General features: G+C 60.1%; 49 protein-coding genes and 2 pseudogenes (1 of these 51 cut by a window edge). 19 read left to right on the top strand and 32 right to left on the bottom strand.

Annotated elements, in window-relative coordinates:
* Positions 1-490, bottom strand: the 5' portion of a protein-coding gene (ribBA, locus tag AEQ63_RS11235) for a bifunctional 3,4-dihydroxy-2-butanone-4-phosphate synthase/GTP cyclohydrolase II (protein ID WP_016775017.1). The gene continues 620 nt to the left of window position 1, outside the view; only the first 490 of its 1,110 coding nucleotides appear in the window; the start codon lies at positions 488-490; its stop codon lies beyond the left edge, outside the window.
* Positions 491-558: 68 nt separating this feature from the next.
* Between ribBA and AEQ63_RS11230 the strand changes: the two genes are divergently transcribed.
* The gene (locus tag AEQ63_RS11230; protein WP_064363444.1) at positions 559-855 is read left to right on the top strand and encodes a DUF1330 domain-containing protein; all 297 of its coding nucleotides are present in this window, start codon (positions 559-561) and stop codon (positions 853-855) included.
* A gap of 122 nt (positions 856-977) precedes the next feature.
* Here the strand turns inward: AEQ63_RS11230 and AEQ63_RS11225 are convergent, their stop codons facing one another.
* The 7 genes from AEQ63_RS11225 to AEQ63_RS11195 form a co-directional block, all read right to left on the bottom strand.
* On the bottom strand, positions 978-1,541 hold the full coding sequence (locus AEQ63_RS11225; protein WP_064363443.1) for an NUDIX hydrolase: 564 nt from the start codon (positions 1,539-1,541) through the stop codon (positions 978-980).
* 1 nt (position 1,542) lies between these two features.
* Positions 1,543-2,307, bottom strand: coding sequence for a GntR family transcriptional regulator (locus tag AEQ63_RS11220; RefSeq protein WP_042606770.1), 765 nt, complete (start codon positions 2,305-2,307; stop codon positions 1,543-1,545).
* 57 nt (positions 2,308-2,364) lie between these two features.
* Positions 2,365-2,754, bottom strand: a complete 390-nt coding sequence (locus AEQ63_RS11215) for a carboxymuconolactone decarboxylase family protein (RefSeq protein WP_024013190.1) — start codon at positions 2,752-2,754, stop codon at positions 2,365-2,367.
* 134 nt (positions 2,755-2,888) lie between these two features.
* Positions 2,889-3,374: a flavin reductase family protein gene (locus tag AEQ63_RS11210; protein WP_016775013.1), complete on the bottom strand. Its 486-nt coding sequence runs from the start codon at positions 3,372-3,374 to the stop codon at positions 2,889-2,891.
* 12 nt (positions 3,375-3,386) lie between these two features.
* Positions 3,387-4,868 (bottom strand): aldehyde dehydrogenase, encoded by a 1,482-nt coding sequence (locus AEQ63_RS11205; RefSeq protein ID WP_064363442.1) that lies wholly within the window; start codon positions 4,866-4,868, stop codon positions 3,387-3,389.
* Positions 4,865-5,698 (bottom strand): alpha/beta fold hydrolase, encoded by an 834-nt coding sequence (locus AEQ63_RS11200; protein WP_064363441.1) that lies wholly within the window; start codon positions 5,696-5,698, stop codon positions 4,865-4,867. Before AEQ63_RS11200 ends, AEQ63_RS11205 begins: the two co-directional genes overlap by 4 nt.
* A gap of 32 nt (positions 5,699-5,730) precedes the next feature.
* On the bottom strand, positions 5,731-6,321 hold the full coding sequence (locus AEQ63_RS11195; RefSeq protein ID WP_007968626.1) for an amino acid synthesis family protein: 591 nt from the start codon (positions 6,319-6,321) through the stop codon (positions 5,731-5,733).
* 436 nt (positions 6,322-6,757) lie between these two features.
* On the opposite strand from AEQ63_RS11195, the gene AEQ63_RS11190 reads away from it, so the two are divergent.
* Together AEQ63_RS11190 and AEQ63_RS11185 are read left to right on the top strand one after the other, a co-directional pair.
* Complete coding sequence (locus AEQ63_RS11190; protein WP_064363440.1) at positions 6,758-7,801, top strand: WD40/YVTN/BNR-like repeat-containing protein; 1,044 nt, start codon at positions 6,758-6,760, stop codon at positions 7,799-7,801.
* Positions 7,798-10,182 carry an efflux RND transporter permease subunit gene (locus tag AEQ63_RS11185; protein WP_042606775.1) on the top strand — a complete coding sequence of 795 codons (2,385 nt, stop codon included), beginning with the start codon at positions 7,798-7,800 and terminating at the stop codon, positions 10,180-10,182. The genes AEQ63_RS11190 and AEQ63_RS11185 overlap by 4 nt, the downstream gene beginning before the upstream one ends.
* Before the next feature lie 281 nt (positions 10,183-10,463).
* Here AEQ63_RS11185 and AEQ63_RS11180 read toward each other — a convergent pair whose 3' ends face one another.
* Together AEQ63_RS11180 and AEQ63_RS11175 are read right to left on the bottom strand one after the other, a co-directional pair.
* The gene (locus AEQ63_RS11180) at positions 10,464-11,183 is read right to left on the bottom strand and encodes a FadR/GntR family transcriptional regulator (RefSeq protein ID WP_042606776.1); all 720 of its coding nucleotides are present in this window, start codon (positions 11,181-11,183) and stop codon (positions 10,464-10,466) included.
* 185 nt (positions 11,184-11,368) lie between these two features.
* The gene (locus AEQ63_RS11175; protein WP_042606777.1) at positions 11,369-13,105 is read right to left on the bottom strand and encodes an IlvD/Edd family dehydratase; all 1,737 of its coding nucleotides are present in this window, start codon (positions 13,103-13,105) and stop codon (positions 11,369-11,371) included.
* Between the two features lie 192 nt (positions 13,106-13,297).
* Between AEQ63_RS11175 and AEQ63_RS11170 the strand changes: the two genes are divergently transcribed.
* The 8 genes from AEQ63_RS11170 to AEQ63_RS11135 all read left to right on the top strand — a co-directional run bounded on the left by AEQ63_RS11170 (position 13,298) and on the right by AEQ63_RS11135 (position 20,049).
* Positions 13,298-14,620 carry an MFS transporter gene (locus AEQ63_RS11170; RefSeq protein ID WP_042606778.1) on the top strand — a complete coding sequence of 441 codons (1,323 nt, stop codon included), beginning with the start codon at positions 13,298-13,300 and terminating at the stop codon, positions 14,618-14,620.
* 145 nt (positions 14,621-14,765) lie between these two features.
* Entirely contained in the window at positions 14,766-15,758 is a 993-nt protein-coding gene (araD1, locus tag AEQ63_RS11165; RefSeq protein WP_064363439.1) for an AraD1 family protein, read from the top strand.
* 9 nt (positions 15,759-15,767) lie between these two features.
* Positions 15,768-17,348: an aldehyde dehydrogenase (NADP(+)) gene (locus tag AEQ63_RS11160; RefSeq protein ID WP_064363438.1), complete on the top strand. Its 1,581-nt coding sequence runs from the start codon at positions 15,768-15,770 to the stop codon at positions 17,346-17,348.
* A gap of 122 nt (positions 17,349-17,470) precedes the next feature.
* Complete coding sequence (locus AEQ63_RS11155; protein WP_177330595.1) at positions 17,471-17,827, top strand: DUF5629 family protein; 357 nt, start codon at positions 17,471-17,473, stop codon at positions 17,825-17,827.
* Positions 17,814-18,989 (top strand): lactonase family protein, encoded by a 1,176-nt coding sequence (locus tag AEQ63_RS11150; RefSeq protein WP_064363436.1) that lies wholly within the window; start codon positions 17,814-17,816, stop codon positions 18,987-18,989. The genes AEQ63_RS11155 and AEQ63_RS11150 overlap by 14 nt, the downstream gene beginning before the upstream one ends.
* 156 nt (positions 18,990-19,145) lie before the next feature.
* On the top strand, positions 19,146-19,325 hold the full coding sequence (locus AEQ63_RS11145; protein ID WP_016775003.1) for a hypothetical protein: 180 nt from the start codon (positions 19,146-19,148) through the stop codon (positions 19,323-19,325).
* Between the two features lie 257 nt (positions 19,326-19,582).
* Entirely contained in the window at positions 19,583-19,795 is a 213-nt protein-coding gene (locus tag AEQ63_RS11140; RefSeq protein WP_042606783.1) for a hypothetical protein, read from the top strand.
* Positions 19,792-20,049 carry a hypothetical protein gene (locus AEQ63_RS11135; protein WP_064363435.1) on the top strand — a complete coding sequence of 86 codons (258 nt, stop codon included), beginning with the start codon at positions 19,792-19,794 and terminating at the stop codon, positions 20,047-20,049. The genes AEQ63_RS11140 and AEQ63_RS11135 overlap by 4 nt, the downstream gene beginning before the upstream one ends.
* 64 nt (positions 20,050-20,113) lie before the next feature.
* Here AEQ63_RS11135 and AEQ63_RS11130 read toward each other — a convergent pair whose 3' ends face one another.
* The 12 genes from AEQ63_RS11130 to AEQ63_RS11075 form a co-directional block, all read right to left on the bottom strand.
* On the bottom strand, positions 20,114-20,716 hold the full coding sequence (locus AEQ63_RS11130) for a glutathione S-transferase (RefSeq protein WP_064363434.1): 603 nt from the start codon (positions 20,714-20,716) through the stop codon (positions 20,114-20,116).
* Positions 20,713-24,354, bottom strand: coding sequence for an AAA family ATPase (locus tag AEQ63_RS11125; RefSeq protein WP_064363433.1), 3,642 nt, complete (start codon positions 24,352-24,354; stop codon positions 20,713-20,715). Before AEQ63_RS11125 ends, AEQ63_RS11130 begins: the two co-directional genes overlap by 4 nt.
* Positions 24,351-25,595, bottom strand: a complete 1,245-nt coding sequence (locus AEQ63_RS11120) for an exonuclease SbcCD subunit D C-terminal domain-containing protein (protein ID WP_064363432.1) — start codon at positions 25,593-25,595, stop codon at positions 24,351-24,353. Before AEQ63_RS11120 ends, AEQ63_RS11125 begins: the two co-directional genes overlap by 4 nt.
* 153 nt (positions 25,596-25,748) lie before the next feature.
* Positions 25,749-27,380 (bottom strand): BatD family protein, encoded by a 1,632-nt coding sequence (locus tag AEQ63_RS11115; protein WP_064363431.1) that lies wholly within the window; start codon positions 27,378-27,380, stop codon positions 25,749-25,751.
* Positions 27,377-29,113 (bottom strand): vWA domain-containing protein, encoded by a 1,737-nt coding sequence (locus tag AEQ63_RS11110; RefSeq protein ID WP_064363430.1) that lies wholly within the window; start codon positions 29,111-29,113, stop codon positions 27,377-27,379. The genes AEQ63_RS11115 and AEQ63_RS11110 overlap by 4 nt, the downstream gene beginning before the upstream one ends.
* On the bottom strand, positions 29,110-30,189 hold the full coding sequence (locus AEQ63_RS11105; RefSeq protein WP_064363429.1) for a vWA domain-containing protein: 1,080 nt from the start codon (positions 30,187-30,189) through the stop codon (positions 29,110-29,112). The genes AEQ63_RS11110 and AEQ63_RS11105 overlap by 4 nt, the downstream gene beginning before the upstream one ends.
* The gene (locus AEQ63_RS11100) at positions 30,182-30,679 is read right to left on the bottom strand and encodes a DUF4381 domain-containing protein (protein ID WP_042606790.1); all 498 of its coding nucleotides are present in this window, start codon (positions 30,677-30,679) and stop codon (positions 30,182-30,184) included. The genes AEQ63_RS11105 and AEQ63_RS11100 overlap by 8 nt, the downstream gene beginning before the upstream one ends.
* Positions 30,676-31,620 (bottom strand): DUF58 domain-containing protein, encoded by a 945-nt coding sequence (locus tag AEQ63_RS11095; protein WP_016774988.1) that lies wholly within the window; start codon positions 31,618-31,620, stop codon positions 30,676-30,678. The genes AEQ63_RS11100 and AEQ63_RS11095 overlap by 4 nt, the downstream gene beginning before the upstream one ends.
* A 5-nt stretch (positions 31,621-31,625) precedes the next feature.
* Positions 31,626-32,585 (bottom strand): AAA family ATPase, encoded by a 960-nt coding sequence (locus AEQ63_RS11090; protein ID WP_007913915.1) that lies wholly within the window; start codon positions 32,583-32,585, stop codon positions 31,626-31,628.
* A 167-nt stretch (positions 32,586-32,752) separates the two neighbouring features.
* Positions 32,753-34,459, bottom strand: coding sequence for an ATP-binding cassette domain-containing protein (locus AEQ63_RS11085; protein WP_064363428.1), 1,707 nt, complete (start codon positions 34,457-34,459; stop codon positions 32,753-32,755).
* Positions 34,460-34,483: 24 nt separating this feature from the next.
* The gene (locus tag AEQ63_RS27180; protein WP_082367793.1) at positions 34,484-35,671 is read right to left on the bottom strand and encodes a YcaO-like family protein; all 1,188 of its coding nucleotides are present in this window, start codon (positions 35,669-35,671) and stop codon (positions 34,484-34,486) included.
* Between the two features lie 519 nt (positions 35,672-36,190).
* Positions 36,191-36,547, bottom strand: a complete 357-nt coding sequence (locus tag AEQ63_RS11075) for a hypothetical protein (protein ID WP_064363427.1) — start codon at positions 36,545-36,547, stop codon at positions 36,191-36,193.
* A 292-nt stretch (positions 36,548-36,839) separates the two neighbouring features.
* On the opposite strand from AEQ63_RS11075, the gene AEQ63_RS11070 reads away from it, so the two are divergent.
* Positions 36,840-38,234: a hypothetical protein gene (locus tag AEQ63_RS11070; protein ID WP_064363426.1), complete on the top strand. Its 1,395-nt coding sequence runs from the start codon at positions 36,840-36,842 to the stop codon at positions 38,232-38,234.
* 479 nt (positions 38,235-38,713) lie between these two features.
* A complete protein-coding gene (locus AEQ63_RS11065; RefSeq protein WP_064363425.1) occupies positions 38,714-43,609 on the top strand; it encodes an NAD-glutamate dehydrogenase in 4,896 nt (1,631 codons plus the stop codon).
* A 160-nt stretch (positions 43,610-43,769) separates the two neighbouring features.
* On the opposite strand, the gene AEQ63_RS11060 is transcribed toward AEQ63_RS11065, so the two are convergent.
* The 3 genes from AEQ63_RS11060 to pdxR all read right to left on the bottom strand — a co-directional run bounded on the left by AEQ63_RS11060 (position 43,770) and on the right by pdxR (position 46,669).
* Positions 43,770-44,171 carry a cupin domain-containing protein gene (locus tag AEQ63_RS11060; RefSeq protein WP_064363424.1) on the bottom strand — a complete coding sequence of 134 codons (402 nt, stop codon included), beginning with the start codon at positions 44,169-44,171 and terminating at the stop codon, positions 43,770-43,772.
* 647 nt (positions 44,172-44,818) lie between these two features.
* A complete protein-coding gene (locus AEQ63_RS11055; RefSeq protein ID WP_064363423.1) occupies positions 44,819-45,112 on the bottom strand; it encodes an antibiotic biosynthesis monooxygenase family protein in 294 nt (97 codons plus the stop codon).
* 123 nt (positions 45,113-45,235) lie between these two features.
* Complete coding sequence (pdxR, locus tag AEQ63_RS11050; RefSeq protein WP_064363422.1) at positions 45,236-46,669, bottom strand: MocR-like pyridoxine biosynthesis transcription factor PdxR; 1,434 nt, start codon at positions 46,667-46,669, stop codon at positions 45,236-45,238.
* A gap of 313 nt (positions 46,670-46,982) precedes the next feature.
* Between pdxR and AEQ63_RS11045 the strand changes: the two genes are divergently transcribed.
* Positions 46,983-47,423 carry a carboxymuconolactone decarboxylase family protein gene (locus tag AEQ63_RS11045; protein WP_064363689.1) on the top strand — a complete coding sequence of 147 codons (441 nt, stop codon included), beginning with the start codon at positions 46,983-46,985 and terminating at the stop codon, positions 47,421-47,423.
* A gap of 236 nt (positions 47,424-47,659) precedes the next feature.
* On the opposite strand, the gene AEQ63_RS11040 is transcribed toward AEQ63_RS11045, so the two are convergent.
* The gene (locus AEQ63_RS11040) at positions 47,660-47,947 is read right to left on the bottom strand and encodes a hypothetical protein (protein WP_442965707.1); all 288 of its coding nucleotides are present in this window, start codon (positions 47,945-47,947) and stop codon (positions 47,660-47,662) included.
* A 165-nt stretch (positions 47,948-48,112) separates the two neighbouring features.
* On the opposite strand from AEQ63_RS11040, the gene AEQ63_RS11035 reads away from it, so the two are divergent.
* Genes AEQ63_RS11035 through AEQ63_RS11025 form a run of 3 tightly spaced genes read left to right on the top strand, consistent with a single transcriptional unit; the run spans position 48,113 to position 50,354 of the window.
* The gene (locus tag AEQ63_RS11035; protein WP_064363420.1) at positions 48,113-48,835 is read left to right on the top strand and encodes a secretin and TonB N-terminal domain-containing protein; all 723 of its coding nucleotides are present in this window, start codon (positions 48,113-48,115) and stop codon (positions 48,833-48,835) included.
* On the top strand, positions 48,832-49,383 hold the full coding sequence (locus tag AEQ63_RS11030; protein ID WP_042606800.1) for an RNA polymerase sigma factor: 552 nt from the start codon (positions 48,832-48,834) through the stop codon (positions 49,381-49,383). The genes AEQ63_RS11035 and AEQ63_RS11030 overlap by 4 nt, the downstream gene beginning before the upstream one ends.
* A gap of 32 nt (positions 49,384-49,415) precedes the next feature.
* On the top strand, positions 49,416-50,354 hold the full coding sequence (locus tag AEQ63_RS11025; protein ID WP_064363419.1) for a FecR family protein: 939 nt from the start codon (positions 49,416-49,418) through the stop codon (positions 50,352-50,354).
* Positions 50,355-50,726: 372 nt separating this feature from the next.
* Here the strand turns inward: AEQ63_RS11025 and AEQ63_RS11020 are convergent, their stop codons facing one another.
* The 3 genes from AEQ63_RS11020 to AEQ63_RS11010 all read right to left on the bottom strand — a co-directional run bounded on the left by AEQ63_RS11020 (position 50,727) and on the right by AEQ63_RS11010 (position 52,992).
* Positions 50,727-51,335 carry a prepilin-type N-terminal cleavage/methylation domain-containing protein gene (locus AEQ63_RS11020; RefSeq protein WP_064363418.1) on the bottom strand — a complete coding sequence of 203 codons (609 nt, stop codon included), beginning with the start codon at positions 51,333-51,335 and terminating at the stop codon, positions 50,727-50,729.
* Positions 51,332-51,778: a type II secretion system minor pseudopilin GspH gene (gene gspH, locus AEQ63_RS11015; RefSeq protein ID WP_064363417.1), complete on the bottom strand. Its 447-nt coding sequence runs from the start codon at positions 51,776-51,778 to the stop codon at positions 51,332-51,334. Before gspH ends, AEQ63_RS11020 begins: the two co-directional genes overlap by 4 nt.
* 161 nt (positions 51,779-51,939) lie before the next feature.
* On the bottom strand, positions 51,940-52,992 hold the full coding sequence (locus tag AEQ63_RS11010) for a hypothetical protein (protein WP_152972348.1): 1,053 nt from the start codon (positions 52,990-52,992) through the stop codon (positions 51,940-51,942).
* 194 nt (positions 52,993-53,186) lie between these two features.
* On the opposite strand from AEQ63_RS11010, the gene AEQ63_RS11005 reads away from it, so the two are divergent.
* A complete protein-coding gene (locus AEQ63_RS11005) occupies positions 53,187-54,434 on the top strand; it encodes a hypothetical protein (RefSeq protein ID WP_064363415.1) in 1,248 nt (415 codons plus the stop codon).
* Positions 54,435-54,501: 67 nt separating this feature from the next.
* Here AEQ63_RS11005 and AEQ63_RS11000 read toward each other — a convergent pair.
* From AEQ63_RS11000 to AEQ63_RS28940, 3 genes and pseudogenes are all read right to left on the bottom strand, one after another.
* Positions 54,502-54,746 (bottom strand): annotated as a pseudogene (locus AEQ63_RS11000) (prepilin-type N-terminal cleavage/methylation domain-containing protein); the annotation flags it as partial.
* Positions 54,747-55,187: 441 nt separating this feature from the next.
* Positions 55,188-56,366, bottom strand: a complete 1,179-nt coding sequence (locus tag AEQ63_RS10995) for a hypothetical protein (RefSeq protein WP_064363414.1) — start codon at positions 56,364-56,366, stop codon at positions 55,188-55,190.
* A gap of 235 nt (positions 56,367-56,601) precedes the next feature.
* A pseudogene (locus AEQ63_RS28940) lies at positions 56,602-56,871 on the bottom strand (type II secretion system protein); the annotation flags it as partial.
* Positions 56,872-56,874: 3 nt separating this feature from the next.
* Between AEQ63_RS28940 and AEQ63_RS10990 the strand changes: the two are divergent.
* Positions 56,875-57,187 (top strand): hypothetical protein (locus tag AEQ63_RS10990; protein ID WP_064363413.1); only part of this gene is annotated, 313 nt, incomplete at its 3' end.

Here is a 57,187-nt window from a genome sequence, read left to right as displayed (position 1 = left end):
CGACGATCACCGAGGCCGGGGTGAAACCGGCGAGGCGCGCCAGATCGCAGCCGGCCTCGGTATGCCCGGCACGGGTCAGCACGCCACCTTCCTTGGCGCGCAACGGGAAGATGTGACCGGGCTGCACCAGGTCTTCGGCGCGGGCATTCGGCGCGACGGCGGCGGCAACGGTGCAGGCACGATCCGCCGCGGAGATGCCGGTGGTCACGCCAACCGCCGCTTCGATCGACACGGTAAACGCCGTGCTGAACACGCTGCCGTTGGCGGGTACCATTTGCTCCAGGCCCAGACGCTGGCAATGTTCGTCGGTGAGGGTCAGGCAGATCAGCCCGCGCGCTTCGCGAGCCATGAAACTGATTGCCTCCGGCGTGCAGCGATCGGCGGCCAGCAGCAGGTCGCCCTCGTTCTCGCGGTCTTCGTCATCGACCAGCAGGACCATTTTGCCGAGGCGATAATCTTCAATGATTTCTTCGATGCTGTTGAAGGCCATGCTGGACTCTCAGGGTTCGTTGGAAATATATTGGTATACCATAATACAAAATCAACAAAGAGGTCACTATGAAGGCGTACTGGATTGCCCACGTGGATATAGCCGATGCCGAGCACTACAGCCAATACACCCAGCGTACCCCGCATGCGATTGCTGCATTCGGCGGGAAGTTTGTCGCCAGAGGCGGGCGCAGCGAAGCGCTGGAAGGCCGGCAGACGCCGCAGCGCACGGTGATCATCGAGTTCGAGAGCTACGAGCAGGCCGTGGCGTGCTACCGCTCGGCGGCGTATCAGGAAGCGAAAAGTTACCGCGAGGGATGGGCGAGGGCGGAGATCATCATCGTCGAAGGCGTCGCCCCAGTTTAGGCAACACCACCAAACCCGTGTAGGAGTGAGCCTGCTCGCGATAGCGGTGTGTCAGTCAGCAATTCTCTAGCTGATACACCGCTATCGCGAGCAGGCTCACTCCTACAGAAAGCGAAGCGTTGTCAGCGCATGAAGTGAATCTTGCCGCTGTCATCATTGCCCATGTAAATCCCGTACACCCCGGCCTGGCGCTCTTCGATATAGCGCTCGAGAATCTGCCGGATTGCGGGGTAGTAGATCTGCTCCCACGGAATGTCTTCAGGGGCGAAGAACTTGTAATCCATGGTCTCCGGCCCGTACTGCCCGGTGATCTCCAGGGCAATGGCGCGGAAGATGATGTACACCTCGCTGATCTTCGGCACGCTGAAGATCGAGTACGGCGAGACGATTTCCGCGCGCACGCCGCTTTCTTCCCAGACTTCACGCAGCGCCGCCTGCTCGGTGGTCTCAAAGCTTTCCATGAAACCGGCGGGCAGGGTCCAGGTGCCCGGGCGCGGCGGGATCGCCCGTTGGCACAAGAGGTATTTGCCGTCCTGCTCGATGATGCAGCCGGCAATGATCTTCGGATTGACGTAGTGGATATAGCCGCAGCCGCGGCACATCAGGCGCTCGTGCGTATCGCCCGGCGGCATCTGCTGACCAAGGTCAGGGCCACCGCATTTCGGGCAAAAGCTCGGGCTGAACATGTCATTGACCTATGCGCGGTTCTTTCAGCGCGATCGGCAGGGTTATCGCCGGGGTGCCCTTGACGGCGACGCCGGTTTCTTCCTGCTTGCGCTTGAGGTAATCGAGGGCCACGGCAGCGGCCGCGCGGACGTGATCGACACAGGCCTGATGCGCCGCCAGCGGATCACCGCTCTTGATCGCCTCGACCATTTTTTCCATCTCGTGATTACTCGCGCCGCGGCGGTTTTCCTGGGACACCGAGGTCGCGCGCAGGTAGCTGATGCGCGCCTGCAACTGGCGCAACTGGGTGGCAGCGACATGGTTGCCCGAGCCTTCCAGCAGCACGTCGTAGAAGCCCTGCACCGAGTCGATCACCTGTTGCAACTCGCCGTCCTTCAACGCCTTGCGGTTGTCATCGAGGGCCTTTTCCAGGGCCTTGATGTCCTTGGCTTTGGCGCGCAGGGTGAACAACTGCACGATCAGACCTTCGAGCACGCAACGCAATTCGTAGATGTCGACGGCATCGGCGAGGGTGATGATCGCCACACGCGGGCCTTTGGCGTCGGCGAATTCCACCAGGCCTTCGGATTCAAGGTGACGCAGGGCTTCGCGCACCGAAGTGCGGCTGACACCGAGGCGATCGCACAGGTCGCGTTCGACCAGGCGATCACCTGGCATGAGCTGGAAATTCATGATCGCGCTCCGCAGTTTGTCCAGCACGATTTCGCGCAGGGTAACGGGATTGCGATTGACCTTGAAGCTGTCGTCAAGTGGCTGGCGTTTCATGGGGTCCGCTCTTGAGCTTGGCTGTCCATGCCAGACGGGCATCAAAACAGCCGAGGGTTAACTGGAGGCCTCGGCGTCGGCTTCGGCAAAGGCTTCACGGGCCAGCCGGAAACTGTCCACGGCCGCCGGAACGCCGCAATAAATGCCGACCTGAAGCAGAATTTCGCGTATTTGCTCACGACTCAGGCCGTTACGCAAGGCGCCACGCACATGCAGCTTGAGTTCGTGCGGGCGGTTGAGCGCCGAGATCATCGCCAGGTTGATCATGCTGCGCTCCTTGAGCGACAGACCCTCGCGCCCCCAGACATGGCCCCAGCAGTATTCGGTGACCATTTCCTGCAGCGGACGGGTGAAGTCATCGGCGTTCTCTATTGAACGTTGCACGTAAGCTTCGCCCAATACCTGCGTACGGATCTGCAGGCCTTTTTCGTACTTTTCGTTACTCATTATTCCTCCTCAAACCACAGATCCCTTGTGTAGGAGCTGCCGAAGGCTGCGATCTTTTGATCTTGCTTTTAAACATCAAAGTCAAAAGATCGCAGCCTTCGGCAGCTCCTACACAGGGGATTTGTGTGAATCCTTCAGGTCAAGGCAGGCAACGCGCCGAGCTTGCCCTTGTGGTAAATCATCGGTGTCACCGGTTGCTCGGGCAGGATCAGGTTCTTCACCGCGCCGACGATGATTGCGTGATCACCACCGTCGTACTCACGCCACAACTCGCACTCGATGATTGCCGTCGCCTTGGCGAGGATCGGGTTACCCAAATCGCTCAAATGCCACTCGATGCCCTTGGCCTTTTCCTTGCCCTTGCCGGCGAACGCGTAGGCTTCGGCGGTCTGTTCGGCGGAGAGCAAGTGGATAGCGAATTTCTTGCTGTCGCGCAGCACCGGGTAAGTGTCGGAGGCGTAGTTGGGGCAGAACAGCACCAGCGCCGGGTCGATCGACAGCGCGCTGAACGCGCTGGCGGTAATGCCAACGATGCCGCCATCCGGGTCGAGGGTGGTGACCACCGTGACGCCGGACGGAAACGAGCTCATGACGTCTTTGTAAATGCCGGGTTCGATCATTTCGCAGGACTCCTAGCGCATCACAAACGGATCAGGCATTGGCGCCTGGGAGAGGTTGATCCACACCGTTTTCAGTTCGGTGTAGGCCAGCACCGAGTCGATGCCGCTTTCGCGTCCATAGCCACTGTTCTTGAAACCGCCGATCGGCGCCATCGCCGACACTGCGCGGTAAGTGTTGACCCAGATAATTCCTGAGCGCACATCGCGCGCCAGCCGGTGGGCGCGGCCCAGGTCACGGGTCCAGATGCCGGCGGCGAGGCCGAACTGCGAGTCGTTGGCGATCGCCAGTGCTTCGGCTTCGTCTTTGAAACGAATCACCGACGCCACCGGGCCGAACACTTCTTCCTGCATGATCTTCATCGAATTACGGTCGCATTCGAACAGCGTCGGCTCGTAGAACCAGCCTTCGCCGAGATCCGCCGGACGCTTGCCGCCGCTGCGCAAACGCGCGCCTTCGGCAATCGCATCGGCGACCAGCCCTTCGACCACCGCCAGTTGCTGCGCGGTGGCCATCGGGCCCATCTCGCTATGGTCTTCCTGCGGGTTGCCGATGCGGATGCGCTGGGCGCGTTCGACCAGACGATTGACGAATTCGTCGTAGATTTCGTCCTGCACCAGCAAACGCGAACCGGACACGCAGCTCTGCCCGGACGCCGCGTAAATCCCGGCAATCGCGCCGTTGATCGCACTGTCGAGATCGGCGTCGGCAAAAATGATATTCGGCGACTTGCCGCCCAGTTCCAGCGACAGCTTGGCGAAGTTTTCGGCGCTGCTGCGCACCACATGCCGTGCCGTGGCCGCGCCGCCCGTGAAGGCAATCTTGCGGATCAGCGGATGGCGGGTGAGGGCGGCGCCGGTGCTCGGGCCGTAACCGGTGACGACGTTGACCACGCCCGGCGGAATCCCGGCTTCGAGGGCCAGACGCGCCAGCTCGAGAATGGTTGCCGAGGCGTGTTCGGACGGCTTGATCACAATGGTGTTGCCGGCGGCGAGGGCCGGGGCCAGTTTGATCGCGGTCAGGTACAGGGGGCTGTTCCACGGAATGATCGCGGCGACCACACCCATGGCTTCGTGCACGGTGTAGGCAAACAGGTCGGGCTTGTCCAGCGGCAGGGTGCCGCCCTCAAGCTTGTCGGCCAGGCCTGCGGTGTAGTGGAAGAACTCCGGCAGGTAGCTGACCTGGCCACGGGTTTCGCGGATCAGCTTGCCGTTGTCGCGGCTTTCCAGCTGCGCCAGGTGTTCCTTGTTTTCTGCGATCAGGTCGCCGAGGCGACGCAGCAACTTGCCCCGCGCGGTGGCAGTGAGGCCACGCCACGCCGGGCTGTCGAAAGCGCTCTGCGCCGCTTGCACGGCGCGTTCGACGTCCGCTTCATCGGCGTCGGGCAGTTCCGCCCAGGCCTGCGCGGAGGCCGGGTTGAGGCTTTCGAAGGTCTTGCCGGAGAGGGCGTCGACCCAATCTCCGCCGATGCACATCTGGAAGCGTGCGAGTGTCATGCAACGATCCCCTTTATATGGTTTTGTCGGGAGTGTGCGAATTGAAGGAATTCCAGCAGCATCTGGTTGACCAGACGCGGCGACTCTACCGGCATCATATGCCGTTGCTCGGGCAGCACGGCAACCTTCGCGCCGGGGATGCGTCGGGCCAGTTGCTCGGCCATTTCCGGGGTCGAGCCGGGGTCGAGTTCGCCGGTGGCGATCAGCGTCGGCGCCTGAATGCTGCTCAGGTCGTCGGCGCGGTACATGTCCTGGGTGGCGAACAATTCGTAGGTGGTCAGGTAACCCTGCGGATCGTTGTTGGCCAGTGTCTGACGCAACGCGGCGATCTGCGCCGGGTTGGCTGCCTGATATTCACGGCTGAACCAGCGTGACAGCGCGGCTTCGGCATTGGCGTCCGGGCCATGCTCGGCGGCCTGCGCCGTGCGGGCAATAACGCCGGCACGCTGTTCTTCGCTGCGGTTGAACACGCTGTTCAACACCACCAGGCTTTGCAGGCGCTCCGGGTAATGCAGGGCAAAGGCCCGCGCGACCAGGCCGCCCATGGAGAAACCGATCACCGCGGCCTGGGGCAGATTCAGGTGCTCGAGCAGCTCGAGCAGTTGATCAGCGTAACCGAGCAGGTCGGTGCCGCTGGCCGGGCGCGGGCTGGCGCCGTGGCCGAGCATGTCGTAGGCGATCACCTGATACTGGCTGGCGAGGCCGACAATCTGCCCGCCCCACATTTCTTTGTTCAGGCCCACGCCGTGGATCAAGACCACGGGCTGGCCTTGGCCGGTCGCCAGGTAACTGGTGCCAGCCGGGGTGAGTTCAGCGGTGAGCCGAATCATGGAGCGCTCCTGCAATGCCTTTCTTGTTGTGATTACTGGGCTTTTTCGGCGGCCAGTTCTTCCAGATCGATGTAGCGGTTGCCGATGCGCGGGTGCAGGCGGCCACCGTCGGCGCAACCCAGTACCACGACGATTTCGTCGGCACGCGGCGCGTCTTCGATCTGCATTTCCAGGGTGATGTAGTGCGAACGCAGGCCTTCGTCGTCCTTGTGCATCATCGGGATCTGAATCGACGTGCCCGGACCGCCGCGCTTGTTGGTGAAGCTCAGGTAGCTCTTGGCTTTCACTGCTTCGCGGTAGTGGTTGCCGAAGCGCAGGGTGTGGATCACCGCCGACGCGTGCTCGATCTCGCCGTCAGCGCCGACCACCGCCGCTTTGCCGTAGGCCTCGATCTTCTCGGCACCGCCGATGATGCCGACCAGACGCTCGACCATCATGGCGCCGAGGTCGGAGCAGTTGGCGCGGATCTGTGGCTTGAGGTCTTCGACAAAACCGTTGCCCACCCAAGGGTTCTTCATCACCACGGCAAGGCCGACCATGGTCACCGGCTTGTCAGTCGCCTTGCCGCCTTCGATGAAGGTTTCTTCGACATAGCTGACGATCTTGCGAATTTCGAAACTCATGAGCTGCTCCGTTGGGGGATTGAGAGTGTCTGTGCGTCTGATGGTATACCATAATACCGATCCTGCAAGTCCCCCTGACGAGATTTGCCTCATCACCCCGGCGAATGGTCATGTATTCAAATTCCCAGCCCCCATGATCCCTTGTAGGAGTGAGCCTGCTAGCGATAGGGGGCTGTCAGCCAATGATTTTCTGACTGAAACACCGCCATCGCGAGCAGGCTCACTCCTACACGGGAAATCAGCGGCAATGCGGTTAACAAAAGATAACGTGGCGCCGATTGTCAGACATTTGCAAAGCCCGATAGGATGAGCCAGCTTCCGAAGGCGCTCTGGATTGCGGGTTTCAGGAGGATGCTTCTGAACTGCCAGTAGTCGAGCACCCTTGCGGCGCCCTTGAAGGCCCGATGGCCCAACAATAATAAATAGGGGAAGGTCTATGAGTCGTTGCCGCCCGCCGGCGTTACGCAACACCGCGTTGCTGGTCACAGCTCTCTCGCTGCTGGGCTTTGCCACGTTATCGGCGCCTGTGATTGCCGCCGAGGCCCCGGCCGACGTGGTCTATGCCACCGAATCGGCCAAGGCCGCAAAGAGCCTGATTCTCGATGTCGTCCACGCCGGCGCGCGCCTGGTCGCGGTCGGTGATCGCGGGCACATCGTCTATTCCGATGACCAGGGCAAGACCTGGACCCAGGCCAAGGTGCCGACTCGCCAGTTGCTTACCGCGGTGTATTTCGTCGACGACAAAAACGGCTGGGCGGTCGGTCACGACGCACAGATTCTCGCCAGCGCAGACGGCGGTCTGACCTGGACCAAGCAATTCGAAGACCTCGCACGCGAATCGCCGCTGCTCGACGTCTGGTTCAAGGACGCCAGCAGCGGCTTTGCTGTGGGCGCCTATGGCACGCTGCTGGAAACCACCGATGGCGGCAAACACTGGGAAGACGTCAGTGATCGCCTCGACAACGAAGACCAGTTCCACCTCAACGCCATCGCCTCTGTGAAAGACGCCGGGCTGTTCATCGTTGGTGAGTCCGGCAGCATGTTCCGCTCCGCCGATGACGGCCAGACCTGGGAAAAACTCGAAGGTCCGTACGAAGGTTCATTGTTCGGCGTGATCGGCACGGCCCAGCCGCAGACCCTGCTGGCGTACGGCTTGCGCGGCAACCTCTATCGCTCCACCGATTTCGGCAGCAACTGGGAGCAGGTCGAACTGAAAGCCGCACGCGGTGCGCTGGAGTTCGGGCTGTCCGGCGGCACACTGCTGGAAGACGGCTCGATCGTCATCGTCGGCAACGGCGGCTCGGTGATCAGCAGCAGTGACAATGGCGAAACCTTCAGCGTGTTCAACCGCCCGGATCGCATTTCGCTGTCGTCGGTCACCGCCGCCGGCAACGGCAACCTGATTCTGACCGGGCAGGGTGGTTTGCACATCACCCAGCCAAACGGTGCCGAGACCAATAACAAGAAGGCGGGGCTATGACTTCCTTGATCACTCCTCAGCAGGAAAAGGCGACGGTTCTCGAGCGCCTGATCTTCAACAACCGCCCGGCCGTGATCCTGATCTGCCTGGTGGTGAGCATTTTCCTGTTCTGGCAGGCCACGCTGATCCGGCCGTCGACCAGTTTTGAAAAAATGATCCCGCTGCAGCATCCCTTCATCGAGAAGATGATGGAGCACCGCAACGATCTGGCGAACCTGGGTAACACGGTGCGTATTTCGGTGGAAGCCACCGACGGTGACATTTTCTCCAAGGAGTACATGGAGACCCTGCGCCAGATCAACGACGAGGTGTTCTACATTTCCGGCGTCGACCGTTCCGGGCTGAAGTCGCTGTGGAGCCCGAGCGTGCGCTGGACCGAAGTGACCGAAGAGGGTTTCGCCGGCGGTGAAGTGATTCCGCAGAGCTACAACGGCTCCCAGGACAGCCTCGACCTGCTGCGTAACAACGTGCTCAAGTCCGGTCAGGTCGGGCGTCTGGTGGCCAACGATTTCAAGTCGAGCATCGTTGACATCCCGCTGCTGGAGGCTTACCCGGACCCGCAGGATCAGGGCAAGCTGCTGGCGCTGGACTATCGCCAGTTCTCCCATGAGCTCGAAGACAAGATCCGCAACAAGTTCGAAGCGCAGAACCCCAACATCAAGATCCATATCGTCGGTTTCGCCAAGAAGGTCGGCGACCTGATCGACGGTCTGGTGATGGTGGTGCTGTTCTTCGGTGTCGCCTTCGTCATCACCCTGATTTTGCTGTTGTGGTTCACCAACTGCCTGCGCAGCACCATCGCCGTGTTGAGTACGACGCTGGTGGCGGTGGTCTGGCAACTGGGACTCATGCACTTCTTCGGCTTCGGGCTCGACCCGTATTCGATGCTGGTGCCGTTCCTGATTTTCGCCATTGGCATTTCCCACGGCGTGCAGAAAATCAACGGTATCGCCCTGCAGTCCAGCGAGGCCGATAACGCCCTGACCGCTGCACGACGCACCTTCCGCCAGCTGTTCCTGCCGGGGATGATCGCGATTCTCGCCGATGCCGTGGGCTTCATCACCCTGCTGATCATCGACATCGGCGTGATCCGTGAACTGGCCATCGGCGCGTCCATCGGCGTTGCGGTGATCGTGTTCACCAACCTGATCCTGCTGCCGGTGGCGATTTCCTATGTCGGCATCAGCAAGCGTGCGATTGCCAAGAGCAAGAAGGACGCCAACCGCGAACATCCGTTCTGGCGCCTGCTGTCGAACTTCGCCAGCCCCAAAGTCGCGCCGATCTCGGTTGCCCTGGCGCTGATCGCCTTCGGTGGCGGCCTCTGGTACAGCCAGAACCTGAAAATCGGCGACCTCGACCAGGGTGCGCCGGAACTGCGTCCGGACTCGCGCTACAACAAGGACAACAACTTCATCATCAGCAATTACTCGACCAGCTCTGACGTACTGGTGGTGATGGTCAAGACCAAGGCCGAAGGCTGCTCGCGCTACGAAGCCATGGCGCCGATCGATCAGTTGATGTGGAAAATGCAGAACACCGAGGGCGTGCAGTCGGCGATCTCGCTGGTGACCGTGTCCAAGCAAATGATCAAGGGCATGAACGAGGGCAACCTGAAATGGGAAACCCTGTCGCGCAACCCGGACGTGCTGAACAACTCGATCGCCCGCGCCGACGGCCTGTACAACAACAGTTGCTCGCTGGCACCGGTGCTGGTGTTCCTCAACGACCACAAGGCCGAAACCCTCGACCGCGCTGTGCAAGCGGTGCAGGAGTTCGCCAAGGAAAACAACAAGGACGGCCTGGAATTCATCCTCGCCGCCGGTAACGCCGGGATCGAAGCCGCCACCAACGAAGTCATCAAGCAGGCTGAGCTGACCATCCTGATTCTGGTGTACATCTGCGTCGCGGTGATGTGCATGATCACCTTCCGCTCGTGGGCGGCGACCTTGTGCATCGTCCTGCCGCTGGTGCTGACCTCGGTGCTCGGCAACGCGCTGATGGCGTTCATGGGCATCGGCGTGAAAGTCGCGACGCTGCCAGTGGTCGCGCTGGGCGTGGGGATCGGCGTGGACTACGGCATCTACATCTACAGCCGCCTGGAAAGTTTCCTGCGTGCCGGGTTGCCGTTGCAGGAAGCCTATTACCAGACGCTGAAATCTACCGGTAAAGCCGTGCTGTTCACCGGTTTGTGCCTGGCGATCGGCGTGTGCACCTGGATCTTCTCGGCGATCAAGTTCCAGGCCGACATGGGCCTGATGCTGACCTTCATGCTGCTGTGGAACATGTTCGGCGCACTGTGGCTGCTGCCAGCGTTGGCGAAGTTCCTGATCAAGCCGGAAAAACTGGCGGGGCAGAAGGGCAATTCGCTGTTTGCCCATTGATCTGAAAGCCTGAAACGACAAAGCCGCAACCTTTAGGGGTTGCGGCTTTTTTGTGGACGAAGATCAAGGTCAAGGTCAAGATCAAGAGCCCCTCACCCTAGCCCTCTCCCGGAGGGAGAGGGGACTGATTGGGGGATATTAGAGATTTACGCCGACCTGAGCGCCCTGCTGTGAATCCATAATCGACTCGGTTTTTCAGGTCGATGTATAACGAAGCACAACCCGGTCGGTCCCCTCTCCCCTTGGGAGAGGGCTAGGGTGAGGGCAAGCGGTCTCAAGCCTTAAGAGAGCTCAGCGCCAAGCACCACACTCAACGCACTGCGCGCATCATCCAGCTGCACCAGCGTCGCATGCCGGGCCCCGAGCGCATCGCGGTTCTCGATGGCGGTCAGAATCGCCTTGTGCCTCGGCAACGCCAATTCATGCAGATTCGGCCGCTGATTGGAATGCTTCAACGCCTCGGCAATCGCCACCGCCAACATGTTGCACAGGTTTGCCAGCAGGTCATTGTGCGTCGCATCGGCGATGCGGCTGTGGAAGTCCAGATCCGGCTGCAAAAGCGCTTCCGGGGTCGGAGCGGCTTCCATGCGTTGGTAGGCTTCGTTGATCGCGGCGATGTCGGCATCCGTCGCATGCTGGGCGGCGAGGGCGGCGGCGGCCGGTTCGATGATGCTGCGCACGCTGGTCAGCACGTTGAAGAATTCATTCTGCGGGCTGCTTTGCATCAACCAGTGCAGCACGTCCGGGTCGAGCATGTGCCACTCGCGACGGGCCTTGACCACCGTGCCCACCCGTGGCCTGGAATACACCAGCCCCTTGGCCACCAGCACCCGCGTGGCTTCGCGCAACACCGGCCGACTGACCGCGTACTCCTCGCAGAGCAGGGCTTCGGCGGGCAGTTTGTCGTCGGGCAAAAAGCGTCCGGAGACGATCTGCATGCCCAGTTCCTGGACGATGCGCGAGTGCATGCTTTTACGGTCGGAAGGTTTGCGGTAATCCATGGGGAGTGGCGCGATCCTGAGCGATGGAGATGCCGCGCATCATAGCAGGCGTGCGGCATTCTTGAGGCTGATGCATAGCAAATGTAGGAGTGAGCCTGCTCGCGATTGCGGTGTGTCAGTCACCAGAGTTGTCAACTGACAGATTGCCATCGCGAGCAGGCTCACTCCTACAGGGAGTGGCTGTGTTAATGGGAGTGGCGCGGTACCTCGGCCCCTCGGCAACCCACCAGGAAGTCAAAGTCGCAACCCTGATCCGCTTGCAGCACGTGGTCGATGTACAGCTGACGATAGCCACCCACCAGCAATTGCTGCGGCGCTTGCAGATCCGCCATGCGCGCCGCCAGTTCAGCGTCGGGAATGTCCAGGTGCAAACGGCCGCTGGCGCAATCGAGTTCGATCCAGTCGCCTTCCTGCACCGCCGCCAAAGGCCCGCCCGCTGCGGCTTCAGGTGCAACGTGCAAAACCACCGTGCCGTACGCCGTGCCGCTCATGCGGGCATCAGAAATCCGCACCATGTCAGTCACGCCTTGCGCCAACAGCTTGGCCGGCAAGCCCATGTTGCCGACTTCGGCCATGCCCGGATAACCCTTCGGTCCGCAGTTCTTCATCACCAGAATCGAATCCTTATCGACGTCCAGCTCTGGATCGTTGATCCGCGCCTTGTACATGTCGAAGTTCTCGAACACCACGGCGCGCCCGCGATGCTGCATCAGTTCAGCGCTAGCGGCGGACGGCTTGAGCACCGCACCCAGCGGCGCCAGATTGCCGCGCAACACGCAGATGCCACCGTCAGCGCGAATCGGATTGTCGAGGGTGCGGATCACCTCGTCCTCGCCATAGATCGGCGCGTCCCTGGTGTTCTCGCCGATGGATTTTCCGTTGACCGTCAAGGCATTCGGGTTAGGGATCAGATTGGCTTCACCGAGGCGACGCAGCACCGCTGGCAAACCACCGGCGTAGTAGAACTCTTCCATCAGGAAACGCCCGGAGGGTTGCAGGTCGACGATGGTCGGCATGCCGCGACCGATGCGGGTCCAGTCGTCCAGATCCAGCTCGACGCCAATGCGCCCGGCAATGGCTTTCAAGTGGATCACGGCGTTGGTCGAACCGCCGATGGCAGCGTTGACGCGAATGGCGTTTTCGAAGGCTTCCTTGGTCAGGATCTTCGACAGTTTCAGGTCTTCGCGAACCATCTCCACCGCGCGCATGCCAGACATGTGGGCCAGCACGTAACGCCGCGCATCTACTGCGGGAATCGCGGCGTTGTGTGGAAGGGAAGTGCCCAGTGCTTCAGCCATGCAGGCCATGGTCGACGCGGTGCCCATGGTGTTGCAGGTGCCCGCCGAACGCGACATGCCGCCTTCGGCTGCGAGGAAATCGTCGATGGTGATGGTGCCGGCCTTGACCTGTTCGCTGAGCTGCCACACGACAGTGCCGGAGCCGATGTCCTTGCCCTTGTGCTTACCGTTGAGCATCGGCCCGCCGGTGACGACGATGGCCGGTACGTCGCAACTGGCCGCGCCCATCAACAGTGCCGGGGTGGTTTTGTCGCAACCGGTGAGCAGCACGACGCCGTCGATCGGGTTGCCGCGAATCGCTTCTTCAACGTCCATGCTCGCCAGGTTGCGGGTAAGCATGGCGGTCGGGCGCAGGTTCGATTCGCCGTTGGAGAACACCGGGAATTCCACCGGAAAACCACCGGCCTCGATCACCCCGCGTTTGACGTGCTCCGCGATCTGGCGGAAGTGCGCGTTGCACGGAGTCAGTTCCGACCAGGTGTTGCAGATGCCGATGATCGGCTTGCCGTGGAACTGATGGTCGGCGATGCCCTGATTCTTCATCCAGCTGCGGTACATGAAGCCGTTCTTGTCGGCCGTGCCAAACCATTGGGCGGAGCGCAGGGTGGGTTTCTTATCAGACATGATCGTTTCTCTTATTGTAAGACTATTGTTTGCGAGCTGACGCTTAATCTAAGCGCAAAATCGGCGCTTTGGAAGTGTTGTTGGGTAATTAGTATTACTATATAGTCGTTTTCGACGGAGGGAAGGCCCTGGCTGTTTTGGCGAGAGGCGTCCCCCGAGGTTCTATAAAAACAACAATCGGAGACCGATCTCATGAGCCAGGAACTGCGGCTTGTCCGGCGCATCACACTGAAACTGATTCCCTTCCTGATCCTGCTGTACCTGATCGCCTATGTGGATCGCTCCGCCGTCGGCTTCGCCAAGCTGCACATGGGCGCCGACATCGGCATCGGCGATGCGGCCTATGGCCTGGGCGCCGGGCTGTTCTTCATTGGTTACTTCCTTCTCGAGATTCCCAGCAACCTGATGCTCGAACGCTTCGGCGCGCGGCGCTGGTTTGCGCGGATCATGATCACCTGGGGCGCGATCACCATCGGCATGGCCTTCGTGCAAGGACCGCACAGCTTCTACGTGATGCGCTTTCTGCTCGGCGCGGCCGAAGCGGGCTTCTTCCCCGGCGTGCTGTACTACATCACCCAGTGGTTCCCGGTGCGCCATCGCGGCAAGATCCTCGGCCTGTTCATCCTGTCGCAACCGATCGCCATGATGATTACCGGTCCCGTGTCCGGGGGGTTGCTGGGCATGGATGGCATCCTCGGTCTGCACGGCTGGCAGTGGCTGTTCATCGTCATCGGCACCCCGGCGATCCTGCTGACCTGGCCGGTGCTGCGCTGGCTGCCGGACGGTCCGCAGCAAGTGAAATGGATGGATCAGGCGGAAAAGGACTGGCTGACCGGCGAACTGAAAAAGGATCTGCAGGAGTACGGCCAGACCCGTCACGGCAATCCGCTGCACGCGCTGAAAGACAAACGCGTGTTGCTGCTGGCGCTGTTCTATCTGCCAGTGACCCTGAGCATTTATGGCCTCGGCCTGTGGCTGCCGACGCTGATCAAACAATTCGGCGGCAGCGATCTGGTCACCGGTTTCGTTTCTTCAGTGCCGTACATTTTCGGGATCATTGGCCTGCTGATCATTCCGCGCAGCTCCGACCGCTTGAATGATCGCTACGGCCACCTGGCGGTGCTCTATGTACTCGGTGCACTGGGCCTGTTCCTCAGTGCCTGGCTGTCGATGCCGGTGGCGCAACTGGCGGCGCTGTGTCTGGTGGCGTTTGCGTTGTTCTCGTGCACAGCCGTTTTCTGGACTTTGCCCGGGCGCTTCTTCGCCGGTGCCAGTGCCGCGGCGGGGATTGCCCTTATCAACTCGGTCGGCAACCTCGGCGGTTACATCGGGCCGTTCGTGATTGGCGCATTGAAGGAATACACCGGCAATCTGGCTTCGGGGCTGTATTTCCTCTCGGGCGTGATGGTGTTCGGGCTGATTCTGACGGGCATCGTCTATCGCGTTCTGGAACGCAAGCATGTGCTGCCCGTCGACCAGTTCGCTGCGAGTGCCCGTGGTGCGACCCGCACCTGACGGGCTGGCACCACCCCTGTAGGAGTGAGCCTGCTCGCGATGGCGGTGTATCAGCGAAAAAAATTGCCAACTGACACACCGCTATCGCGAGCAGGCTCACTCCTACAAGGGGGCTGCGGTGTTTCGAATAACACAGGAGAAAATCATGCATCTGGTTCAATTCGAATTATCCAACGGTGAGCGTCGGGTCGGCGTGGTCGACAACGGTCAGGTCCGCGAAGTCCAGGACGCGCGCAGTGTCCGTGATCTGGCCCTGGCCGCGATCGAGGCCGGTGGTTCCCTGGAGCAGCAAGTGCAGACCCTCGGCCTTGGCGCCAGCCATGACTACGCGCAGTTGCTCAAAGACCTGCGCATCCTGCCGCCACTGGATCACCCGGACCCGGCGCACATGCTGGTCAGCGGTACCGGCCTGACTCACCTGGGCAGCGCTTCGGCCCGCGACAAGATGCACCAGCAGGCCGGCGATGAAGCGGCGATGACCGACACCATGCGCATTTTCAAATGGGGCGTGGAGGGCGGCAAACCGGCGGCGGGGCAGGCCGGTGTGCAACCGGAGTGGTTCTACAAGGGCGACGGCAGCATCGTCGTGCGTCCGGGGCAGCCGTTTCCGCTGCCGCCGTTTGCCGAAGACGCCGGTGAAGAGCCGGAGATGGCCGGCCTGTACATCATCGGCAACGACGGCAAGCCGTATCGCCTCGGTTTTGCGGTGGGCAACGAGTTCTCCGACCACGTCATGGAACGCAAGAATTACCTCTACCTCGCGCACCCGAAATTGCGCAGTTGCAGTTATGGCCCGGAACTTCGCACCGGTGAATTGCCTCAACACCTTGCCGGCACCAGCCGAATCCTGCGTGACGGCGAAGTGCTCTGGCAAAACGAGTTCCTCAGCGGCGAGGCCAACATGTGCCACAGCCTCGCCAACCTCGAATACCACCACTTCAAATACAGTCAGTTCCTGCGTCCGGGCGACGTGCACATTCACTTTTTCGGCACCGCGACTTTGTCCTTTGCCGACGGCATCCGCACCCAGCCGGGCGACACGTTCGAGATCAGCCAGGCCGAATTCGGCGCTCCGCTGGTCAACGGCATCGCACCGGTCCAGGCGGCTTTTGAACCGGACAGCATCGGCACCCTTTAAGGAGATCCCATGACTCAGATTCTCGGTCACAACTACATCGGCGGTCAGCGCAGCGCCGCCGGCAGCGTCAAACTGCACTCGGTCGACGCCAGCACTGGCGAGGCCCTGCCGCACGATTTCATTCAGGCCACGGCGGAAGAAGTCGACGCCGCCGCCAAAGCCGCCGCTGCGGCCTACCCGACGTATCGCAGCCTCAGCGCCGAACGCCGCGCGCAGTTTCTCGACGCCGTCGCCGATGAACTCGACGCCCTTGGCGATGATTTCGTCGCCGTGGTCTGCCGCGAAACCGCGCTGCCAGCCGGACGCATTCAGGGCGAGCGCGGTCGCACCAGCGGCCAGATGCGTTTGTTCGCCAAAGTCCTGCGTCGCGGTGACTTCTACGGCGCGCGCATCGATCTGGCATTGCCCGATCGTCAGCCGCTGCCACGTCCGGATCTGCGCCAATACCGCATCGGCCTCGGCCCGGTCGCGGTGTTCGGCGCGAGCAACTTCCCGCTGGCGTTCTCCACCGCTGGCGGCGACACCGCAGCGGCACTGGCCGCCGGTTGCCCGGTGGTGTTCAAGGCCCACAGCGGCCACATGGCCACCGCTGAACTGGTCGCCGACGCGATCATTCGTGCAGCGGAAAAAACCGGCATGCCCGCCGGCGTGTTCAACATGATCTACGGTGGCGGCGTGGGCGAATGGCTGGTCAAGCATCCGGCGATTCAGGCGGTTGGCTTCACCGGTTCGCTGAAGGGCGGTCGCGCCTTGTGCGACATGGCCGCTGCACGTCCGCAACCGATCCCGGTGTTTGCCGAGATGTCGAGCATCAACCCGGTGATCGTGCTGCCACAGGCACTGGCCACGCGTTCGGAAACCGTTGCGCGTGAACTCACCGCTTCGGTGGTGCAGGGCTGTGGTCAATTCTGTACCAATCCGGGTCTGGTCATCGGTATTCGCTCGCCGCAGTTCAGCGCGTTTGTCCAACAGGTCGCTGCTGCGATCGGCGATCAACCGGCGCAAACCATGCTCAATGCCGGCACCCTCGGCAGCTATGGCAAAGGCCTGGAAAAACTCCTGGCGCACAGCGGCATCGAGCATCTGGCCGGTAATCCGCAGCAGGGCAATCAGGCGCAGCCGCAATTGTTCAAAGCCGATGTCAGCCTGTTGATCAACGGTGACGAAGTGCTGCAGGAAGAAGTGTTCGGTCCGACCACGGTCATCGTTGAAGTGGCCGATCAGGCCCAACTCAGCGCGGCGCTGCATGGCCTGCACGGTCAACTGACCGCGACGATCATCGGCGAACAGTCCGACTTCGAGCAATTCGCCGAACTGACGCCGCTGCTGGAGCAGAAGGTCGGGCGCATCCTGCTCAACGGTTATCCGACCGGTGTCGAAGTGTGCGATTCGATGGTGCACGGCGGGCCATACCCGGCGACGTCCGATGCGCGCGGCACGTCGGTCGGCACGCTGGCGATCGATCGATTCCTGCGCCCGGTGTGCTTCCAGAACTACCCGGACAGCTTGCTGCCCGAGCCACTGAAAAACGCCAACCCGCTGCGTATCCAGCGCCTGGTGGATGGCAAGCCATCGCGTGAGGCGATCTAAAGCCAACCACAACCCCTGTAGGAGTGAGCCTGCTCGCGATTGCGGTCTTAAATTCAGCATCTCTGCTGGAGACCCACCGCTATCGCGAGCAGGCTCACTCCTACAAGGGGACTGTTTCGACAATGAGCTATCATTGGCCCTTTCCCCCCAAAGAAAGACTGTTTGCCATGACTGCCCAAACCCTTCTCAACGCCCTCGAACACTGCGGTATGGTCGAAATCGATGGCCTGCACGCCTTCGAATTTGCCCTCGACGAGGACGATAACCTGCACATCGAATGCATCGATGGCCGTGAAGCCAAGCACTGGGAATTCACCCCGGCGCAGGTCGCGGCGGCGACGTTCGATGAGACGCTGCAGAGCTGGCTGATCATCGGATTCGCCAGCGACACCAAGACCACGGGCGAGCATCGCCTGGTGTGTCTCGGCGACGTAGTCAGCAGCAGCGACGACGAGGATGACGATAATGAAAATGCGTAATTTCTGGCCCCTGCTGATGGCCGGCAGCGTCGGCGCGATGGGCCTGTCCAGCGCCAGCGCCGAGACCTTGCAGTTGCTGGTCGGCTCTTACACCGCCGGTTCCAGCCAGGGCATCTACCGCATGCAGTTCGACAGCGCCACCGGCCAGATCGATGCCAAGCCGCTGCAAGTGGTCAAGACTGAAAACCCATCGTGGCTGACACTCTCGAAAGACCAGAAACGCCTGTTCGTGGTCAACGAAAACGGCCCCGGCCAGACCGATCCGGTCGGTCGTGTCAGCAGCTATGCCATCGACCCGAAAACCCATGCGCTGAGCCTGATCAATCAAGTGCAGAGCCTGGGCAACGAGCCGACCCATTCCAGCCTCAGTGCTGATGCCAAGCATCTGTTCGTCAGCAACTACTCGGTGATGGAAGATCCGGGCGGCACCCTGGCGGTGTTGCCGGTCGATGGCGACGGTCAACTGAAACCGGTGGTGCAGATGAGCGGCCACCCGGCCAGTCGGGTCAACCCTGAGCGCCAGGCTTCCAACCACGTGCACTCGACCGTGTCTTCGCCGGACGGTCGCTACGTGTTCTCCAATGACTTGGGCGCGGACAAGGTTTTCATCTATCAATATGATCCGAAGGCCAACCCGCACCTGCCGCTGACTCCGGCGAAAACCGCTTCGGTAGCCTTGCCGGCCGGCAGTGGCCCGCGTCATCTGCTGTTCAGCGCCGACGGCAAACACGCCTGGCTGACCATGGAGATGAGCGCGCAGGTTGCGGTGTTCGATTACAACGATGGCGTGCTGACCCAGACGCAACTCGTCGATCTCGCCGCGGGCCAGCCAACCTCGGACAAGGCGGGCGCGGCGCTGCATGCTTCAGCTGATGGCAAGTTTCTCTACGTGAGCAACCGTGGCACGGCCAATCAACTGGTGGTGTTCAGCATCGACCCGGCGAGTGGCCAGCTCAAAGAGCTGCAAAAACGCTCGGTCGAGGGTGATCACCCGCGCGAGTTTGCCCTTGATCCGAGCGGTAAATTCGTCTTGATCGCCAATCAGAAGAGCAACCAGATTGTCGTCGTCGAACGTGATGCCAAGACCGGTCTGCTCGGCAAAACCGTGCAAAAATTGCCGATCGACGCGCCAAGCGATCTGAAATTTCTAGTGCGACAATAAGCCACAGGCCCCGGTCTGCGGGGCCTGCATCGTTGTATTAATTGCACTGATAACGGCTAATGCTACAAAAGATTTCAAGCGAACAACCCTCGAGCGTTACGTTTGTTTCACAGCCCGACCGGGCAAAACATGCAAACGAACACGAGGGTTACCGCCATGAACTTCAATCTCTTCTCCGTTATCGCCGCTTCCGCCATTTCTGCCACCGTGGTATTGCCAGCCGGTGCCAACGTCGAAATCGCCAGCAAAAAATCCCACACCCAGAGCTACACCCAGAAATACCTGCAACAAAGCGCCAACTTCTACGCCGCGCTGGATCACAAAACCCAAGCCTGAAATTCCCGTCTCCTTGTAGGAGCTGCCGAAGGCTGCGATCTCTTGATCTTGTTTTTCAAAAGCAAAATCAAAAGATCGCAGCCTTCGACAGCTCCTACGCGCGTACGCGTTCTCCACTCATAGGTTTTCTCTCGCCGGCAAATAGAGCGGCTAAATAATCAACGAAGCTGATGTTTACTATGGCAAACCCTGAGTGGTTGCCTCGGCTTTTTTGATTGATTCTGTGGCCATCGAAACCTTTGCCCACGGAGAACACCATGGCCAGCGCAATCCTCACTTCCGCCAAACGCGGCGCCTATCTGGCCATCGGTCTGTACTTGGCCGTGGTGCTGTTCGTCAGCATCGGCGCGCAGATGGAACACAGCTTCGAAGCCCCGATCGACGTCGCCCACCCTGGCATCCAGTTCGAACTGCGCTCGCAAAGCGCGATGGTCGACAGGGCCGAACTCGCAGGAGTCGGCGGCGCATGAAAGGCTACAGACTCTGGGTCATCGCCAGTCTGGCATTGATGACCAACGGCGCCTCATTGCTGGGGTTCGGCCAGGGCTCGGTGGGCGGATTGGCCCGGGCCATAGAGGCCAACCACAACATCGCGCACAACATCGAACGCGCCAACACGCTGGGGCTGATGGCCGGCAATCCACCGGTCAAGGTCTCAGTGGATTTTCTCGGACCGTTTGAAGTGGATTGCATGGCACTTGGCATGTGCCAAGCACTGGCGTAGGCAACGCGGACCATTGTGGCGAGGGAGCTTGCTCCCTCGCCACAGGTGTGTGTGAGGCCGAGATTCAGCTCGACTTCTTCATGATTGAAGTGAACAGTTCGGATTCGAGGAGACGCTGCAACCAGGCTTGCAAACGAACGTACGGGGTCTGCGCAAACCACTCCCGATCAACATGAGCGAACTGCCGGACGAAGGGCAGCAGGGCGATGTCGGCGAGGCTTTGATGATCGGCCAGCAAATATTCGCGGCCTTCGAGCAGCTCATCCAGCTTCTGCAGAAACAATCCACCTTCAGCGCGATAAGCTTCCATCGGCTGCTCAGGGTAGCGCTCGGCATACTTGTAACGATTCAAAGCTGTTTTGAAAATCTGATCATTGCCCTCAATCAGCTTTTCCATCCACAGCGCCGCGAATGAATCTCCGGCCAGCGACCAATCATCCGGATCATTCTGCGCCAACGCCCAGCGCATGATCTGCAGGCTCTCATCAATCACCACGCCATCGGCATCCAGCACCGGCACCGTGCCCTTGGGCGAGAGCGCGAGCATCTGCGCCGGCTTGTCCTTGAGGCTGACCTCAACAATCTCCACCGGTACGTCCGCATAACGCAGCGCCATCCGCGCCCGCATCGCGTAAGGGCAGCGGCGGAACGAATACAGCGTGTTCATTTCACCTCCAGCGTGCTCAAACCATTGCCCTGGCGCCGCACCTGAATCTGCACCGGGATGCGTTCGTGCATTTCCTGCACATGGGAAATCACCGCCACCTTGCGCCCTTGCGCCTGCAATCCATCCAGTGCATCCATGGCCAGTTGCAGCGATTCCGGATCGAGGCTGCCGAAACCTTCGTCGATAAACAGCGATTCGATTTTCAGCGTGCTCGACGCCATCGAAGCCAGACCCAGCGCCAACGCCAGCGAGACGAGGAACGTCTCGCCGCCGGACAACGAATGTACCGAGCGCAGTTCGTCGCCCATTTCCGTGTCCATCACCAGCAGGCCGAGCATGCTGCCGCCACGTTTGAGGCGATAGCGTTTGACCAGTTGGCGCAGTTGCGCGTTGGCGTGATGCACCAGCAGGTCGAGGTTGTAGGCCTGGGCGATCTTGCGGAAGGTGTCGCCGGTGGCCGAGCCGATCAACGCACTGAGCCGCGCCCAGCGTTGATACTCGGCATAAGCCTCGGCGATCTGCTGGGCCAGCGCCTGATTGGCGTTCTGCCGGCGCTGGTCTTCAACCTGTTCGGCGCGCAACTCGGCGCACTGCTGCTCACTGACGGCGAACTGTTTTTGCAATTCAGCGAGGGCGCTATCGAGCTGTTCGGCGTCAAGATTGTCGTCTTGCCGGGCCTGATGATCGAGCAGGCGCTGATCGCGCTCCTGCAACAAGACCTGGGCCTGTTCGATGGCTTTTTCGTTGTGCTGAAGAGTCTGGCGCAATTCGGCGACCTGCGCGTCATCGAAGCGCAGCAAGTCTTCGAGGCCGCCGTCATCCAGTTCCGGATGGTTGGCGCGCCAATCGGCGATCTTGGCGGCGAGTGCCCAATCTTCAGCTTGCAGTGCTTGCAGGCGATCCTGCTGCGCCTTGAGCTCAGCGGCGATTTGCACCAGCTGCGTGCGTACGGTCTGCAGTTCCTCAGCCGTGCTGGTCTCGGCAATACGCGCCTGTTCCACCGCGTGTTCCAACTGCTGCTGCCAATGCTCGGCGCTGCTGTGCTCGCCAATCAGTAGCGCGAGTTTTTCCTGACAGCTTTGCTGCTGCTCGGTCAACGCCGTGAATTGCTCCTCGACGTTTTGCAGTTGCTGAGTGCGCAACTGCTGGCGATCCTGTTCTTTCTCGAGGGTTAGCTGGCGTTGCTGCTGTTCGCTCAGTTCTTCCTTTTGCTGCTCGAGCTGGGCCAGACGCTCGGCGATCTGCCGATCCAGTTGCAGGAACGTCGCGGCCGGCTCAAGGCGCAGTGCTTCGAGGGTGTCAGCCGGCAGCAGCGGGCCGAACGCGTTGAGTTCCTCCTCAAGGCGCTGACGGTCGCTGTTGAGTTCATGCTGCTGATGGCTCAGCTGTTGCGCCGCTTGCTGATGGGCGGCCTCGGCCTGACGCAATTGCTGCGACAGACGCGCGGCGTCCTGCTGCAAGGTGAGCAGGGCGCTCTGGCGTTGTTCGTCCTGAGTGATGCTTTGGTTCAACTGCTCGTTCTGGCGGCTGAGCCAGGCGTCGCGTTTGTCGGCGTCCTGATTGAACAGTTGCGCGGCCAGCGGATGCGCGTCGAGGCTTGGGGCCAGGGCTTGTTGCTGCGCAGCCAGTTGTTCCTGTTGCTGGAGCAATTCTTTCTGTTGCGCGATCACGCCACCGACTTCGCCGCGCAGTTCGATCAGTTTTTCCTTGAGCTGATCGACCACTTGCTGGGCATTGGCCTGTTCGCTTTCATCGTGGCGCCCGAGGCTTTGCAGCAGCGCTTCGGGCTGATGATACGGATGCTCGTTGCTGCCGCAGACCGGGCAGGGCTGATCGTCCTGCAACTGCGCGCGCAACTCTTCGACACTGGCACTGCGCGCCAGCCGCTGACGCTCGAGCAGTTCGCGAGTGACATTGAGGGTCTGCTCGGCGACGGTCAGTTCGGCCTTGGTTTTCACACCGTCCTGGGTCAGACGTTCACGTTGCTGCTGCGCGTCGAGCTGACGCTGTTGCAACTCGGCGCTGCGCTTGTCGAGATCCTGTTGAGACGCCCACAGCCGCGACAGGTCTTCGATCGCGCGCAGCTGTTTGCGGTTGTCCTGCAGCAAAGTGCCGAGCAGGCCGATCTGTTCGGCGACCGCATCCGGTTCAGCACCGGCCTCCTTGAACAGGACTTCCAGTTGCTGTTTATGCGCAGCCAGTTGTTCAGCGCTGTGCGCGGCGTTCTGTTCAAGGGACGCCAGTTCGCTCTGGCCCTTGTTCAAACGGTTGCCGATCAGCATCAGTTGTTGCAGGCGATCGCGATAGGCGCTCCAGGCATCGCTCAACGGCGCCAGATGCACACTCTGCTCAAGCCCGGTGGCGATGCGTTGCAGACGCTCGGTGACCTCAGCCTGTTTTTCCTGCAAGGCCTGAATCGCGCTCTGGCCATCCTTGAACGCTTGCTCGGCCGCTTGCCGGGCTTCGGCGCTGCTGGCAGTGTCCTTGATCAGACGGGCGAGGGTGCTTTGCTCTTCGAATGCCTGACGCAGCAGCGGCGCGTTTTCGCTCTGGCGTTGTTGCGCTTGGCTCAGGGCGACTTTTGCTGCGTCGAGGTTTTGCGCCAGTTGCGTCTGGCGTTCCCCGAGGGCCGCATGTTCTTGCGTGTGCGCGGCAATCTGCGCCGCCAGTGGCGTCAGCAGCGCATCGAGCTCGGCCTTGCGCGCGAACTGATGGCGCTGCGGGCCAAGCTGCTCCAGACGCGTCAGTTTCACCCGCTCGCCAGCCAGGGCTTGCCATTGCTGTTGCGCAGTTTGCAGTTGTTCGCTGGCGGCTTTTTGCGCGTCTTGCAACAGACGCAAATCCTTCAGCCAACCGTGTTGTTGCTCAAGCTGTTTGAGCTGCGCCTGTTGCGCTTTCATGTGTTGCTGCGCGGTGTTGAAGCGCTCGTCGAGTTCGGCGCGCGCTTCAGGTGCCAGTGGCGTGACCCCGGTGGCCTGATCCTGCAGCAGCTTGTGCGCTTCGCGGGCTTCTTTGGTCTTGTCGAAAGCGCGACGACCGAGGCGAGTGTAGAGCGCGGTGTCGGTGAGTTTTTCCAGCAGCTCACTGCGGTCGTTGTCGTCGGCCTTGAGGAACGCGCTGAATTCGCTCTGCGCCAGCAGCACAGCGCGGGTGAACTGTTCGAAATTCAGGCCCAGCGCGGCTTCCAGTTGGGTTTTGTATTCGCCTTTCTGGCTGGCGAGCAATTGATCCTGATCGATATCGCGCAGGCTCTGCCGGCTCGCTTGCAACTTGCCGCCAGCCTTCTCGCGAGCGCGGTTGGCTTCCCAACGTGCGCGATAGCGGCGGCCATCGACGCCGACAAAATCCACTTCGGCATAGCCTTCGCCCGTGCCACGACGCAGCAAGGTGCGCGGGTCGCCAGTGGCGATCTCGCCGTCGGCGTCGGGGACTTTGGCATCGCGGCCAGTGTTGTTCAGGCGCGGCACAGCGCCGAACAGTGCCAGGCACAAAGCGTCGAGCAGGGTACTTTTGCCGGCGCCGGTCGGGCCGGTGATCGCGAACAGACCGGCGCTGGCCAGCGGCTCAGCAGTGAAATCGATCTCGAACGGCCCGGCCAGCGAGGCGAGGTTCTTCAAGCGAATGGCGAGAATCTTCATGGCTGCTCGCCCTCCAGTTGCACGTCTTGCAGCAACTCGGCGAAGTCCTTGAGCGTTCGCTCATCGACCTCGCTGCCGTAATTGTCGAGCCAGGCGCGGCTGAACAATTCCTGCGGGGTGAGCTGGTCGAGTTCGATCAGCGTGCTGCCGTCATCGCTGCCATCGGCGCCACGATTGCCGGCGTATTCAGCGGCGATGCGTACCAGACGTACGGCTTTGCCTTGCAGTGCGGTCTCCACTTGATGGCGCAGATCCGGCTGCGGCTCGTCGAGGCGCACCCGCACTTCGAGCCATGGCTGGCGCTGGGTTTCGGCGAGCAGATCGACGTTCGGCAGGTCGGCCAGTTGCAGCAGAATCTCGGCCAGCGGCGCCGGGCCGATGCGCTGCAGATTGACCGAGCGCGGGATCAGTTTCGGCTCGACGCTGACCAGGGTTTCGCCGTCCAGGACCACATCGAGAATCTGATGCTGATAACCGATCTCCGAGAACGACAGCGGAATCGGCGATCCGCTGTAGCGGATGCGCTCCTCGCCGTTGACCTTCTGCGGCTTGTGCAAATGGCCGAGGGCGACATAACTGATGCTTTCGCCGAACAGGCTGGCGGGCAGCGCTTCGGCATTGCCGATGATCAGGCTGCGCTCGGAATCCTCCGATACCGAACCGCCGGCCATGTGCGCGTGGCTGATAGCGATCAACGCCTGCCCGGGCTGACGCTTGGCATTCGCCGCCGCAATCAGCCATTCATGCACCTGACCGATGCCGCGCAAATAGTTGTCGCCCAGATGCGCACCAGTGACTTCCGCCGGGCGCAAAAATGGCAGGGCCAGACACCACGCGGCGATTTCGCCCTGGGCATTCGGCAGCGGCAGCAACAGGCGCTCGGCATCGAGCTGGCCGTCATCCAGCCACAGCACCCGGCCCAACGCGTGGGTGCGCAAACGCCGCATCAGAGGCGCGGGCAATTCGATCCGCGAGCCGGAATCATGGTTGCCGGCGATCATCACGATGGTCAGGAGCGGCTGCTGTTCGTGAGCGCTGACGATGAAATCGTAGAGGCGTTCCTGTGCTTTGACCGGCGGATTGACCGTATCGAAGATGTCCCCGGCGATCAGCAGCACATCCGGCTGCGCCAGTTGCAACTGGCGCAGCAGCCATTCGAGAAAACACGCGTGCTCGAAATCGCGCTCCTGGCCGTGCAGGTTTTGCCCAAGGTGCCAGTCGGAGGTGTGGAACAGACGCAAGGTGGACTCCGCAACGTTAAATGAGGTGATGGCCGCAAAAGAACGGGGCGGCTTGAGAAAGGTGAGTTTACTGGCAAGATCAAAAGATCGCAGCCTTCGGCAGCTCCTGCACAGAATCCGTAGGAGCTGCCGAAGGCTGCGATCTTTGGCGTTTTACTTGGGATAAAGCGGCGGCAAGCCACTCTCGCCTACCGGATCCTGCACTCGCTCCGCCGCCGGAATAGTACGGATCGCCCGCCACAAATCCTCGCCCTGCCAATGCTGTCCGGTCTCGCTGTACAGCGCGCCGTTCAACCCGTCCAACGCATCCGACAACGGCACGAACCGCGCGGCCATGTCTGCCAGTGTCTCCGGTTGTTGCCGCGCCCAGGCATCCAGTGCCTGGCGGGTGGCGTGCGGGTCGTTGGCCTGGCTGGCGCGTTTGATGTCGTCGAGCAGGGTGCGCGGGCTCGGGCCGGCCTGCGCGGCGCGGTGGACTGCCGGTTGCCAGCGGGCGCGCCACCAGAGGCCGAAGCCGAGCAGGGTGGTGCAGGCGAGGATCAGGGTGCTGAGTTTCCACCACCACAGGGTGTCGTTGTCGGGTGTGCTCGGTTGCAGGGTGCCGGCCGGGGTGTCGATTTGCAGGCTCGGGTTGTTCGCCACTTGCAGGGTGCGTGCGGGCAGGCTGCTGTGTTCGAGGTGGTCTTCGAAGGTGTTCCACCAGACGACGTCGACGGTTGGCAGGTCGATCGCGCCGCTGCGGCTTGGCACCAGGGCTTCGCGTTCTTCGCGGCTGCCGATGATGCCGCGGTCGCTGCTCTGGTTGCTCAGCACCGGTTGATCGGGGTAGCGGCGCAGGCCGTTGACGTCGGTAGCGGGCAGGGCGGGCAGCTGCGAGCTGGCGAGGCCTTCGACTTTCAGGGTCAGGCTGCGGGTCAGGGAATCGCCAACCTGGGTGTGATCCGGTTCCGGGCTCCAGCTTTCGCTGAGGCTGAGACTGCGTGCCGGCAACCATGGTGCGTCGACCGGGTAGGTCAGCGGTTTCGGTTTGACCGTCAACGGGATCGACGCAGAACTGACGCGCATCAGTTTGCCGGGCTTCGGTCCCGAGGCGTCTGCTGATGGCGCGGTATCGACCAATGTGGCGCTGAAGGTCTGCGGGGCGATCGTCAGCAGGCCGCTGTGTTGCGGGTAGATCGCGTAGCGCATCTCGATCACGCCGTGGCGCAGGCCGTTGATGTCTTTCTCGTAGGTGCGGGTGTCGCCAAGTTGTTCAATGCGCGCATCGGCGATTTGCAGCGGGCTCAGGCTGCTGTCGTCGTACAGCGAGACTGAATGATAGATGCGCAGGGTCAGGATGGCCTGGGCCTGTACATAGACGCTGGTCTGATCGAGGCTGGCTTCGATGAACACCGGATCGAGGCTGTTCTTGTCTTCGCGGTGATCGCTGGCAAACACCTGCACGGTGATCGGCTGGCTTTGCGCTTCGCCCAGTTGCAGCGGCGGAATAGTTACGCTGCCGTTCTCTTTCGGCAGCAGGGTGATGATCCAGCGCGTGGTCGCACGGGTGTCGCCGTTGAGCGTGTTGAGCTGGTTGACCTGACGCGTGCCGCGCACTTCGAACAGCGCTTCCAGCGCCGACAGGTCCGGCTTGCCGAACTGGGTGACGTCATCAGTTTCGAGGGTGAGCTCGACCGTCTCGCCGGAGTTCAGGCGACTGCGATCCACGCTGGCGGTCAGCTCGGCCGCCTGAGCGGTAAACGTGCTGATCAGCAGGGGCAGCAAGAGAGCGGTGAAGCGGGTCATCGAATGTTTTCCTGATCCTGATGTTGTTGCTGTTCGTACCAGAATTTGCGCCTGAGCAGTTCGCCCGGGTCGTCCGGGATCTTGCCCAGCCATTGCTCGAGCGCCTGACGCTGTTCGCCTTCGAGATTGTTCTCGCTCGGGCGCAGGGTCGGCACCGTGTCGGTTTCCTCTTCCTCGTTGCTGCCGGGGATTTCGTTGGGGCCTGGCAGTGGCGGGGCGGTCGGAGGTGGTTCGCTCGCGGACTCGGCCGGTTGCGCCTCGCTCTGGGTTTCGCTGGTCACCGCCGGAGGGGGCGCGGTGGTCGGCGAGGGCTCATCGCCGGGCAGACTTTGTTGGTTCGGCTGGTTATCCGGTTCGGTCGGCGGCGAGGCGTTTTTCTGCTTCAGCAGGTTTTCCACCAACGCCTTGTTGGTCTGCGCCGGACGCAGATCCGCTTGCAGCTCCAGCGCCTGTTCGTAGGCGTCGATTGCTGCTTCCAGCTCACCGCTTTTTGCCAGGGCGTTGCCACGATTGTAGTGGGCGCGGGCATCGCTGCCCTCGGCGAAGCGCTGAGCGGCGCCACTGTAGTCGCCGGCCTCGTACAACGCCACCCCTTGCCACTGATGATCCTCGAAATGCTGCGCGGCCTCGGCCGGGCGCTTCTGCTTGAGCAGGTGCAAACCCTGCTGGTCAGGGCGCAGCCACAAGTCTTCGAAGTCGAAAGCGTAGCTCGGTTGCGGCAGGCACCACAGCAGCGGCAGGCAGAACAGCCAGCCGCGACGCCCGGCACAGGCCGCCAGCAACAGCAGCGGCAACAGCAGCCAGTAACCCTGATCGGCCCAGGTGTCGAGGCGCACGGTCTGGCCATCGTCACGCAGGCTGCGCGGGCCGTTGAGCAGGCCAAGGGCGCCGAGATCAGCCTCGTCGAGTCGCGCCGAGCGATACTCGCCGCCGACACTGTTGAGGAAGGTCGCCAAACCCGGGCTGTCGAGTTGAGGCACGCGGATCGCGCCTTGCTCGTCCTTGAGGAAACTGCCGTCCTCCTGGGCAATCGGCGCACCTTCAGCGGTGCCGATCCCGAGCATCAGCAGTTGCGTCGACTCGCCATTGAGCGCGCGACGAATACCGCGCCGTTCCTCTTCATTGAGCGACGAACCGATCAACAGAATCCGTCCCTCACCCAGCGCCCCTTGCTTGAGCAAGGCCAGTGCCTTGTCCACTGCCAGATCGGCGCGGTGACCGCTTTGCGGCATCAGCGACGGTTTGAGTGCATCGAGCAGATTACGGCTGGTCGCCAGATCATCCGACAGCGGCACCAGCGTGTGCGCGCTGCCGGCATAAACCACGATGGCAGTCTGCGCATCGCTGCGCGCCTGCAACAGGTCGAACAGCTTGCGCCGCGCCTGCTCCAGACGTGTTGGCGGCGAGTCGGTGGCGAGCATCTCTGGCGTCAGTTCGAGCACCACCACCAGCGGATCGGCGGGTTTCTGGCTGGTCTGTTCGACGCGCTCCCAGCTCGGCCCGAGCAGCGCCAGAATGGTCAGCAACCACGCCACGCCAAGGGCGATCCACGGCAATTTGCTCTGGCGCCCGCTGCCACCACTGAGCAGGGCCGCGTGAAACGCTGGTGGCAGAATCATCTGCCAGCGACCGGCGCGCTTCTGCCGGTGCCAGAGTTGCCAGAGCAGCCAGCCGAGCAACGGCAACAGCAACAGCCACCAGGGGCGGAACCAGTGCGGCCAGAGCGCGATCATCGGCGCCTCCGCAGACGCAAACGTTGCAGGCGCTCACGCCAGTCCGGCAACGGACTTTGCAAATACAGTTGCTTGCTGAACAGGCGTTGCAGCGGGTTGTCCGGCCACAATTCGCGAACCACCAGCAACAGGCTCAACCACAGCGCCAACGCCAGCGGCCAGTGATACAAAGCCTGCGCCGGGCGTGCCTGAGTCGGTTGCTGAGTCACCGGCTCGAGCTGATCGAGGGTGTCCTTGATCGCCTGCAGCTCTTTGCCGTCGTGGGCGCGGAAGTACTGGCCGCCGGTGACTTCGGCGATGGCCTTGAGCGCCGGTTCATCCAGGTCAAGGCTCGGATTGACCCCGAGCAGCCCCGTCGAGCCGCTGTCCTCGGGATCGGCGCCGATGCCGATCGGATAGATTCTGACGCCTTCGCTGGCTGCCAGTTTCGCAGCGGTCAGGGGATTGATTTCGCCGCCATTGTTGGCGCCGTCGGTGACCAGAATCAGCACGCGACTTTGCGCCGGACGCAGACGCAGGCGTTTCAAGGCCAGGCCGATGGCATCGCCGATCGCGGTGTTCTTGCCGGCGATACCGATCCGCGCCTCGTCGAGCCACACTCGCACGGTGCGTCGGTCAAAGGTCAGCGGCGCTTGCAGGTAGGCCTGACTGCCAAACAGGATCAATCCGACGCGGTCGCCATCGCGGCTTTCAAGGAAATCGCCGAGCAAATGCTGCACCAGCGACAAGCGACTGACCTCTTCGTCCTGCCACTGCATGTCGGGGAAATCCATCGAGCCGGAGACGTCCACTGCCACCAGCAGATCACGGCCACTGGCGGCAATCGGCAGCGGTTCGCCGAGCCATTGCGGGCGGGCGGCGGCGATCAGCAGGATCAGCCACAGCAAGATAAACGGCGCCTGCTGCCGCCATGCCGGCAAGTTGGCGCGGGCACGGCGGCGGGCGAGGCCTTCGAGGTCGGCGAGGAAACTGACTTTCAGCGCCGGCTCGCCGCTGTCGGCCACCGGCAGGACCAGACGCATCAACCACGGTAGCGGCAGCAGCGCAAAGATCCACGGCCAGGCGAACTCAAACATGTTTGCGAATCCACGTGTCGACTGCCTGAGTCAGGCCGGCGATGGCTTTGTCGTCGAGTTTGCATTCCGGTTTGTACGCGCCTTCGACCAGCACCATCCAGCGCGTCAGGCCGGCAGCGGGGCAGCGGTTGTCGAGGAAGGCCAGCCATTTGCGCCCGTTGAGGGTGTGGCTCTGGCTGTACGGATAGTGGTTGCGGCACAGACGCTTGAGCAGGCCGTTGAGTTGTTGCAGCCAGGCGCCGGCCGGGGCGCCGTCGTAGGGCTTGGGCATTTGCGCCAATTCGGCGAGGGCGGCGATGCGCACCGGGTCCAGCGGTTGCTCGGCACGCACCACCGGGCGTTTCTTCATCGGAATGAAACGGCGCAGCTTCCACACGGCGAAACCCAGCAGCGGCAACAGCAGAAGCAGCAGCCACCAGCCCGGCGCCGGCGGCCAGAAGGCAATCGGCGGCGGTGAGATCAGCGGTTGCAGTTGCTCGAGGCCGTTCATCGACCTTTCCCCGGACGCTGCGGGTTCAAGAACTCGCGCATCTGCTCGACCATTTCGCTCTGCGTACTCAACGGCATCAGCAACACCCGCAGCTTTTGCGCGAGCAATTCCCAGCGAGCGATGCGCGCTTCGGCCTGGGCGCGGTAGGTCTGGCGCAGGTCGAAATTCAGCGTGTCGATTTCCAGCTGTGCGCCACGCTCGGCGAAGCGCAGCAGGCCGGCGGCGGGCAGGGCGTGATCGAGTGGATCGGACAGCGGCAACATCAGCAGATCGCAATGCCGCGCCAGCAGGCTCAGTTGCTGCTCGGCGCTGTCGGACAACGCGCGCTCATCACAAATGACGATGGCCAGACTGCCCGGCCGCAGCACTTCCCGCGCGCGGCGCAGGGCCACGCCGAAGGCATCGCGATCCGGCTCGCGCTCGCTGTGCAGCGACTGATTGACCTTGACCAGGCGGTTGAGCAATTGCAGCAGGCTCTGCTTGCTGCGCCGCGGCTTGATTTCGTAGTGCTCGTTGTCGCCGAACACCAGCCCGCCGACGCGATCGTTGTGCCCCAGCGCCGCCCAGCCGATCAACGCCGCGACTTGTGCCGCCAGCACCGACTTGAACATCAGCCCCGAACCGAAAAACAGCCGCGTGCTCTGCTCGACCATGATGAAAATCGGCCGCTCGCGCTCCTCATGGAACAGCTTGGTGTGCGGCTCCTGCGTGCGCGCGGTGACGCGCCAGTCGATGGTGCGCACATCGTCGCCGGCCTGATACACCCGCACCTGGTCGAAGTCGACGCCACGGCCACGGAATTTCGAGTGATGCAGGCCGATCAGCGGGCTTCGCTGACTCGGCGTGGAAAACAGTTGCACCTCGCGCACGCGGTGACGCATCTCGATCAGCTCGGCGAGGCTGATGCGGATACCGGGTTCGGAGGGCAGGGCGGCGTTCATGGGGGTCAAGCGACGGCGACGACGTCGAGAATCCGCTGCACCACGCGGTCCTGATCGATGCCAGCGGCTTCGGCTTCAAACGACAGAATGATGCGGTGGCGCAACACGTCGAACAGCACGGCCTGAATGTCTTCCGGGCTTACGAAGTCGCGACCGGCCAGCCAGGCGTGGGCGCGGGCGCAGCGATCCAGCGCGATCGAACCGCGCGGGCTGGCGCCATAGGCGATCCACTCGGCCATTTCCGGGTCGAACTTGGCCGGGTTGCGCGTGGCCATGACCAGTTGCACCAGGTATTCCTCCACGGCGTCGGCCATGTACAAACCGAGGATTTCCTTGCGCGCGGCGAAGATCGCCTGCTGGCTGACCCGACGCTCGGGCTTGGTCTCACCGTTCAACGCCTCGCCACGGGCCTGCTGGAGGATGCGGCGTTCAACGGCGGCGTCGGGGAAGCCGATCTTGACGTGCATGAGGAAACGATCGAGCTGGGCTTCCGGCAGCGGGTAGGTACCTTCCTGTTCGATCGGGTTCTGCGTCGCCATCACCAGGAACAGCGGCGACAGTTCATAAGTGCTGCGCCCGACACTGACCTGACGCTCGGCCATCGCTTCGAGCAGGGCCGATTGCACCTTGGCCGGCGCGCGGTTGATTTCGTCCGCCAGCACGAGGTTGTGGAAGATCGGCCCTTGCTGGAACACGAAACTGCCGGTTTCCGGGCGGTAGATCTCGGTGCCGGTGATATCGGCCGGCAGCAGGTCGGGGGTGAACTGAATACGATGGAACTGGGCTTCGATGCCCTCGGCGAGTTCTTTGATCGCTTTGGTCTTGGCCAGACCGGGAGCGCCCTCGACCAGCATGTGGCCGTCGGCGAGCAGGGCGATGAGCAAGCGCTCAATGAGTTTTTCCTGGCCGAGAATCTGCGTTGAAAGAAAGGTTCGCAGCGCCAGCAGCGCTTCACGATGTTCCATCGGTGACTGTTCCTGGAAAAGGAGTGGCCGGGGCGTTCGGATAACGCCGGGGCTGGGGGCGTTACTTTAATCCATCGCGGGGGGCGGCGACTAACGGCATTTGCGCGATTTGTCAGTATCGGCCCTCGTTTGCACTGTGTGGGGCCGTTTCTGGACGTTTTTGCGATTCAGGTCTGCGTGTGCAAGCTGTGCAATATGACCTTGATGGCGGGGCGCTCAAGCAGTTCGAACCATTTGCCTTCATCAACGATGGCGCCTTGCTGCATGACGAGCACGCGGTCAAAACGATGGAGATGTTCAACATCATGGGTGACACATATAAAGCCCTGTCCAGCGAATGTCTTGAATAGCAAATCCCACACTGGTGTGGCGAGTTTCGGTTCAATCGAAGCACTCGGCTCATCAAACAGATTGAATTTGCCCGGTCGATTCAGGAGTCGCAGCAACGAAAGCCGCTTCGCTTCACCTCCGGAGATATTGGTGGCGTTTTCAGCGATGTGACCTCGGCCAATGATTTCATCAAGCTGGAGGCATTGAATTGCCTCGTTCAAGGTCTTCGACCGCTCAACACCGAAAAGTACGGACTGTTCAAAACTTCCTTCCAGGAACTGCGGAGACTGGGGGCTGTAACGCACCGTTTCCAGATGAGCGCGAGCATTTAAGCGATCTATGCATAGCTCGTCGATGAACAGCCGAGGCCGCACCGAAAAATCCAGTCCTGCCAGCGCTTCGAGTAACGTGGATTTGCCAGCGCCGCTGGGCCCGATGATCGCGACGGATTGGCCCTGTCGGAAGCTGATCTGGCGGGCAATTGATAGCCGCGCAACGCCGTTATGGGTGATCTCGCAGGGCTCGAGCCGTAATGTTGATAGGTTATGCAACGCATCAGAGTAATTGCGGCGATCGTTATCGAAGTCACCAGTTGCAAGTAATTCTTTGAGTCGCCGTTGATCAGCCGAGAATTGATCCAGCACCCGATAGCCTTCGGTCAGCGCCGATACATTCAACAGGAACGTACCAGCAATAGAGAAAATGGCCACCAACTGACCGACGCTGATACTTGCTTGTCCGGACGTCTGATCCATAACTCCCCAAGCCAACAAACCGCCGGTGGACAGGCTGATAAACAAAATCTTCGCCGCGCTCAACAGTCCGCCCGAGCCTGCTACGGTCACCGCAGCATTGGCGTAGCGCTCAAACGCTCGGTTCAAGGGTTGCAGGGCCGTGCGTTCGGCGCGTTCCAGTTTTATCGATTTACCAGCCCTCAAAGTATTGACCAAGGTTGCACTCAGCTCATCCTCCTGGTCATTAACAGCATCGATGTGTTTTCTGCGCCATCGAATAATCCGGTGAGTTGCATAGAGATAACAGCCACCGAGGCCTGCTAGCGCGCAGAAAACCCAGGCTCCGCCCATATACCAGAATGCGCCGGCCACAATAAGAAATTCCAGACACAGGGGAAAACCCGTAGTGACGAAGAACATCAGCAACTGTTCGTGGGCAGTGATTCCGCGCTCGACCGACTTGATGAACTGTCCTATTCGCCACGTGCCGAACTGGGAAAAGTCCTTGCCCATCAACCGCGCCATCCAATTGATGGAAGCATCCATGACAATTCGCTGGACGAGCTTTGAGAGCAGCAGCGTTTGCAGGGGGGTGGTCATCGACTGAATGCAACCGGCCAGCGTAAAAGCTGCGGTGAAAAAAAGCAGCGTACGCAGCGTTGTGTGATCGGCATCGTTTAGTGAATCGACGATCTTGCCCAACAACAAAGGAGGGGCCAGGGCCAGGATTTTCAGGGTGATGGTTGCGCCTATTGTCATCACCAGCAGGAGTCGATGTTTCTCGCAGGCTGTTCTTATAAATGTATGCATGAGTGTGCCTGTGGTCGTTTTGAATCACGCCGTTGGCGAACTCCTGGTGCCGAGCAAAATGTGCTGAGGAGCTACGGGTTGGCCATTTCTGATTATGTTGAATCGTTCGAGACCCGGGATATAAGTCTGGGTAACTACGTTGGTCCCGGGATACTCCATGACTGTTCTGAAAAATAGGACTTTGTTCATGCCGCTCAGGTTTTTTCGGAGCAAGGCAAGTTGTTCAGGAACAGAGAGTGCAGGTAGGTTTTTTGAGGGTGCCAGGGTATTGAGTTTCAAGTTTTTAACAGGTGCGAAGTCTATCAGCTGTTTCAGTTTCTCGGATTGACAAAGCACATCAAGTACCTTTCGGTCCGCGATTTCATCGTTGGCGTCGTATAAGGCGTTTGATTGGAACTGCTCCGTTACCGCTCTTTGGATGGCGATAAATATGTCCAAAGAACAGCCGGAGCCGATTGCGGATATATGTCGGTCGCCGGGGCCGGTTCGTGGGAATGCAACTGCCAGATAAACTTCTGACTCGTCTTTGATAATGATGATCTGCAAAGCTTCGGCAGCCCGTAGCGCGTATGAGTTGTTGAACAGGGCTTGCGCAAGCAGGGGCGCCGATGGTGAGTAGAGATCGATCGGAGGTATCAGTCTGCAGACGGCCATGAAAAACCGGGACAACAGGTGTCGCTCAATCAGTTCCAGGGTACCGTGCAGCAGTGCTTCTGATTTCGTGCAGCCGAAAGCAGTTCCGGAGTTAGAGGCGTAGCGATTTAAAAAGCGCGTCGGTTGACTCGTTGTTTTACGTTCATCTTTGACCGGATACAGCAGGGCGCATGGCACAAAAAGCCCGGCGCAGCCGTCGAGTGCTGGAAGCTGCAGACACTGTAGAGGCTCGATGTTTTTTTGCAGACTTGTGAAAATGCCGTCCGACTCGACCCCGTTCTGCGAAGCGATGTCACTGCAACCAAGCGTTGTGCAAAATGGCGGCTCGGCGTGAAACATCGCGTAGTGCTCAAGGCTTTCAGCAAGTGCACCTACAAGCGCGTCGGGACCTTTGCCTGCGCCTGATTCAATCAGCGTGTTGTATTCGTTATAAAGTTCGGCAGTAGCGACCAGATTACCGTCATCGACATAGCGCACTCGCGCTCTCAAACCCAGTGTCTGGATAACATTGTTTATTCGGACAAACGCTTCGCTGGATGAAATCTCACGCTCTGACATGGTGAGCCTCGTGGGCTTGAATGCCGAAAGATCGACTTTCGGCATTTTCAGGATTGGCTGATCGGGAGGCCGAGTCAGCGGGTCAGGGAGGCGAAGAAGTCCAGTTCCGTCGCCAGGAAACCTTCAAAGTGGCCCGAGCCATAAGGCAAATCATCGAAGGTGTTTATTTCAGAACGTTTTCTACCCATTACATATGACTCCATTGAATATCACGTTGTCGGCACTTTTTTGTGCGCCGAGCTTGCATGTTTTTTTGCAAGCGCAACGAGTAATAACAAGGGAGGGTTGGGCCAGCAATCAGACGGCTTCCGATGATTGCGTAGGACGCTTCTTGAGGAGTAGTAGGATCGAACTTCGTGCTGTTAAACACAGCGGCGTTCTATGCAAAAAATTAGCGCGAATTATGGTTTGCAGGTGTTTAGAGCTTGTAGAGGTATCGATCAGCGTGTAATTAATGACGATGGCATAAGGGGCGATCAAATGCCGTCGTCATTTATCTTGCCATGTGAGCCGAACTGGTTATTCCAGATTAATTACAAAAGTCCCTGTCCCATCGAGAATATTCTTCAAAGTCTCGACAACCTCATCCATATCCACCATATCCGGGTTAAAGCTGATCTCCAGCACGTCGTCCCCATTCAACGCATCGGCATCCGCCGCAGCGATCTCGATCTTCAGCAGATTCGAAGTCAGCGTGACCTTTACCCCGTCCAGTGTCGAAGGTTCGCCATCCAGGGTGATCTCCAGCTCATCCTCATCCGGATAGCGGCTCATCAGGAACATCTCGCCCTTGTCGCTGTGGCAGCACAGCATGGCCATGTTGTCTTCTTCGTCGTCGCACGGGTTGACGATCAGTAGGGCGGTGGTCATTTGCATGGGGAAAATCCTGGGCAGTGGCGGCGTTACACCTGTTCGAAGGCGCGATTTTGCCAGTCTCTGCTCATTCGCGCTGCCTGCATCGGCAAAAAGTGGCAAAGCAGGACATTTCCGTCGCCCACTTCCGAGTAGCGAGAAGGGGAAATCCGACGTCAGCGTAAGGCAATTACCGGATGCGCAAAATCCGGCCGTAATTGCGATTTTTCGCTTGTGATAGCCACCTTTTTATCGGTAGTTTCGCCGCTCTTGCGCAATGGAGTGCGTTACCCAAACCCCAAAAAGGACCTTTGCCATGACCCAATACTTCGAACGCGCCGAAGAAATCCGCCACTTGTCCGATGAGCAGATCGAGGAGATCTACAAGCGCTATCTGGAAGGCGAGAAAACTGCACAACTGATGGAGGAGTTCCAGATTCCTTCTACGGTGCGCAGTCTGCTCAGGGTTCTGCCACCGATTGTCAGTGCAGACCTCACCTGCCCCTATTGCGAATTGCCGATGTGGGTGCGACGACACGCCAGAGGCACGCCGCTTTCGCTGCGCAGTACCTTCAAATGCGTACGCTGTGAACACCAGCACAGCGTGACCGGCGCCAATCGCCGCCACACCACGTGCAACTGCAAGGAATGCTTCAAGTTGCGCCAGCAGCAACTGGCGGCCCGGGCCGCGCGGGACCGTTTGGAGCTGGAGGCGCGATATGCCGCGCGAAAACCTGCAGTGCCTTACGCCAATCTGGGGTTTGTGCAGAAGTTGACGTTGCTCGCCTTGCTGGATGACGGCTATGGCGCCAACGTTGAATGGATTGCGCCGCTGAATGCGCCATCCAGAGAGGAACTGCTCGCCCAGACTTATGAGACTCGAGAAGAGTTGCTCAAAAGCCTGCATGAAGCCGGGGTGCTGGCGGTTTCCACCGATTCCGACATCAACGCGTTCGATCGCAGTGAGGGCTGCAGCATTCGCGAGTACAGCGCGGTGCGTTGGCTGCCCAACGTCACGCTCGACGGCGCCGCGCGCAGTACCCGAGAGAATCTGTACCTGATGCTGTATCAGGAGTTGTCAGGCAGCGTACAAGCTGCCTGGAAAAGCGAAATCTATTCGCTGGTTTTCAGTCTGGCCCGCGAAGAGTCCATTCAATACATCCGTGTGTTGGCCCATGAAGTGGACTTCGCCTTCACGGCCGAAGCCCGCGCCGAGGAGGTGGTCGGGCAGTTGCTGCAGGACTTTTCGGTCAGCCAGCTCTATTACTTCGCCCGGCTGGCAGTGAGAAACGCCGCGCATTTCTATGCCACCGGCAATTCCAAAGGGCGCAGTCACGCCTCCAACACCATTCCACGCAACATGCTGGGCACGGCGCAGGACGCGCTGGCGCGCAACTGGCGCAAGAATGCCCATCGCGATGCGCGGGTGCCGCAAACGGCCTTGCAGCGGTTGCTTTACGACGTCGTGCTCAAGGACAGTGGCGCCGGGTTTTCCAAATCGCCGGGCATGTACTGGCGTGACGAACTGGTCCCGCAATTCTTCAGCGCCGTAGCGTTCGACAGCGACTTGCTCAGCCATCTGCGCCTGTTCTGTCGCGAATGTGATTCGAGCAACATCGACGCCAGCATGGACAAGCAGATCCTGCAAACGATGTGCTACGACTGCGCCACGGTGAGCAAATTCAGAGCCTTTGAGGAGCTGCCAGACTGATCCGCGTCATCCGCTGGCGCTGAACCGGATGCCACGCTCAGGGTCGATAAAAGGGCCTTGGGCGTTTTCGTTTCCGGATATGTAACGTTCCTGGCGACCGTACTGGCACGAAAGTCCCGTGAAACCGGGGTTTCGAACCTGCGTTTGAGTCCACGCCTGCTAGTGTTGAAGCAGGCGAAACCCTGCATTTACGTGCCAATGACCGAATATGTCGCAGCACCGCAAGCAGACACATTGTCGCACCCATTAAGCTGCGCAACGGATGAGCACCCGTAAAGGCATTGCTGGCGGCGCTGGCAGTCGCTTTTGCAGATGCTCATTCATGGAAGGTGAATGTGACCTGAGTGTCCCGTCCAGCTTCACCCACCTGTCTCCCTGTTTCCTCTGCCCGAGAATCAGGAACAGGGCGACACGAGGCCCGAAAGGGCTGTTGCACGCGACGCTTTCCATCAATAACAAGCTTAAGCGGAGTACCACAGATGGCGTTCTTCACCGCAGCCAGCAAAGCCGACTTCCAGCACCAACTGCAAGCGGCACTGGCGCAGCACATCAGTGAACAGGCACTGCCACAAGTGGCGCTGTTCGCTGAACAATTCTTCGGCATCATTTCCCTGGACGAGCTGACTCAACGTCGCCTCTCCGACCTCGCTGGCTGTACTCTCTCTGCGTGGCGCCTGCTTGAGCGCTTCGATCACGCGCAACCGCAAGTGCGTGTCTACAACCCCGATTACGAACGCCACGGCTGGCAGTCGACCCACACCGCGGTCGAAGTGCTGCACCACGACCTGCCATTTCTGGTCGACTCGGTGCGCACCGAGCTGAACCGTCGCGGCTACAGCATTCACACCTTGCAGACCACCGTGCTCAGCGTGCGTCGTGGCAGCAAGGGCGAATTGCTGGAAATCCTGCCAAAAGGCAGCACCGGCGAAGGCGTACTGCACGAATCGCTGATGTATCTGGAAATCGACCGTTGCGCCAACGCGGCCGAGCTCAATGTGCTGAGCAAAGAGCTTGAGCAGGTGCTCGGTGAAGTGCGCGTCGCCGTTGCTGACTTCGAGCCGATGAAAGCCAAGGTGCAGGACATCCTCACCCGTCTCGACAACAGCGCTTATCCGGTTGATGCCGACGAGAAGAACGAAGTCAAAAGCTTCCTGGAATGGCTGGTGGGCAACCACTTCACCTTCCTCGGCTACGAAGAGTTCGTGGTCACCGATCAGGCCGATGGCGGCCACATCGAGTACGACCAGAACTCCTTCCTCGGCCTGACCAAACTGCTGCGCACCGGCCTGACCTACGAAGACCTGCGCATCGAAGACTACGCCGTCGCCTACCTGCGCGAACCGACCCTGCTGTCGTTCGCCAAGGCTGCGCACCCGAGCCGTGTGCACCGTCCGGCCTACCCGGACTACGTGTCGATCCGTGAAATCGACGCCGACGGCAAAGTCATCAAGGAACACCGCTTCATGGGCCTGTACACCTCGGCGGTGTATGGCGAGAGCGTGCGGGTCATCCCGTTCATCCGCCGCAAGGTCGAAGAAATCGAGCGCCGCTCGGGCTTCCAGTCCAAGGCTCACCTGGGCAAGGAACTGGCGCAGGTGCTCGAAGTGCTGCCGCGTGACGACCTGTTCCAGACCCCGGTCGACGAGCTGTTCACCACCGTGATGTCGATCGTGCAGATCCAGGAACGCAACAAGATCCGCGTGTTCCTGCGCAAAGACCCGTACGGTCGCTTCTGCTATTGCCTGGCCTATGTGCCGCGCGACATCTATTCCACCGAAGTCCGCCAGAAGATCCAGCAAGTGCTGATGGAGCGCTTGAAAGCCTCTGACTGCGAATTCTGGACGTTCTTCTCCGAGTCGGTTCTGGCCCGCGTGCAGCTGATTCTGCGCGTCGATCCGAAGAACCGCCTCGACATCGACCCGGTGCTGCTGGAAAAAGAAGTGGTCCAGGCCTGCCGCAGCTGGCAGGACGACTACGCCGCACTGACCGTCGAAAGCTTCGGCGAAGCCCATGGCACCAATGTGCTGGCCGACTTCCCGAAAGGCTTCCCGGCCGGTTACCGCGAGCGCTTCGCGGCGCATTCGGCCGTGGTCGACATGCAGCACCTGCTGAGCCTCAACGAAAAAAATCCGTTGGTGATGAGCTTCTACCAGCCGCTGGGCCAGGTTTCCGGCCAGCGCGAGCTGCATTGCAAGCTGTATCACGCCGACACGCCGCTGGCGCTGTCCGACGTCCTGCCGATTCTGGAAAACCTCGGCCTGCGCGTACTGGGTGAATTCCCGTATCGCCTGCGCCACACCAACGGCCGCGAATTCTGGATTCACGATTTCGCCTTTACCGCCGCCGAAGGTCTGGACCTCGACATCCAGCAACTCAACGACACCCTGCAGGACGCGTTCGTGCACATCGTGCGTGGCGATGCCGAGAACGATGCGTTCAACCGTCTGGTGCTGACCGCCGGTCTGCCATGGCGCGACGTTGCGCTGCTGCGTGCCTACGCCCGTTACCTGAAGCAGATTCGTCTGGGCTTCGACCTGGGTTACATCGCCAGCACGTTGAACAACCACACCGACATCGCTCGCGAACTGACCCGGTTGTTCAAGACCCGTTTCTACCTGGCGCGCAAGCTCGGCAGCGATGATCTGGAAGACAAGCAGCTGCGTCTGGAACAAGCGATTCTGACCGCACTGGACGATGTTCAGGTGCTCAACGAAGACCGCATCCTGCGTCGTTACCTCGACCTGATCAAAGCCACCCTGCGCACCAACTTCTATCAGACGGATGCCAACGGCCAGAACAAGTCGTACTTCAGCTTCAAGTTCAACCCGCATGCAATCCCTGAACTGCCGAAGCCAGTGCCGAAGTTCGAAATCTTCGTCTACTCGCCACGCGTCGAAGGCGTGCACCTGCGCTTCGGCAACGTCGCTCGCGGTGGTCTGCGCTGGTCCGATCGTGAAGAAGACTTCCGTACCGAAGTGCTCGGCCTGGTAAAAGCCCAGCAAGTGAAGAACTCGGTCATCGTGCCAGTGGGCGCGAAGGGCGGCTTCCTGCCGCGTCGCCTGCCACTGGGCGGCAGCCGTGACGAGATCGCGGCCGAGGGCATCGCCTGCTACCGCATCTTCATTTCCGGCCTGCTGGACATCACCGACAACCTCAAGGACGGCGCGCTGGTGCAGCCGGTCAATGTCGTCCGTCATGACGACGATGACCCGTACCTGGTGGTCGCGGCGGACAAGGGCACTGCAACCTTCTCCGATATCGCCAACGGCATCGCCATCGACTACGGCTTCTGGCTGGGTGACGCGTTCGCCTCTGGTGGTTCGGCCGGTTACGACCACAAGAAAATGGGCATCACTGCCAAAGGCGCGTGGGTCGGCGTACAACGCCACTTCCGCGAGCGCGGCATCAATGTCCAGGAAGACAGCATCACCGTGGTGGGCGTCGGCGACATGGCCGGCGACGTGTTCGGTAACGGCCTATTGATGTCCGACAAGCTGCAACTGGTCGCTGCGTTCAACCACATGCACATCTTCATCGACCCGAACCCGAACCCGGCGACCAGCTTCGTCGAGCGTCAGCGTCTGTTCGACCTGCCGCGTTCGGCCTGGACCGATTACGACACCAGCATCATGTCCGAAGGTGGCGGTATCTTCTCGCGCAGCGCTAAGAGCATCGCGATCTCGCCGCAGATGAAAGAACGCTTCGACATCCAGGCTGACAAGCTGACCCCGACCGAACTGCTCAATGCCTTGCTCAAGGCACCGGTGGATCTGTTGTGGAACGGCGGTATCGGCACTTACGTCAAGGCGAGCACCGAAAGCCACGCCGATGTCGGCGACAAGGCTAACGACGCGCTGCGCGTGAACGGCAACGAGCTGCGCTGCAAAGTCGTGGGCGAGGGCGGTAACCTCGGCATGACCCAACTGGGTCGTGTGGAATTCGGTCTCAATGGCGGCGGTTCCAACACCGACTTCATCGACAACGCCGGTGGCGTGGACTGCTCCGACCACGAAGTGAACATCAAGATCCTGCTGAACGAAGTGGTTCAGGCCGGTGACATGACCGACAAGCAACGCAACCAGTTGCTGGCGAGCATGACCGACGAAGTCGGCAATCTGGTGTTGGGCAACAACTACAAGCAGACTCAGGCCCTGTCCCTGGCGGCGCGCCGTGCTTACGCGCGCATCGCTGAGTACAAGCGTCTGATGAGCGATCTGGAAGGCCGTGGCAAGCTGGATCGCGCCATCGAGTTCCTGCCGACCGAAGAGCAACTGACCGAGCGCGTCGCGGAGGGCCACGGCCTGACTCGTCCTGAGCTGTCGGTGCTGATTTCCTACAGCAAGATCGACTTGAAAGAGCAGCTGCTCGGTTCGCTGGTGCCGGACGACGACTACCTGACCCGCGACATGGAAACGGCGTTCCCGCCGACCCTGGTCAGCAAGTTCTCCGAAGCCATGCGTCGTCACCGTCTGAAGCGCGAGATCGTCAGCACCCAGATCGCCAACGATCTGGTCAACCACATGGGCATCACCTTCGTGCAACGACTCAAAGAGTCGACCGGCATGAGCCCGGCGAACGTGGCTGGCGCTTACGTGATCGTGCGTGACATCTTCCACCTCCCGCACTGGTTCCGTCAGATCGAAGCGCTGGACTACCAGGTTTCCGCTGACGTGCAACTGGAGCTGATGGACGAGTTGATGCGTCTGGGGCGCCGTGCCACCCGCTGGTTCCTGCGTGCCCGTCGCAACGAGCAGAACGCTGCCCGTGACGTCGCGCATTTCGGTCCGCACCTGAAAGAACTGGGCCTGAAACTCGACGAACTGCTCAGCGGCGAAATCCGCGAGAACTGGCAGTCGCGCTATCAGGCCTACGTCGAAGCCGGTGTGCCGGAATTGCTGGCGCGGATGGTTGCGGGCACTTCGCACCTGTACACGCTGCTGCCGATCATCGAAGCGGCCGACGTCACCGGGCAGAACCCGGCCGAAGTAGCCAAGGCCTACTTCGCCGTCGGCTCTGCGCTGGACATCACCTGGTACCTGCAACAGATCAGCGCGCTGCCGGTGGAAAACAACTGGCAGGCCCTGGCCCGTGAAGCGTTCCGTGATGACGTCGACTGGCAGCAGCGGGCGATCACCATCTCCGTCCTGCAACAGGGCGACGGCTCCCAGGACGTGGAAGCACGCCTGGCACTGTGGATGGCCCAGCACGAAAGCATGATCGAGCGCTGGCGCGCCATGCTGGTGGAAATCCGCGCGGCAAGCGGCACGGACTACGCCATGTACGCGGTGGCTAACCGTGAACTGCTGGATCTGGCGTTGAGCGGGCAAGCGATCGTGCCTGCTGCCACCGCGAATGCCGAGCTTGAACTGGCGTAAGTAGTGGCTGAATGAAAAAGCCCCGCTCTCGAAAGAGGCGGGGCTTTTTCTTGTCCGTCATTCAGAACGCATCGGCGCAACGGAAGGCGAAAGCAGGCTCACTCCTGCAACGCCGCCACCTGTACATCCTCCTGCTGATGTATGGCTGATCACCCGGCCATCAGTTTTCCAACGGGATAAGCACCTGCTCATCCGGCGCCAGCACCATGAACACCAGCAACTTGGCAGGCTTGGTCGAGCTGGCGTTTTTCGACACCAGATGCTCGGAGCCGGCCGGCTCGTACCAGAACTGGCCCTTCTTGTAGGTGATCGCCTGTTCGCCCTTCACTTGGGAAATTATTTCGCCATCCAGCACGTAGGCCATCGCGGTGCCTTCGTGTTTATGGGCGATCGAGGACTGGCCGGGTTTGTAGTCGACTTCGATCATCATGGCTTTCTTGCCGGGTGCGTTCTTCAGCAGTTGTTCCTGCAGGACGGTGATTTTCTCGGACGGATCGTGGGCCATCGCCGATGCGGACAGGGTGAAGGCGAGGGCAGCGGCGAAGAAGGGCAGGGCTTTCATGGCGGTTTACCTGTGAGGGTTGAGGTGTAATCACAGTAGGCCGCAAAGGGGCAGGTTCAAACGGCCAATATTCGGGAAGATCAGGTGACCAATCCAGGCAAGGCAAGTAACTGTGGCGAGGGAGCTTGCTCCCGCTGGGGTGCGCAGCGCCCCCAAAACCTGCAATCCAATTCCTTCAGGAGAATCACTTTGCCCGGTTTGACGACTGCTGCGCAGCCGAGCGGGAGCAAGCTCCCTCGCCACAGGTGGGTGCTGGATGATGGGAAAGCTGATGCTCCTGCGCGCCGGACAAATGGCCAATGCGGGAAGATGAGATGACCCACTTAGGCGAGAAACTGTGGCGAGGGAGCTTGCTCCCGCTGGGGTGCGCAGCGCCCCCAAAACCTGCAATCCAATTCCTTCAGGAGAATCACTTTGCCCGGTTTGACGACTGCTGCGCAGCCGAGCGGGAGCAAGCTCCCTCGCCACAGGTGGGTGCTAGACGATGGGAAAGCTGTTGCCCCTGCGGGCCGGGGCAAACGGCCAATGCGGGAAGATCAGGTGACCAATCTTTGTCAAAAGCAAAGATCGCAGCCTTCGGCAGCTCCTACAGGGGAACGCATTCCAGAGTAGGAGCTGCCGAAGGCTGCGATCTTTTGATCTTGCTTTTAAACGATTGGGAAGCTGTTGAAATCGACGCTATTGGCCAGGCGGCTATCGATCAGGTCGATAAACCCCTGCGCCTCGGGGCGGTTGAAATGCGCCTGCATCGCCGCTTCCGACTGCCAGCGCGCACTGACCGTCCAGCGGTGGCTGTCCTCGGGGCAGCGGTCGACCAGGTAGGAATCGCAGCCCGGGGTTTCGCGCAGGGTGTCGACGATCTTCTGCAATTGCTTGCCGAGCTCTTCCGAGCGGCCCGCAACAGCCTTCACCTGAACCGTGTTGATCACTTCGTTGGACATTGCTCACACTCCTGAATCAGGCCGGACGAATCCTGCTCACTGAGGGATAACGCCTGTGCAGAATAGGCCTGCCGCCATGAATCACCAATAACCAATCGGCGGTAAAAGCCTTATACCAAGGGCTCATGACAGCTGTTCGAGGATGTCACGCAGGCGATCGAGGGCTGTGTCGATATCAAGGGTTTCGATGGCGCCGAAGCCGAAGTACAAGCCTTCCTTCGCCGGCTGCTGGTAGTAGAAACCACTGATCGCATACAAGCCGACTTCGACCTTTTTCGCCAGCTCGATGACCAGCGGTAAATCAATCGGCACCTTGCAGAACACCGCCATGTGAAACCCGGCACTGGCTGGCACGGCTTGCAGCCATGGCGCGAGATCGGCTGCCATGCGCTCGAGAATCCGTTCGCGCCGTTGCGCATAGATCGTGTGGCAGCGGCGAATGTGCTTGAGCAGGCAGCCCTCGGCGATGAACTTGGCCAGCGCCCATTGCGGCAGGGTCGAGGCGTGCAGATCGGTCAACTGTTTGGCACGAATCACCGCCTCGATGATCGACGGCGGCAGGATCGCGTAGCCCAGGCGCAACTCCGGCAGCAGGGTTTTCGAGAAGGTGCCGACGTAGGCGACGATGCCGCGCTGATCGAGGTTGTACAGCGAATCGGTGGGCCGGCCTTCGTAGCGGAATTCACTGTCGTAGTCGTCCTCGATGATGATCGCGCCCAGTTCATGAGCGCGGGCGAGCAGGGCCTCGCGGCGCGCCTGACTCATTGCCATGCCCAGCGGAAACTGGTGCGACGGCGTTACATAAATCAGCCTTGTGCCGTCGGGAATCTGCTCGACCTGAATGCCCTCGACATCCACCGGCACCCCGACCACCTCGGCGCCGTGCGTGCCGAACAGCAAGCGCGCGGGCGGATAACCGGGATCCTCCATCGCCACCAGACTGCCGGGACGGGTCAGTACGCGGGCAATCAGGTCCAGCGCCTGTTGTGCGCCGTTGCATACGACGATGTCCTCGTCCTGACAATTGATGCCACGGGAAAAGGCGATGTGCCGGGCGATCGCGTTGCGCAGCGCGGGCAAGCCTTCGGCGACGCTGTAGAAACCTTTCGACTGCGCCATCTGCCGCATCGCATGGGCGACGCAGCGGCGCCAGTCATCCTGCGGGAACTGGCCCTTGCTGGTGGCGCCACCGATGAAGTCGTAGCGCAGCGAACCCTCCAGCGTCGGGTGACGCAGAAACACCGGCAGATTGCGCCAGCTCTCGATCACCTCGGCACTGGCCAGCTCGGTGTGGCTCTGCTTGCGCTGCACCTGGGCGGGGCGGGCGTTGACGTAAGTGCCTTTGCCGATCACCCCGGTGAGGAAATTTTCGTAGGTCAGCTGCGCATAGGTGTCGGAAATGGTCTTGCGCGAGATGCCCAACTGCTCGGCCAGCAAGCGGCTGGGCGGCAACTGCGTACCCGCCGCCAGTCGCCCGGATTCAATCGCCGCGCGCAACTGCTGATACAACTGACCGGCGAGATCCTTGCGGCCGTTGATCACGACATGAAGTTCCATACCGACGAGGCTCCCGGAGGTGAATGAAGTGTCGGTCAGATTAGCGTTGTTGAGCTTTTGGCAGTAGTTGCGTGGAGTAAAAACCGCAAATTGGCGCATGTCCCTTGTAGGAGTGAGCCTGCTCGCGATGGCGGTGGATCAGCCACCATCAATGTTGAATGACAGATCGCTATCGCGAGCAGGCTCACTCCTACAGGGAAATGTGTGTGGCGGTGGTTCGATGGTGTCCTCATTAATCGTCAAATTGGGTCTGTCATGCGGTCATGCCAGCCCTTACCGTGAACTCATCATTCCGCCTGCCGAGAGCCGCGCCATGTCCCTGCGTCTGGATTACTACAACGCGTCGCCCAAGGCGATGAAAGCGATGATTGCCATGGAGGCGCTGACCAGCAACCTGAGTATCGAAGCGTCGCTGCTGCAACTGATCCGAATCCGCGCCTCGCAACTCAACGGCTGTGCGTTCTGCACCGACATGCACTCGGTGGACGCGCGGCGAGCCGGGGAGAGCGACCGGCGCCTGTATGCGATCGCTGTGTGGCGCGACAGCAACTTCTTCAACCCCCGCGAACGGGCCGCGCTGGCCTGGGCCGAGGCGGTGACGCTGTTGTCCGAAAGCCACGTGCCCGATGACGTCTACCAGCAGGCGCGCGAGCAGTTCGATGAAGGTCAGCTGGTGGACCTGACGGTTGCCGTCAGCACCATCAACAGCTGGAATCGCCTCGCCGTCAGCTTCCGCCAGACCCCGAGTGACTGATCACCACACACCGGCAATCTCAGCCCACACAGAGATTGATCACCACACAACCCTGTGGCGAGGGAGCTTGCTCCCGCTCGGCTGCGCAGCAGTCGCAAAGCCTGAGCATGCGGTGGGTCAGGCAAAACCGGTTCGGCAGTTTTGGGGGCGCTACGCACCCCAGCGGGAGCAAGCTCCCTCGCTACAAAATGGCAATCTCAGCCCACACAGAGATTGATCACCTCAATGCATGGTTTTCAGTGGGCCGGCCGCTGCGGCTTCACCGAGGTGCCAAACGTATTCCCCATCCGCGTACTCGTCGCCGCCGGCGTCGCCAGCCCGACCTGAGTCGGCGGTCGCTTGTGCACCGGCGCATTCAACGCTTCCATGTTTTTCTGCGCCGCCGCAGCGCCGTCCGGATTGTTGCCCATCTGCTGGCTCAGGCAATCGTAATTCGGCGCCTTGTAGCCGCCGACCGTGACCTCGACACAGCCCAGCGGCTCCTCCGCCTGCGCCGTGCCCATCGTGATCAGCAAGACCCACATCCACCGTGTTTTCATGTCCGCCTCCTGGCCCGCCCGATTGGGCTGCTCTGGGGTTTGAGTCTAGTGCAAGCGCGGCGCAAAACCCGTGATGGTTTTTTTGCACCGCCCGTCATACCAGAGTCATAAATGCCCCGCAGGATAGCGATTTTCAGGGGTGCGCCAGTCGTGCAGCGAGGCAGTTCGCGGATCAGTCTTCAGCGCTCGGCGACGCTTGTGCGCCGCGCGGGTCTGGGGTGGCTGCTCGGTCTGCTGGCCAGCGCAGTCAATGCTGATCCGGCACCGGCGGATATGCGCATGACCTTGCACATCCCCGCGCAGGAACTGGCTCGGGCGCTGGATCAGTACAGCCGTGCCACCGGCGTCGCGGTGTTGGTCGACAGCCAGTTGAGCCGGGGCCGTCGTTCCCTTGCCGTGGATGGCGAATACACCGCCGCCGACGCCTTGCGCCATTTGCTCGGCGGCACCGGGTTGATGGCACGCTACGCCCGCGCCGACGCGTTCACCTTGCAAGCGGCGCAGGTGGAGGATCTGCCAACGCCGACGGACAAACCCACGCCGGCCGCTGTCGCGGTCAATCGCAGTTACGCGACGGCGGTGCAGGCAGCGATCGAGCGAAAACTGTGCCGTTCGCCGCTGACCCGGCCGGGCAGTTATCGCGCGGTGTTGCAGGTGTGGGTCGGGCGCGACGGCGTGGTGCAGCACAACCGGTTGGTGACTTCGACCGGCGATGTACGGCGCGATAACGCGCTGGTGGAAAGTTTTCGCAACCTCACAATCGATCGGCCGACGCCCAGCGCCTTGCGCCAGCCGGTCACGTTGCTGTTGTTACCGGAGTCGTCAGGGAAACGCATGGAATGCACCAGATGGGAAGGAGTTTCCGGGGGATGAAAGACGCCGGACAAAGCTTGATGGGCCAGCTGTTCCTCAGCTCCTACGAGGATTTTCGCGTGCGCCTGCGCCGCCGCCTCGGCTCCGAGGACCTGGCCAACGACGTGCTGCACGAAACCTGGCTGCGCGTCGATCGCATGGAGACTCCACCGAACCTGCTCAAGCCCAACGCCTACCTGTATCGCATGGCCCTCAACATTGCCGCCGACCGCCGTCAGGCCGATGCGCGTTTGCTCACCGGCACCGAAGTCGAGGAACTGCTGCAACTGGGCGATGAAGCCCTCGATCCGGCGCGGGTCGTCGGCGGGCAAAAGGAAATGCAGGCCCTGCTCAGCGCCTTGTACGAACTGCCCGCACGGCGTCGACGGATCTTCATCGCCGCGCGGCTGGAGGAGGCGCCGCACCTGGAAATCTCCCAGCGTTTCGGCATTTCCACGCGCATGGTCGAGAAGGAAATCAAAGCCGCGTTGAGCTTCTGCGCGGCGAAACTGGAAAGAAAAGTGTTTCAGCGGTTCGGTCGCGGGGCCGGAAAACCGTCTAGCGAATAGTGACCCGATTAATCCGTTGAGAATTTGCGCGTTTGAACATCTTTCGACTGAAACCCGCCGAGCCTTCGGCCGACGAGTCCCTGCACAGCGAAGCCCGCGACTGGCTGATCCTGCTAACCTCGGGCCGCGCCACCGTCGCCGACGCCCGCGCCCTGCGCGAATGGTGCGCGCAGAGCGGCGAACACGCCCAGGCGTTCGAAGAAACCAAGCGCCTGTGGCATCGCCTGCAACCGGCCGCCGAAGCCTTGCAGGGCCGGCGCAGCTTCGGCCGACGGGCATTTCTCGGCGGCGCAATTGCCGCCTCAGCCGCATTCCTGCTGGTGCGCGGCACGATTCCCGGCGGCTTCGAAGGCTTGGGCGCCGACTACATCACCGAAGTCGGCCAGCAACGCCGGGTCGAACCGGCACAAGGCGTCAGCCTCGAACTGAACACCCAGACCCGCATCAACCAGCGCAGCGTCGAAAACGGCGTGCAGGGTTTTGAACTGGTCAGCGGCGAAGTCGAAGTACAAACCGCACGCCTGCCGCTGGCCATGCAGGCCGGAGCAGGGTGGTTGCGCGCCAGCCAGGCCCGCTTCAACCTGCGCAACACCGACCAGCAAGTCTGCGTCACGTGCCTCGACGGCGCGGTCGACGTCGCCATCGAAGGCCGCAACCTGCGCCTCGAAGCGGGCCAGCAAATCACCTACGACACACGGCAAATCGGCAACGTGCAAACCGTCGACACCGCCGCCGTGATGAACTGGCGCCAACAAGTGCTGGTGTTCAACGGCGCGACCCTCAGCCAGATGATCGACGAAATCAACCGCTATCGCCCCGGCATGCTCCTGCTGCTCAACCGCGAACTCGGCCAACGCCGCGTCCAGGCCCGCTTCAACCTCGACCAACTCGCGGGTGTCGCATTGCTTATCCGCGACGCCTACGGCATCAAATGCACCGAACTGCCGGGCGGCGTGGTCGTTCTCAGCTAACCAAAGCCCAGCGCAATCCAACTGTAGGAGCTGCCGAAGGCCGCGATCTTTTGATCTTGATCTTGCCTTCTGTGGGAGCTGGCTTGCCAGCGATGACGGCCTCACAGCCACCCAATCCCCAACTGCCTACACCCAATCCAAATGTAGGAGCTGCCGAAGGCCGCGATCTTCTGATCTTGCTTTTGCTTTCTGTGGGAGCTGGCTTGCCAGCGATAACGGCCTAACAGCCAACCAAGCTAAAGCTGACTGCCCCCAATTCAATTGTGGGAGCGAGCCTGCTCGCGAAAGCGGTCTACCAGTGGCAACAACATTGACTGACCCACCGCAATCGCGAGCAGGCTCACTCCTACAAAAAAGCCGCGGTGATCCCGGCTATTGCAACAACCCAATCACCTGCCGATACCGCTCAACCCCCTGCGCCGTCTGCCGACTCAAGCTAATCTCCAACCCCAACGGGTCCTCCCGCCGATTGCCACTCAGTTGCCGCCAGCCTTTATCGATCTCCCAAACCCGCACCTGCACATCGCTCACCTCGTTTAACACAGCGACGCCATTAACAGGCGCCGGCAACGGATAGCGACTGCGCGCCTCAGCCACCGCCCGATACAACGTATCCCCCTTGACCCACCAGCGAACCCGCTGCAAAGCCCCCGGCTGATCCGCCGCGCCACGAATAATGTCCAGCCGAAACCCCTTGCTGTCACTACTGCGCACCGTCACCGCCGGCGGTGCGGTCGGCGCCTCATCCTCAGCCCCGACCTTGCGCGGCTCACTCAACTCCACCCCCGCGCGCATGTCCACATCCCGCTGCAACTGATTCAACACCCGCAACAACCCATCGCTCTGCTCACTGCTGGCCTGCAAATGACTGTCCGCCCGCGTCACACTGTCCAACCCGCGCCAGGCAATCAGACTCACCACCGCCATCAGCAGAATCGCGACCATCACCTCAATCAGAGTGAACCCTTGCTGAGTCTTCATTGAATACTGATCCGCCCACTGCCATCGCGCTGCACACTCAGCCGATTGGCCCCATCAGACAAAATCAGCCGCAACGGCGGATTGATCCACTCGGCATTCAACACCACCGTCTGCCGCGGCTCCACACGCACCTCCACCTTCGGGCTCTGCCACGCACGCGGGCGCAACTGCGCATCCTCCTTGAACGACTCAAACCCCACGCCATCATCCCCACGCCGGCCAAACCGAAACCCCTTGGCATCCGCCACCCACACAATCGGCCGCCCATCGGCGCGAGCCTCGGCCTGCGCCACCTGCAACAACTGCGCAACCCGCTCGGCATCCTTGCGCAACAACTGCAACGGATCGGGCCTGATACTCAAACTGATCGCCGCACTGGCAATCCCGATGATCACCAGCACCACCATCAACTCGATCAACGTAAAACCCTGCTGCCTGCTCATCACCCACGCGCTCCTTGGCGTCCCATCCCATCGTGCCCGGCGAACATGTAAGGCATGTGAAATAAAACGGAGAGAATTGCCGCGTAGGGTGGTCGCCGACACTAAAAGGAGATTCTGCAATGTTCAGTCGACCCTGAACCTTGTACTTTTCATATAGCAACTCACTTCACTTCAACCCAAACTCCCTCACTAGCACCGCTACGACCATGATCGATAATCGAAACCCAGACAGGCTTGGTTGTAGCGGCCTTTCCATCGATTTCGAGCCAAAAAGCACCTTTATCGGCAATGATTTTGCTTTCAACCGCATTCTGGTCGCTGTTGGCCTGAGGGGTGACTGACGTTGAGAGAATTCCGCTTGTATTCTGTAATGGGTACTGCACTGGCTTCGATAACCCAATTGTCTGTACCGCCCCGTTGTCTGAGCGAACGATAGATGGAGCCAGCGCTCCGCCAGCCTTGCATTGCTCGTCGGTAAAATCACTGGCACGTTGAGCCGCTTTGCGCACCCAATCTTCAACGTCAGGAAAAAGCAGCGCGGGATCGTTTCCGACACTGACCTCACCAGGGAACATAGCTGGAACAGGCGTCGGTATAGGCGGTTTGTTGATGGAGAGTGCATTGGAAATCAAGGCAAAACTCTGACCGGGGGTGAGTTGTTGGGCAGACAACCGCTGATTGACATCAGCCGGTACTTGTAAGACTCGATGGCGGTACTCCGCCTCATAACCTTGGACCACCGAAAGATATTGATAGTAGCGCGGGGCATATTCGGACCAGCGAGGATTTTTGAAATACTTGGCGGCCAACTGTTGCCCAACACTTGAATCGAAACCGTCATATATACGATCCAGACACAGCAATGTATCGACAGAACCCAAGTAAATTTGCTCTCGGGTAGGTGTGTAGAGCACCTCATGTAAACCATATGTAACACCGGCCCCTGTTGCCAACGCCGAAATTTGGTGGCCCCCACCCCCCGTTAGGCCTTTATATGCTCCAAAGCCCAATAGAGATGCCAGTACAGTGCTGCTACCTTTGGAGTACCAAGATTGGCTTGAAGCTGAATTCTCCAATGTTTTACGCAGCTCATATGAAATCTGCCTCGTCGATTTCGCGTCCTCGATATTACTGCCTGTCGTATGCACGTAGGGGTCGAAAAGCACGCAGGAGCTCAAGGCGAAGCTCGGGAGAGCAAGCATTAATTTTTTCATTTGATGGAAGCTCTCATGGCATGAAGTAACGACAATGCTAGTTTGAGAACGGAAAATTGCATCCCATAATTTTTTTTTGACAGAAAAATACTGTCTACACTCTTGAATATGTCGTCGTCGCTTGCGCTGCTAACGCCACCCTACGTCGAATCGGTCGTAGCTGTCCCCCCCAACTTTCATCGAGTTCATCTCTCATGAGCCCAAAAAAATTGTTAGTGATAGTCCTTCCGATGATGGTGGGAGCTGCGCACGCGAAGGAGCTAGACGCTACCTTCATCGAAAATTTACCGATTCAATATCTCTACACCGTAATGCCGCCCGAGTCGAGTTCACCTGACACGGCGCAGAGTTCCACATACGCGGGTGATAGGCGTTGGGAGGCCGGCCGGGTGTTGCGTGTGTGTATGTTTGATGGAAATAAAAGCGTTGCTCGACTTATCAAAGACGTCGCCAGTGAGTGGAATCAGTATTCCGGCGTGAAGCTCAACTTTGGTCCATCTCCTTCAGGCTTCAACTGTCTAGAAAATGGAGGTTTCTATGAAGTAAAGGTACATTTCGGTCAGCAGGGGTTTTGGTCATTGGTAGGCAAAGACAGTGTCAATATTGCAGAACCTGTTGCGCCGTCCATGAATTTGCAGCGTTTCAATTTGAAGTATTCTGAAAGAAAGGTTTCACCAGACGGGGTGATGGCCGCGGCATCCGCCCAAGACAAAGCGGTTATTCTCCATGAGTTTGGACACGCGTTGGGATTGTTGCACGAGCATCAAAACCCGAATCTTAATTGTCAGAACGAAATCAAATGGACCGGCCCTGGAAACGTCTACGACTACTACGGAAAGCCTCCAAACGAATGGAGTGAGGAAGAAGTTAAAAGAAATCTTGGCTTCATAGCCCTTAGCGATCCCGATTTCGTGGCTGGCCCTAAAGACAGCCACTCAATAATGATGTATTCGCTCCCCCCTCAAATCATGAAGAACCCAAATGGTCCATGTGTCGTGCCATCGCCCCTGAAGCTTTCAGAGCTGGACAAACAGACTGTCGCCAAAATTTATCCTGCGGTATCACCAGCTGAACTTCAAAAAGATGTTGAGCTTGCATCATCAAATGTACGCGCTTTACCCGCCTCACTGCCGGTCCAAAATCGTGCGGCTTTGCTTGAAAGAGCTTTGGCTGATATTGAGTCGCAAGATACGTTTACGCGGCGCGACGCCCGGCTTCGTCTCTCGGATTTACTTCAACAAGACAGCAGCAGGAAATCTGAAATTATTAACGTAATGCCGGAGGCCAGTTACCGCTATCAGTTAGGAGTATCAACTGCTCTGCTGAAAGGAAAGGAGGAAATACCACTCAGCAAGGAGGATCGTGAGGTTCTGTGGAAAGTGTCAAAGAAAGCTACGGATTCCACGCTTAAAACAACGCTGGATGGACTCACTCCCCGGTGAAATTTTCTGAGCAATGGATAAAAAATGGGACTAGTTAAATTTCTGAAAATTAGCTAGTCCCCTTTTTTTTGCCATTGTGACCGTGGCGACTGAACCGAAACCCCCTTACCATCGCTCAATCGCAATCGGCCGCCCATCGGCGCGAGCCTCGGCCTGCGCTACCTGCAACAACTGCGCAACCCGCTCCGCATCCTTGCGCAACAACTGCAACGGATCGGGCTTGATACTCAAACTGATCGCCGCACTGGCAATCCCGATGATCACCAGCACCACCATCAACTCGATCAACGTAAAACCCTGCTGCCTGCTCATCACCCACGCGCTCCTTGGCGTCCCACCCCATCGTGCCCGGCGAACATGTAAAGCATGTGAAATAAAACGGAGAGAATTGCCGCGTAGGGTGGCAACAGGGACAACAAGGAGCGACAACCCATGAAATTCACGGCACGGATTACCCACCGCTCAGATTTCGCCGGGGGGCAGGTATTTGTGCGGTGGATTACTCAAGGTGAATGGCTTGAGGTTCTCCGATTTATTGAATGACGGGAGTGGTGACTAGGTTAAACGCTTCCTTACGATGAACGCGGGAAGAGTCCAAAGGTGCGCTCGTGAGTACCACCCGGTTTGAGTGCAGATCAAAGGTCAGCGAACGGAGCATTGATGTTGGAGAATGGTATGCGAGGCACTCCCAGCGAGTAAACGCGCTTCGCAAGCGCTAAGCGCGCGGAGCACTCCCAGCTCCGTACAGGCGTTCTACCGAAAATGAATGTTCGATGGTTTTATGTTCACTCTAACCTTGCGGATCTCATTCGCGATGAATCGTGCCTCGTGCGATAGCGGCTGCCCCGGGATGTACCAAGGTGGGATCTCCGAGTCACTTTCAGAAAAATTGTAGTACCGGGTGCTTTCGTCCGTATCCCAGACAGACATTTCCTCATAGTGCAATTCTTTCTGCCCGTATGAAAAAAAATGCTCATGATCAAGGTTACTGATTAGGCGTTCGATCATGCCCTCAAGTCGGTTCAGATATTTGTACGCTTCAATGCGGGCCTGAAAAGTCACGACGTGGTTAAGCGTTTTCAGTCCTTCTCGCTTACTGACACCATCCAGGCTCACGCACTGCGCCAACGCGGGTTTGACTCTTCGAGCCATATCGCGGGTTTCCGCCATGAGTTCGAGAAACTCCCTCATTCCATGAAACGTTGAGGAAGCAACTTTCTCTGTTTCGCCTAGCGAGGCAATGGCAACGGCATCTAACGACTGAGTCAGAACATTGATCGCATCCAGTACTCTGGGAGATTTGCCGCCCCCTCCCGGTGGCAACGAACACGACATGGTGCTGGCGGCGCCGATCACGGTCTTGAGATCAACCCCGTTCAAGTTATGGTATTGCGGGTGGGCTAGGTGAAACCCCCACTTCCATGCCAAGAATAAGTCGGTACAAAGAATCGCTTTGATCTCTGGCCAGTTCAGCACATACACCTTTGGGAGTCGTACCGCGGGCAGCATGGGAGGCACCTGCCCTGGGTGCGCCTCATCCTCTAACGCAGCGTTGTGCTGTGCCACGTATGTGCTCACCGTTTGGTTCGTTTCCTCGAGTGAAGTCACTATGAAGTGCGCGCTCAGAGGCGCGTGGTAACCTTTCAGAGCATCCAGTTCTTTTTCAAGATGCCCCAGAGTAAATTTTACGACACGCTTGCACTGCATGGTCGCGGTTGAAAAATGGTCGAAAATGTCCACGCCATTCTGAGTGTCACCATTTTTTCCATATCCGGACGACACCCAGTAATTGGCAGTCGGGCGACGACTGATACTGTATTTGTGTTGCACTAAAGGAAAAGCGTCTACGCAGAAGCTCTGGAATTCCTGCCATGTTCCGGGTGGCGGAATACCACGGGTTCGGTCCGAAGCTGCTGTGGTGAAAGTGTTCATGGTTTAGTTCCATCCATGGTGAGGGTGTTGGTGCCAATGATGGCTCGATAGTGGCGCGGTAGGTTATCAGCACTTCTTCTAATTGGGGGCCGCAGTTGTACGAAACTGCTCCGAAACACACCGTGGATTCGTTTGTGTGAAGGACTGGCAGGCTTAAAGTGTCCCGGCAACGCAAGGGTCTCGCTGTAGGCGCGGCCTGATAGCACTCTCTGCCGATCTACCCACCGGATACCTTCACCTGCAGCAACTGCGCCACATGCTCGGCATCCTTGCGCAACAACTGCAACGGATCGGGCTTGATACTCAAACTGATCGCCGCACTGGCAATCCCGATGATCACCAGCACCACCATCAACTCGATCAACGTAAAACCACGCTGCCTGCTCATCACCCACGCGCTCCTTGGCGTCCCACCCCATCGTGCCCGGCGAACATGTAAGGCATGTGAAATAAAACGGAGAGAATTGCCGCGTAGGCTGGCAACAGGGACAACAAGGAGCGACAACCCATGAAATTCACCGCACGGATTACCCCGGCGCAAACCGTCCAGGCCCTGGCACTGCTCACCGCCCTGGTGGGCATCGCGACATGGTCGTCGCTGCTGCTGACCTCGGCGGAATCCCACACACCCGCAGCCGCCCCGCAAGTGCTCGCGGCGAGGAGTGATAGCCCGGCATTGCGGTGGTTCTCCAATGAGACCGCACCGGTGGATATCAAGGTGAGTGGGGTGATCGCGGGCGGGAGTGGGACGGTGGCGATATTGAGTTTGAATGATGGCGCGCCGAGGAGTTTTTTGGTGGGGGAGAAGGTTGGGGTTGGGG

The organism is Pseudomonas sp. RIT-PI-o (assembly GCF_001297215.1).
Lineage (GTDB): Bacteria > Pseudomonadota > Gammaproteobacteria > Pseudomonadales > Pseudomonadaceae > Aquipseudomonas > Aquipseudomonas moraviensis_A.
This window is presented reverse-complemented; position numbering and strand designations above follow the sequence as displayed.

Bases quoted from the DNA above. Each gene is read 5' to 3' on its own strand.
- AEQ63_RS11200 (WP_064363441.1), bottom strand. From the start codon at position 5,698: ATGATTCGGCTCACCGCTGAACTCACCCCGGCTGGCACCAGTTACCTG.
- AEQ63_RS11220 (WP_042606770.1), bottom strand. From the start codon at position 2,307: ATGAAACGCCAGCCACTTGACGACAGCTTCAAGGTCAATCGCAATCCC.
- AEQ63_RS11130 (WP_064363434.1), bottom strand. From the start codon at position 20,716: ATGAACACGCTGTATTCGTTCCGCCGCTGCCCTTACGCGATGCGGGCG.
- araD1 (WP_064363439.1), top strand. From the start codon at position 14,766: ATGCATCTGGTTCAATTCGAATTATCCAACGGTGAGCGTCGGGTCGGC.
- AEQ63_RS11060 (WP_064363424.1), bottom strand. From the start codon at position 44,171: ATGAAAGCCCTGCCCTTCTTCGCCGCTGCCCTCGCCTTCACCCTGTCC.
- AEQ63_RS11065 (WP_064363425.1), top strand. From the start codon at position 38,714: ATGGCGTTCTTCACCGCAGCCAGCAAAGCCGACTTCCAGCACCAACTG.
- AEQ63_RS11070 (WP_064363426.1), top strand. From the start codon at position 36,840: ATGACCCAATACTTCGAACGCGCCGAAGAAATCCGCCACTTGTCCGAT.
- AEQ63_RS11075 (WP_064363427.1), bottom strand. From the start codon at position 36,547: ATGCAAATGACCACCGCCCTACTGATCGTCAACCCGTGCGACGACGAA.
- pdxR (WP_064363422.1), bottom strand. From the start codon at position 46,669: ATGGAACTTCATGTCGTGATCAACGGCCGCAAGGATCTCGCCGGTCAG.
- AEQ63_RS11135 (WP_064363435.1), top strand. From the start codon at position 19,792: ATGAAAGGCTACAGACTCTGGGTCATCGCCAGTCTGGCATTGATGACC.
- AEQ63_RS11145 (WP_016775003.1), top strand. From the start codon at position 19,146: ATGAACTTCAATCTCTTCTCCGTTATCGCCGCTTCCGCCATTTCTGCC.
- AEQ63_RS11225 (WP_064363443.1), bottom strand. From the start codon at position 1,541: ATGTTCAGCCCGAGCTTTTGCCCGAAATGCGGTGGCCCTGACCTTGGT.
- AEQ63_RS11005 (WP_064363415.1), top strand. From the start codon at position 53,187: ATGAGCCCAAAAAAATTGTTAGTGATAGTCCTTCCGATGATGGTGGGA.
- AEQ63_RS11150 (WP_064363436.1), top strand. From the start codon at position 17,814: ATGAAAATGCGTAATTTCTGGCCCCTGCTGATGGCCGGCAGCGTCGGC.
- gspH (WP_064363417.1), bottom strand. From the start codon at position 51,778: ATGAGCAGGCAGCAGGGTTTTACGTTGATCGAGTTGATGGTGGTGCTG.
- AEQ63_RS11210 (WP_016775013.1), bottom strand. From the start codon at position 3,374: ATGATCGAACCCGGCATTTACAAAGACGTCATGAGCTCGTTTCCGTCC.
- AEQ63_RS11215 (WP_024013190.1), bottom strand. From the start codon at position 2,754: ATGAGTAACGAAAAGTACGAAAAAGGCCTGCAGATCCGTACGCAGGTA.
- AEQ63_RS11125 (WP_064363433.1), bottom strand. From the start codon at position 24,354: ATGAAGATTCTCGCCATTCGCTTGAAGAACCTCGCCTCGCTGGCCGGG.
- AEQ63_RS11100 (WP_042606790.1), bottom strand. From the start codon at position 30,679: ATGAACGGCCTCGAGCAACTGCAACCGCTGATCTCACCGCCGCCGATT.
- AEQ63_RS11110 (WP_064363430.1), bottom strand. From the start codon at position 29,113: ATGATCGCGCTCTGGCCGCACTGGTTCCGCCCCTGGTGGCTGTTGCTG.
- AEQ63_RS11020 (WP_064363418.1), bottom strand. From the start codon at position 51,335: ATGAAGACTCAGCAAGGGTTCACTCTGATTGAGGTGATGGTCGCGATT.
- AEQ63_RS11190 (WP_064363440.1), top strand. From the start codon at position 6,758: ATGAGTCGTTGCCGCCCGCCGGCGTTACGCAACACCGCGTTGCTGGTC.
- AEQ63_RS11085 (WP_064363428.1), bottom strand. From the start codon at position 34,459: ATGCATACATTTATAAGAACAGCCTGCGAGAAACATCGACTCCTGCTG.
- AEQ63_RS11030 (WP_042606800.1), top strand. From the start codon at position 48,832: ATGAAAGACGCCGGACAAAGCTTGATGGGCCAGCTGTTCCTCAGCTCC.
- AEQ63_RS11140 (WP_042606783.1), top strand. From the start codon at position 19,583: ATGGCCAGCGCAATCCTCACTTCCGCCAAACGCGGCGCCTATCTGGCC.
- AEQ63_RS11105 (WP_064363429.1), bottom strand. From the start codon at position 30,189: ATGTTTGAGTTCGCCTGGCCGTGGATCTTTGCGCTGCTGCCGCTACCG.
- AEQ63_RS11095 (WP_016774988.1), bottom strand. From the start codon at position 31,620: ATGAACGCCGCCCTGCCCTCCGAACCCGGTATCCGCATCAGCCTCGCC.
- AEQ63_RS27180 (WP_082367793.1), bottom strand. From the start codon at position 35,671: ATGTCAGAGCGTGAGATTTCATCCAGCGAAGCGTTTGTCCGAATAAAC.
- AEQ63_RS11195 (WP_007968626.1), bottom strand. From the start codon at position 6,321: ATGAGTTTCGAAATTCGCAAGATCGTCAGCTATGTCGAAGAAACCTTC.
- AEQ63_RS11155 (WP_177330595.1), top strand. From the start codon at position 17,471: ATGAGCTATCATTGGCCCTTTCCCCCCAAAGAAAGACTGTTTGCCATG.
- AEQ63_RS11045 (WP_064363689.1), top strand. From the start codon at position 46,983: ATGTCCCTGCGTCTGGATTACTACAACGCGTCGCCCAAGGCGATGAAA.
- AEQ63_RS11055 (WP_064363423.1), bottom strand. From the start codon at position 45,112: ATGTCCAACGAAGTGATCAACACGGTTCAGGTGAAGGCTGTTGCGGGC.
- AEQ63_RS11180 (WP_042606776.1), bottom strand. From the start codon at position 11,183: ATGGATTACCGCAAACCTTCCGACCGTAAAAGCATGCACTCGCGCATC.
- AEQ63_RS11205 (WP_064363442.1), bottom strand. From the start codon at position 4,868: ATGACACTCGCACGCTTCCAGATGTGCATCGGCGGAGATTGGGTCGAC.
- AEQ63_RS11170 (WP_042606778.1), top strand. From the start codon at position 13,298: ATGAGCCAGGAACTGCGGCTTGTCCGGCGCATCACACTGAAACTGATT.
- AEQ63_RS11175 (WP_042606777.1), bottom strand. From the start codon at position 13,105: ATGTCTGATAAGAAACCCACCCTGCGCTCCGCCCAATGGTTTGGCACG.
- AEQ63_RS11230 (WP_064363444.1), top strand. From the start codon at position 559: ATGAAGGCGTACTGGATTGCCCACGTGGATATAGCCGATGCCGAGCAC.
- AEQ63_RS10995 (WP_064363414.1), bottom strand. From the start codon at position 56,366: ATGAACACTTTCACCACAGCAGCTTCGGACCGAACCCGTGGTATTCCG.
- AEQ63_RS11040 (WP_442965707.1), bottom strand. From the start codon at position 47,947: ATGTGGGTCTTGCTGATCACGATGGGCACGGCGCAGGCGGAGGAGCCG.
- AEQ63_RS11010 (WP_152972348.1), bottom strand. From the start codon at position 52,992: ATGAAAAAATTAATGCTTGCTCTCCCGAGCTTCGCCTTGAGCTCCTGC.
- AEQ63_RS11090 (WP_007913915.1), bottom strand. From the start codon at position 32,585: ATGGAACATCGTGAAGCGCTGCTGGCGCTGCGAACCTTTCTTTCAACG.
- AEQ63_RS11185 (WP_042606775.1), top strand. From the start codon at position 7,798: ATGACTTCCTTGATCACTCCTCAGCAGGAAAAGGCGACGGTTCTCGAG.
- AEQ63_RS11160 (WP_064363438.1), top strand. From the start codon at position 15,768: ATGACTCAGATTCTCGGTCACAACTACATCGGCGGTCAGCGCAGCGCC.
- AEQ63_RS11115 (WP_064363431.1), bottom strand. From the start codon at position 27,380: ATGACCCGCTTCACCGCTCTCTTGCTGCCCCTGCTGATCAGCACGTTT.